Raw genomic sequence first — 57,671 nt, 5'->3', positions numbered from 1 at the left:
ATGCTCGTCCAACATCACACTGATTTCTTTGATCATATGTTGTACTTGAGCATCTCGTTCGGATTCTCTTTTTTCAACTAATTTCGCTATTTCAAAATATTTTTCACGATTTAAATATTTGAAACAAAGATCTTCCAGCTCATTTTTGATCTCGCTGATACCTAAACGATGCGCAATCGGCGCATATACTTCCAAAGTCTCGCTTGCGATTTTTTTCTGTTTTGCTTCGCTCATGTATTGCAATGTGCGCATATTATGCAAACGGTCAGCAAGCTTGATCAGTATGACACGTACATCTTTTGCCATGGCAATAAAGATCTTGCGATGATTGCTGGCAAGGTATTCTTTCTCATCCTTAAATTTCAAGGCTCCGATCTTGGTCACAGACTCTACCAAAGAAGCTACTTCATCGCCAAAAAGCCGGGCAATGTCTTCTCTTTCAACATCACAGTCTTCCACTGTGTCATGCAAGAAACCGGCCGCAATTGTTTTCGGACCAGTTCGAAGCAATGCTAAAGTGTAACCAACTTGCACTGCATGGATGATATAGGGTTCTCCGCTCTTGCGAAATTGTCCTTCATGATGTTCTTTCGCAAAAAGATATGCTCTAGTGATCAAATCAATATTTTCTGGTTTGTGAATATATTTTTTTGCCTCTTCTAAGACTTCTTCAAAGACAACTGATTTTTTATTTACCATCCTTTACCACCTCCTGCATATTAGAAGAAGGTGAGCTCTACTCACCTTCATATGTCAATAACGAAAGTATTTCCATGTCCTTCAATAAATCACGGCCATGCAAATCCTCTAGCTCAATGATAAATGCACATCCTACCGGAATGCCTCCTAGTTCTTTGATCATTTTTACCGTTGCTTCTACAGTACCGCCCGTTGCTAACAAATCGTCTACGATCACGACACGTTGTCCCGGTTGAATACTATCGACATGCATCTCCAGCGTGTTCGAACCATACTCTAAATCATAAGAACATGCTATTGTTTTACGCGGCAGCTTTCCTGGTTTACGGACAGGAACAAAACGAATACCTAAAGCATATGCAATAGGCGCACCGAACATAAAACCTCTGGATTCCGGACCTACGATCACATCTGCCTGCAAGCTCTTTGCAAAAGCTGCTAACTGATCACAAGCATAGTGAAAAGCATCTGCATCTGCCAACAGAGGAGTCACATCACGAAATATTATTCCCTCTTTTGGAAAGTTTTCAATGGAAGCAATATAATTTTTTAGATTCATACAGGATTCCCCCTTGGTTTTACGAAACGTATTATAGCAGATTCATCCATTTTTTTCATTAAGAAGTGACGATTTATGTAATAATTTCCACAGTTTTTATATTTTTATCGTTCAATTGTTTCTAATATCATATTCACTTTTTCCTGATGATGAAAATGATTAACGCTTAATTTACCGGCAAATTTTTTAAATCCGCCTTCTTTTAGGTCATACATACGATCTTTTACATTAAAATACAGCAATTCCATGCCGCTTTCTTCCACCCATTTCATATGCTGCTGATTACCCAAAATGCGCGCGGATCGAATAGATAGATCCTTTACACAAAATCGCGGTTCTTCAAAGCCGTTGCCAAAAGGACGCAACATTGATAAGGACTTGACCTCTTTTGCTGTTAATAGATCTTTTTCAATAGGAATATAGATGGGTTCATCTGCAGCTAAAGGAAGCAAAGATTGAATATGCTGTTGGGCATATAATTCAACTTTTCCTAAATCATGACGATCAAATGCAATGCCCGCTGCCATTGCATGCCCTCCAAATTCTTTCAGGCATGACAGATCATTAAAAAAGCTGCTTAAATCTACCCCTGGTACAGAACGAATAGATCCGCGAAGAAGGTCTCCTTTTGGAGCCAAGACCATACACGGACGCTGAAACTGTTCACATAATTTGCCGGCTACCAGACCCACGATACCTTCATGGAAGCTTGCATCACTTACAATGATAAACGCTGAATCGGCTGTGATTTTTTTTAAAGCGACTTCCATCATCTGGGTGCTCATCGACTTACGCATATCATTCAAAGAATGTATTTGCTTGCTGACATTGATCAAAACATTGCCGTCTTCACTTAACAGATAACGCACCGTATTATTGGCATTGCAGCGATCAGCGAGACGACCCGTCACATTGATTTTTGGAACGATCTGAAATGCAATTTTTGTTTCATCCCATGCTGAAGAATCATTTGCCAACAACTGGATGCTGCGTACCCGATTTTGATTAAGGATCTTTATGCATTGCTTTACGATCATGCGGGTCTCTCCGCGCATCTCCATGACATCGCCGATTGCTGCAATGCCTGCATATACCACATACTTATCCTTTTGGATCTGCAAAGCTCGCGTTATTTCAAAAGCAATACCAGCACCGCTAAGCATTCTAAAATCTTCTCCCATCCGCTGCGGATGAAGAAGAAGGTCGCAAAGCAATGGTTGTGTTTCATCAAGAACATGATGGTCTGTTACGATGACATCCATTCCTGCATTTTTCGCATGTCTGACGGCTTCAAAAGCACGCACTCCATTATCAACAGTGATCAATAAAGAATACCCTTTTGCCTTAGCCATATCGATCGTTTCACTATGCAGGCCGTATCCTTCTGTCAAACGATTTGGAATATAGAATCCGGTTTGAATGCCGAAACTGCGCAAAGCATCCACCAAAATGGCGGTACCACAAATCCCGTCAGCATCATAGTCACCGCACACCAACACTTGTTCTTTCTGCTCTCTTGCCAGACAGATACGGTCAATGACCTCCCGCATACCAACTGCCCTCATGGGATCGCACCATTGCGGCGCAGATAAGAGCATCGTAATTTCTTCATCATTCATTTCTTTGCATGTCAATACCCTTGCACAAAGACGAGAAAGATCGAATGTATTCATCAATTCATTTTCCCGCAGTATATCTATTGAACGTTCTTTCATATTCATCCCTTTCTTTTTGAAAAACCGCACAATCCAATCGTGCGGTTTATTTCTTAATCATTGATTCCCGGAATGACAACTTCGTCTAATTCTTTTTTCTTATTTGTATGTTTTACTTTCTTTGCTTTTTTCGGTTTTTTATGCAAACGCAGCTGATACCACAGCTGTGCCGCGATAAACAGAGAAGAACCCGCACCAGCCAATAATCCGATCAACAATGTCAGATTAAATATAGAGATTGCATCACTACCAATCAACAATAATGCAATAACAGGCAACATGGTCGTAATCGTTGAAAATACAGAACGTGTACATGTTGCAGCCAATGCTTCATTTACCAAATTACGATAATCTTCTTTCGTCAAGTGCTGATGCGTCTTTTGCACATGTTCACGGATACGGTCAAATACGACGATCGAGTTGTTGATGGAATAACCGATGATCGTTAAAAGCACAGCAACGATCTCAGTATTGATCTCTAAACGGAAAATTGCACAGAATGCCAAGATGATCAATACATCATGCACCAAGGCCACGATTCCGGAAAAAGCATAGTCCCACTTGAATCGAATAGAAATATAGATCATGATCCCAATCCAAGCAATCAACGAAATCAGGACAGCACTGCGAACCAATTCATTACCGATGACCGGTGTAACGACATTATCATTGACATCATGTCCATACGTTTCTTTTAATGCTGATTTGATCGTACTCAGTTTGTCACTGTCGATTGCCTCTTTGATATATACATTGGCATTTGTATTATCGCTGCCGCCTAAACGAATACTGTCTACGCTTACTCCTAAATCCTTTAGCTGAGCCGTTAAAGCATCCGAATCAATCGTTTCATCGCTTTGTACGACCAAGCTTGTTCCACTGGAGAAGTCAATGCCAAAATTCATGACACCGTCACCGTTTGCTCCATGGTACACCATGCAGCCTGCTGCAATGACCATGATCGTAAGTGATGTGAAAATAAAATATTTTGCTTTCCCTACAAAGTCAAATTTCTTAAATACAGAGAATTTGCGTCGTTCTTCTCCTTTTGCTACATCTGGCACATCCGTTTTCCGTACAGCAAACCATGTATAACGATTTTCCAAAGCACTGCTGTTGACCAATAATCCTAATAAGAAACGCGTCACGAACACGATTAACAATAATGTTGTCAAAGTGGACACGATCAACATGGTTGCAAATCCTTTGATACTTCCTGTTCCCAACAGATATAAGATCAGTGCAGAAATCAATGTTGTTAACTGCGCATCTAAAATCGTACGGAAAGATTCTTTTGAACCTTCATAAAATGCTGTTTTTACGCTACGTCCATTGTACATGGCATCTTTGATTCGTTCAAATGTCAAGATATTGGAATCAACCGCCATACCGACACCCAGTACTAATGCAGCGATTCCAGAAAGGGTGAAAACAGCTCCCATCGCATTATACAGCAAGAATACGACGAAGATATAAACGGCTAGTGTAATTGCAGAAATCACACCTGGCAAACGATAAACCAAGATCATGAACAACATGACAGCCGCAACACCTATTGCTCCAGCCATCATGGTCGTAGAAAACGCATCCAATCCATAATCAGCAGAAACGACATCGGAATACTGCTCAGTCAATTTTACTGGTAAAGAGCCGGAATTGATCAAGTCTTTTAGCTCTGTAGCACTTTCCTTTGTAAAATTGCCAGAAATTTGTGCGGTATTGCCACTGATTCCTTCTGAAACAGTAGCTGCTGAAATATAGGCAGGTTTTTCTTTTCGTGATTCTGCTGCATAAGAATCACCTTCCTGATAATCCAACCACGCTACGATCAAGTTTTGACCGCTTGCTTTCTTTGCAATCTCGCTGGTCACAGAATAAAAGGTGTCTGAATCTTTCAATCGTAAGTTTACCACATAGTTGCCATATTGATCCTGAGAGACACTAGCGCCTCCCTCTTCCAATACAGTCGCATCCATCAACAGATTGTCGTTGACATCGCGAAAGGTTAGATTGGCAGTTGATGAAATGACCCTGCGTGCCTGATCCGGGCTATCCACACCCGCCAAAGAAACACGGATACGGTCATTTCCTTCCACAGTGATTTCAGGTTCACTGACACCCAAAACATCCACACGTTTACGAACAGAAGAGACAACAGCCTCCATATCCGGCATCTCTTGTCCATCAAGCGGAGTCACTTGATATAGGATCTCAAAACCGCCCTGTAAGTCCAATCCTAGCGTCAAGTTATTACGAATATCGGAAGCAAACGAAATGATAATTGCAAAAATTGTAATAACAACAATTCCAAATGCTCCCAGTCTTGATTTTTTCATTTACTCATTCCTCCAATTTTCCGATATACTTCGTCCAAGTCTGCTGATTTACCCATGATGATCACTTGCTTTGTTAGGAAAGCGACGATTTCTCCTACTTTTAATTGCAGGATATCGTTGACCGCCTCTTGGAGGTCTTGTGGTTGTTTTCGCTTCCAAACATACCCACGAAGTGTATCTTCGATATGTTGATAAGTTAGAGAAGGCAGCTGTTCGCGCTGCAATTTGCATAATTGCAGATGAATTGCAAGTTGAATATATGGATTTTGCAATATACGCTCCATTCACTTGCCCCCTTCCCTAAATACAGCTTATACATTATATCATTATTTCTATGAGTTTTGTATGAATTTTTTTATCCTTTCCTTTTCCTTTCTTTCTTTGCTGTCTGCTATTCGCAGATGAAATAGCTGCATCCTGTATTATGCACAGGACAATAGCCCGTTTCTGTCACAATTATTTGATATATCCGCACGCAAAATTTTCTATCATTTGCTTTTTATAATCAAAACCGTTTCACTCTGCAAAAAAAAGCCTGCTCCTGATCAGACATATTTTGTATATCAAATACATATAGTGATTTATGAGCGTGGTCAAATGAAAAAGAAAATATTTATTTCAGCATTTCATCTTATTTATCTTTCTATTTTAGCAAAATTATTATCTTTTTTTGTACGCATCTTATTAGCAAGGAAACTGGGAAGTGAGGCAATGACATATTATTCGATGACCGTTCCTACCATGGTCTTTTTGATCAGTGTCGTCCAGCAGGGCATTCCCGGCGCCCTTAGCAAGCTCACTGCGCAAAGCAAATATCCTAAGATGCCATTGATAGCCTCTATCTCTATAACGGCGATTACCACTTTTTTTACAATTCTGCTGTATATTCTATTATTACCTTATTTAGCTAAAGATCTATTGCATGATGTTCAGCTGATTCCAGTGCTGAAAGCAATTCTTCCCTTGCTTCCGACAGTTGCCTGCAGCGGATTGTTAAAAGGATATCTGCAAGGCATACAACACCATTATCAAGCCAATATTACACAGTTTTACGAAGAGGCGGCACGTATCTTCTTCTTGGTCGTCTGCTTTCAATTCATTCCTATGCACGATCCGATAACATTAGCAGCGCTGGCGATGTTCAGCGTAACTGTTGGAGAACTAGCCAGTTGTCTGTATATGCTGATTCATCTTCGTTTTCGATTACAGCATATCTGTATCCTGCCAAAGACATTTCGTTCCTTTCCCCATACGCAAATCAAAGAAATTCTCTGTATATCTATGCCAATGATGGGAAGCAGGATCACCGGATCATTGACCTATTTTTTAGAACCTATCTTCATGCTCTTGCTGCTCGATCCCGCTTCAAGTCAAAAAGTCATAGCCGGTTATGGCTTGTTAAATGGATATACACTGCCTTTGTTGACAATGCCCAGTTTTCTGAGCATTACATTAAGCAATTATCTATTGCCGTCTTTCTCTTATGCAATCGCACACCGTCAGATGAAACAAGCTAAAAAAAGCGGCTGCTCTATCTTGATTTGCTGCCTTCTGTTCGGCATCGCCTATAGCTTTTTTTGTTTCTTTTTTCACACACAAATATTTCAGCTTTTCTATCATACGAGCAACGGTTCCTATCAATTGCATTTATTATCGATCCCCTTCTTGCTTTACAGCCTGCAGCCGCCTTTAAGCGCCCTTTTGCATGCCTGTTCTTATAGTGCACAAGCATTTTGTGATACATTGCTCGGCTCTCTCTTTCGTCTTCTCTGTGTTCTTTTGCTTACGCCTCTCTTGCAAGAGTATGCCTTATTGATTGCATTGACCGGCGGCATGCTCATAACGACCCTGCTTCATGCTGTTCGCTTATTGCTTATCTATCATCGCCATACCTTTGCTTCAATTCCCTCTTGATGATGAAAAGTCCATCTTTTTGATACAAACATAAAAAAACATCTTTGATGATCGTTCCTTGGCGTTTTACCTGCTGTTGCAGCCATTCTTCGTTTTTTCCAATATGCTGCAATGCCATTTTGTTGATCTTGCCGTCACTGATCAATGGCTGCGGATAGCGGACACGGCAGCTATTTTTCGGCAAGATCGACAATGTTCCATTATTTTCCAATATCGCAAAAGCTACTTCTGCCGGTGAGGACAGATCTTTACTGTGGATTTGCGACATCAGATCATCAATGCTGTAGCGCTCTCTGCGCATTACACTTTGATCAATATGTCCATTTTCTATTAGGATCACAGCTTTGCCATCGAAAAGATCGCGAATGTATTTGTTCTTCAACAAGATCCAGGAAATGCCGATTTGCATCAAAGCCAAAATTGTAATGGGAATCAAAGAACGGAAAATGCTGGCTTTGGTATCCGTTATCGAGATTGCCAATAGTTCTGACATGACTAGATAGATGACGACATCAATGACACTCAGTTCGCCTACTTCTCTTTTTCCCATTAACCGAAGTGCCAGGATGATCACAAAATAAACGATGATGCATTTGACCATCAATTCAAAATAAGAAGCAATCTCATCTATCATAATTTCATCCTTTCTATCATATTCTGCAATGAGGTGAATTGAATGAAAACGTGGGCAAAACCTTATTTGTTTGCATGGATCAGCTTATTCGTCCTGATGTTCTTATTCTCTGTTATTTCTTCATCGCTATACACTTTTGATTGGATTTCAACAGATCTGTATCATTTATTCAACAGAATATTGCCTTATGTTTCCTTTTTGATCAGCGGTCTCTGTTTTGGCTTTTTCATTGAAAAAAAAGTGCTTATCCAAGCACTTCTCATGACATTCTTTTTAATACTGCTATCTTTTCTGATACAAGAAAATACCAATGGAATACATTTTTTTCTTCATCATCTGCTTTGGCTATGCTCCGCTTTGTTCTTTCCTTGCATTCTTCGTCATTGATCATCTTCTTGTGAAAGAGAGAATAAATCGTCATGGTGTGTATAACCAAAATGTGCATAGGCTTTTTCAGTTACGACCCTGCCGCGGGGCGTGCGGTTGATAAAACCAATCTGTAATAAATATGGTTCATACACATCTTCCAGCGTCATGCTTTCTTCCCCGATCGAAGAGGCGATGGCCTCCAATCCTACCGGTCCGCCTTTAAATCGCTCAATGATTCCTTTGATATATTTATGATCGACACTATCCAATCCTAAATGATCGACTTTCAAACGATCAAGCGCATCTTTCGCGATTTCTTTCGATACGACACCGTCATTCAATACCTGTGCAAAGTCGCGCACCCTTCGAAATAGACGATTTGCAATTCGCGGAGTTCCGCGTGAGCGCAAAGCTATCTCATGCACTGCTTCTTCATCGATCGCAGTATCCAATACTTTTGCACTGCGGCGGATGATTTTTTCCAGATCCTCCAGTTCATAAAATTCTAATTGCGCACTGATGCCGAAACGATCACGAAGCGGGGCAGTCAGATCGCCGGCACGTGTCGTGGCTCCAACCAAAGTAAATGGCGGAAGATCGAGACGAATGCTTCGTACAGTAGAACTGTCTTTTCCCACCACGATATCGATACAGTAATCTTCCATAGCCGGATACAAAATTTCCTCTACCTGTTTTGGCAGACGATGGATCTCATCGATAAACAAGACATCTCCTGCTTCCAATGTCGATAATATGGCTGCCAGATCACCGCTTTTTTCAATAGAAGGACCGCTGGTCGTCTTTAAATGACCCCCCATTTCATTTGCCAAAATATACGAAAGCGTCGTTTTTCCTAAACCCGGAGGTCCATACAACAATACATGATCTAATGCTTCATTACGCTGTTTTGCCGCATCAATGAAGACACGCAGATTTTCTTTTAATTGACGTTGACCGATATATTCATCCAGCGTTTGCGGACGAAGGGTGATCTCCCCTTCATCCATACGCTCTTTTTCATTTGAAACCATTCGTTCCATTCTCATACCCCGCTTTTCTTAGCCATGATGCTCAAAGCTTTGCGAACATAGGCATCGCAAGTCATTTCTTCCATTGCTGCTAATTCTTTGTGCAATGCATTCAATTCTCCGCTTCGATAACCCAAAGCACGCAATGCCTCCATCGCATCCTTGAGTTCTTGATTTTCCTGTGCACTCACTTCAATGCTTTCTTCCACTAATTTTCCTTTTAGATCCAATACGATCTGCGAAGCCGTTTTTGCACCGATTCCCGGCAAGCTTTTCAATGCCTTTACATCATTATTTTCAATATGTGCTATTAATGTTTTTACGTTGCAAACACCCAGCATAGCAAGTGCGGTCCGAGCCCCTACTCCTTTTACTGAAATCAGCCGAACAAATAATTCATATTCTTCCATTGTCAGGAAACCAAATAAAGAGATATCGTCTTCCCGTACCTGTTGATACGTATAAAGAATGACATCGCTATTTAAACGTAAATTTTGCGGATTTGCTACATATACCCGATAGCCGATTCCATGATTCTCAATGATCACCGAATCTGCTGTCGTACTGTAAATCATTCCTTTAATAAAAGCTATCATCTTATCACCTGCTTTATTATATCATGCTTCTTAAGAAAACAGCAGTTTAGTTCAAACTGCTGTTTTTAAATTTCAATGTCCAGCTCAACCGGACAATGATCGCTTCCATAGATTTCCGTATGAATTTTCGAGTCTGCGATCTGTTCTTTTATGCGGTCAGATACGATAAAATAATCAATACGCCATCCTGCATTATTTTTACGAGCATTGAATCGATAACTCCACCATGAGTAGATACCTTCTTTATCCGGATATAGATAGCGAAAACTATCTGTAAAACCATTTGCGAGCAGTCTACGCATTTTATCACGTTCCTCATCGCTGAAACCAGCATTGCGGCGGTTGGTCTTTGGATTTTTTAGATCGATCTCTTCTTTAGCAACATTCAGATCACCGCACAGGATCACCGGCTTCTTTTCATCTAATTTTTTTAGATAGGCCAAGAAATCATCTTCCCATTTCATTCGGTAATCCAGTCGCGCCAATCCTTCTTTTGCATTGGGCGTATAACAAGTTACAAGATAAAACGCATCATACTCGCAAGTGATCACACGTCCTTCCTGATCATGTTCTTCTATTCCCAGACCATACGTTACCTGCAAAGGTTCTTTCTTGGTAAAGACCATGACTCCGCTGTATCCTTTTCGCTGAGCGGAATTCATATATTGATGATAGCCTTCCGACAAGATTTCTGCTTGCCCCGGCTGCATTTTTGTCTCTTGCAAACAGAAGATGTCCGCATCTATTTCTTTAAAGAAATCATAAAAGCCTTTATTGATACAAGCGCGAAGCCCGTTTACATTCCATGATATCAAACGCATTCTTTTTCCTCCTCATGCTTTTTATTGCACTCATTGTAACATACATTCTCTATATTTTTGATTGAAATGCTCCCATGCTTGAACATCTGCATCATCTCTCCAGTCAAAGAAATCTGTTCTTCGTCTTCCATGATATCTTCTCGTCGTACAAAACGTGCGGATGACAGCTCATTTTCATCTAAAACGATCTTATCATCTCCATCTACTTCACAAAAGAATCCCATCAGCAACGTATCGGTAAAAGACCATGGCTGACTTTTATAATATTGTATATTTTTTACTTTTAAGCCAACTTCTTCCATTACTTCTCTGCGTACGGTCTGTTCCAATGTTTCACCAATCTCGCAAAAACCGGCAATCAATGCGTCCTTTGTATAGCTTCTTCCTGCATATCTTGTTAAGATGATCGAATCTCCCTTGATCACGCCAACGATCACGGCTGGACAGATCTTCGGATATTCCACGTTCCCGCAATGCGTACAGCGCATCATTCTTTCTTTTTCATCATGTTGCATGCTTCTTCCACAACTGCCGCAAAACATCCTGCTTTGATACCAGCTCCACAACTGATAACCACTGATTCCTGCGAATGCAATATGGTTGTTGTGCAGACCGCGTAAATGTCTGGTAACTAAAAATGCATAACCTGCCGGCAGATAGCGTGGTTCTTTCAATAATGTAAAATAAGCAACGTGATCCATTTGAAACAGATATTGCAATTGCATTCGGTCTTCTTCGGCTAATTCTTTGACCGTTGGATATTTCCCGTCTTCTTGCATATAAATACGATTTTTTCGATATAGCAAAACCATATCATCTAACCGCGGCATCCGTGGATGATATTGATTATCGAAACGATGTGGTGCAATGTCTTGTATCATTATGATTCCCTCTTTTCGTTCCCTATTATAACAACAAACGACATTTAATACAAAAGTATTACAAAACGCAATAAATCAAAGCAAACGCCTATTCTTAAAAACAAAAAATAGATATAATACATTTATAAAGAAGGTGAACAGCATGAATAGAAAAAAGTTTATTCTCATTATTATCATTTGTATCTTTGTTGCGTCAAGCATCATCGGTATCATTTTCTGGCAATTGAAAGAACAGCATCGCAAGCAGCTGTATAATGCAATGCATATTCAATTTAAAGAAAGCACGACATTGGAATATGGGGAGAATATAGATCCTTCTTCGTTGATCATTTCTGTTGACGGCGGTGAACTCACATCTTTGCCCAATATCGACAGCAGACAGATCGGAGAACAAAGTTTGTCTTATACCCTAAAAAAAGAAGATGTGACACGGTCCTTTGTTCATACGGTCACGATCAAAGACACGCAGGCGCCCCAAATCAAATTTGTCTCACCTTCTATATCTGTCCAAGAAGGAACAGCATTTGATGCAAAGGAGAATATCCAATCCGTAAAAGATCCTGTTGACGGAGAATTGCCATTCCTCAATCAGAAACAAGAAAAAGAAGGCTATTGGATCGAAGAAGATGTGCAAGCACAACAAGCAGGTCATTATTCTGTAACGGTTTTTGCCCGCGATAAAAATGGAAATACGAAAGAAGCGTCATATACGGTAACAGTAACATCCTCTTCATCATCTCCAACAACATCAAACAAGAACGATTCTGCAAATGGAAATACACCAACCTACATCAATGGCATATTGCTCGTCAACAAGCAATATGCATTGCCGAGCAGTTATGGAAATGGTTTGGACGCTGCTGCATACAATGCTTTTATGCAACTGCAAGCAGGGGCTGCGAATGCCGGCTATTCCATGCCGCTCATCTCCGGCTATCGTTCTTACAATTACCAGGCAGATCTCTACAACAGCTATGTTGCCCGTGATGGACAAGCTGCCGCAGATCGTTACTCTGCACGTCCCGGTCATTCAGAACATCAAAGCGGTTTAGCGATGGATGTAGGAGCAATCGATAATAACTATGGCAATACCCCGGCAGGTAAATGGCTTGCTGAACACTGTGCAGATTATGGATTCATCTTACGTTATCCGCAAGGCAAAGAAAACATCACCGGATATATGTACGAGCCTTGGCATATCCGCTATGTGGGCGTACAATATGCCCAGGAAATCATGAATTCCGATTTGACTTTAGAAGAATACTTAGGTGTCGCATAAAAAAAAGTAGTTTTCTACTTTGATCTGGTCCCTGTCAAGTGGACATGTTTAATAAGTAAAAAGTCTTGCCCAATTAGTATCATGCTGATTGGGCTTTGTTTTTTAGGGTCTCTTTATATTTTGCTATTTTTGGATTATATGCAATTGGATATTTTTTAGGTGCCTTATTATTGAACGCCTCCTCTCTTACTTCCATAGGAGCTTTGGAATCGAATCTAGCTTGATAACGTCGATTGTTATAAAAATCAATGTATTTGCTAATTGCTTGAATTAAATCTTCCTTTGTATGGATCTCATACATTCGGTACATCTCTGTTTTAATGATACCCCATAATCCTTCTGTTGGACCATTGTCTAAACAACAGGCTACCCTGGACATCGATTGTACCATTCCATAATTTTTCAATTTGTTCTGGAATAATGGACTGGTATATTGATATCCCCGGTCCGAATGAAATAGAGGATGTGTGTCAGGATATTTCTCAATTGCCTTATTAAGCGTATCGAATACAAGCGCATTATCATTTCGGTTACTGATTGACCAAGCTATGATCGAACGGTCATACAGATCTAAAAATGCACTAAGATATATTTTCTCTGTTGAATGCGGGACCTTGAATTCCGTTACATCCGTTGTCCATTTTTCATTCGGCTTTGACGCTTCAAATTCGCGGTGAAGTACATTCTCTACTGTTTGGTTTGCTTTGTTTGCCACTGTGCAGCACGTTCTTGTTCTCCTGATGGATGAATGTACATCCATGATTTTCATGATTCGATGGATCCGTTTTGTATTGTAGTGCCTGTCATAATCGCGATTGATGTATAGGCGCATTCTGCGATATCCTAAGATACCACCGTATCTTTTATGGTAGCCTATGATGATTTCTGCCAATTCCATATCTTCCTGTTCATTGCTGGGTATGGAACGTTTCAGCCACTTATAGTATGCGGAACGCCTCGTATTCAAACGTTTGCACATCCATTGAATACTGTAATCCTTCTTCTTGTGAAGTTCCTTGACTGCTAGGTATTTTGCTTCGTTTTTCGTCTTAGAGAAGATCGCCTCCTTTCGATTTCTTGTACTTTTTTTAATAGATCGATCTCCATCTCCTTTTCTCTAAGCAGACGTTCAAGTATCCTGACCTTACGCTTTAATATTTCGTTATCGCTGAGCTCCTCATTCCTCTTGTGCTGTCCACGACGATCGACAAGTCCGTCTTCTCCATATGACTGATATTTCTTGACCCACTGATAGACCTGCGTATAAGAGACATCGAATACCTCGGCTGTTTGTTTATAGTTGTTCCCGTGTTCCAGACAATGATTTACGATTTCCATGCGTTCTGCCAGCGTTGTCTTTCTAGTGCGATCTTTCATATATACCTCCGGCTGAGGATCATAATCCTTAAGCTCTTCGAGGTCATTATACTTCTTGATCCATTTTCTTAGGGTAGTAGATGAAGGAATTTTATATTTAATTATCAGATCATTAATGGTACCTTCTTTGTTGAAATAAGCTTCCACCACTTGTTGCTTAAACTCTTTCGTATAGGTTGCATTATGTAAACTTGTCTGTAAACCACTTACACCATTTGCCTGATACATCTTTGACCATAGTCGTATAACGGTTACACCAACATCAAATTCTTGAGACAGTTCTCTTACACTTTTCTTTCCACCTAAATACTGTTCACAAATATTCGCTTTTTGTTCAACTGATAATTTTGGTTTTCTCCCCATAGAAAAATCCCACCTCCATAGAACCACGTTTATTTATTTCGTGTGTCCACTTTAGTGGGATCATATCACTTATCTAGAAAACTGCTTTTTTATTCCATAAATTCAAATTCATAACCGCAGATGAGCACAGTATCGCCGTCTTGACAACCTGCATTGCGTAAAGCTTCATCAATGCCCAGTGTACGCATCTTTCGAGCAAAGCGCATAAAATCTTCCTCATTATTTAACTTGCTCATTTCAAACACACGCTGTAAACGTTCTCCGGTAAGCTCCCATAAGCCGTTTCCACGATCATGGATTTCATAAAGAGGTTGCTCTGGTTCAAATTTATAAACCACGCCTTCGTTTTGTTCTTCTTCACTGTCATCAAATAATGGAAATTGCGGTGTTGTCTCTAATAAATCAGCTGCACGGTATAAAACCGGATCTAGCCCTTCTGCAATGATCGTTGTCGTCTCAAAGACTTCTACATCTGGATAAGCTTCTTTAAAACGTTTCAGGTTCTCCTGTGCAGGTTCAAGATCCATCTTATTTGCTAATACGATCTGCGGACGTTCCATTAATCGATATGCATAACTAGCCAATTCATCATTGATGATCCGGTAATCCTCTAGCGGATCTCGTCCATCATTTGCCCCCATATCGATTACATGGATGATCACCCGGCAGCGTTCGATATGACGTAAGAATTGATGTCCCAGTCCTTTCCCCTGGCTGGCCCCTTTGATCAGGCCCGGAAGATCCGCCATGATAAAGCTCCTTCCATCCGGTACTTGCACCATCCCCAGATTAGGGGCAATCGTTGTAAAATGATAGTCTGCAATCTCTGGTTTTGCCTTAGAAACAACAGATAATAAAGTCGATTTGCCAACCGATGGGAATCCAACTAATCCGACATCCGCTAAAACTTTTAATTCGACCTCTACATCAAATTCTTCACCGGGCTCTCCCAGTTCACTGTATTGAGGAGCGGTATTGCGGCTTGATTTAAAATGATAATTTCCGCGTCCTCCTTTTCCGCCTTTGGCAATGATCGCCTCTTGCTCGGGATGAGTCAGATCCGCAATGATACGGCCTGTCTTTAAATTTTTTACCACGGTTCCCAGCGGAACCTTGATCACATAATCTTCTCCATTCGCTCCATGCATCTTCTTTGTTTTGCCATTTCCACCAGGTTTTGCTTCCATACGGCGGTTATAACGTAAATCTAACAAAGTTGTGCGGCCAGTATCTACACGAAAGATAACATTTCCACCATTACCGCCGTCTCCGCCATACGGGCCACCATAAGCCACATATTTCTCGCGGCGAAAAGCAACAATGCCGTCTCCGCCTTTTCCGGCCTTTACATGGACTTTCACTCGGTCTACAAACATATGCTCACCTCCATTTACAAAAGAAAATCCCCGTCAAGGGGATTTTTTCATTATGCCTGTGGATAAACAGAAACTTTCTTTCTGTCTTTTCCTAAACGCTCGTATTTAACAATACCGTTTACCATAGCAAATAAAGTGTCATCTCCACCCTTGCCTACGTTTGTACCTGGATGGATCTTCGTTCCACGCTGACGGTAAATGATAGAACCGGCATGAGCAAACTGGCCATCGGCTAATTTAGCACCTAAACGTTTTGAATGTGAATCACGGCCGTTCTTTGTAGAACCAACTCCCTTTTTGGAAGCGAATAGCTGGATATCTAAAACGAATTTCATATCTACACCTCCTGTACTTTGATATGGATATAACTGGAATAACTCTCTTCCATTGTCTGCAGCGCGATCAACGTGGCCTTCATCAATAGCTGACCTCGTTCATCCGCTTTTTTCTGTCTGATTTTTACATAGCCTTCCTGCATGGAAAGCTCACAAGCTGCATTCGCAAGCTGATCGATGGCATTCAAAGCACCAACTAAGATGCTGCTGACTCCTGCACATACCAGATCTTCTCCTTTAGGAGCTTGACCTGCATGTCCCGTTACGACCAATTCCAGAATTTCTTCTTTATCTTTGCGAACGTTCACCAAGACCATATTAAGCCTCGATTGATTCGATTACGACCTTTGTATATGGCTGACGATGACCCTGTTTACGACGGGTACTTCCCTTCTTTGCCTTGTATTTCACGATCGTGATCTTTTTGCCTTTTCCTTGTTTTTCAACTTTAGCGTTTACTTTAGCGCCTTCTACATAAGGTGCACCTACCTTTGCAGCATCACCGCCAACGAATAATACTTTGTCGAATACAACAGTATCGCCTTCAGCAGCAGCTAGTTTTTCTACAAAGATAACAGCTCCTTCTTCTACACGGATTTGTTTTCCACCAGTTTCGATAATTGCGTACATACTCGCACCTCCTTTAATTTCATTCATCTCAAGACTCGCCATCCAAGGTGATGTTATCATGCTTAATGACCTTTTCTGTGCGGTTGTAAGCCATTAAAGGACATACAACATGTGTATATTACCAAAAGAACGACTTTCTGTCAATGTTCTTTTTTAAAATTGCTCATTGCGGCATTTCTACTGGCTGGATTGATTTTGCTAAACAGCTTTCTTCTCGATCGATCTTTCCTTCTACTAAAATAACAGCCCCTTTTTTCAATATATCTTTGGTGCGCTCATATAAGTTTGGCATGACCACGACATCAAAGCGCGCACTGTCATCCGCCACTTCAACAAACATCATCAGATCTCCGCGTTTCGTACGATGTTGACGTGTAAATACGATCATGCAAACAAATCGTGCGGGACCGCGATAATTTTGCAGTTTTAATAAATATGGCATATTGGGATCGATTGCCTGTCGAATTTCCGCAATAGGATGTGTACTGAGATAAAATCCAAATGCCTCTTTCTCTTTCTCGGCACGTACGCTTTTCCTTTCATGGATCTTGATGATGGGAATCTTGGAAGCTAAAGAAAAATCTAGATGTGCTCCATCTTCTTTCTCTACTTTGATGATATTTGCATAACGAATCAAATTATCCAGTGCGCCCAATAAAGTGGTCCGATTATAGCCAAACACATCCAAAGCCCCTGCATTGATCAAAGCTTCCAAAGCTTTTCGATTGATCTTTCGGATGCTCATCCGGGCGATGAAATCATAAGGATCTTTATATTCTCCATGTTGTTTGCGTTCCTCAATAATAAGCGGATATACAGCGGGCCCTACCCCTTTGATAGCAGAAAGAGGAAAACGCAAAGCTTTCTGTTCAATTTGATACTGTGCCGTAGAATGATTGACGCATGGCGGCAAGATAGCAATGTGTCTTCTTTTTAATTCAAAGATATATTCACTTGTCTTCTTTTCTGCACCGATGACACTATTCAATAATGCCGTATAAAAGTATAAAGGAGCATTTGCTTTCAAATAAGCCATCTGATAAGCAATCATGCCATAAGCAATTGAATGGGAACGATTGAAACCATAACGGGCAAACTTCATGATCAGACCGTAAACTTCCTGTGCCAGCTCTTTGGTATAGCCCTTTTTGACAGCACCGTCAATAAACATCTTTTCATATCGGGCAAGCGCATCCCCTTTTTTCTTAGAAATGGCTTTGCGCATGCTGTCTGCTTCAGCTAATGAAAATCCTCCCATGACAACACAGACCTGCATGACCTGTTCCTGATAGATCATGATACCATACGTATTTTTTAGGATCGGTTCTAAGCTGGGGTGTGGATAATGCACCAGTGCCGGATTTTCTCTGCAGCGCAGATACTCGGGTATATTTTCCATCGGTCCTGGTCGGAAGAGGGCAATGGTTGCGGCGATATCTTCAAAAGTTTTCGGCTGAATGCGGCGAATCAAGCTTTTCATTCCTTCCGATTCCAATTGGAAGACGCCCATTGTATCCACCCTTTGAATCAATTGAAAAGTTCGTGCATCATTTAATGGGATTTTCATCATATCGATCTGTTTCCCGCTGATTTGTTGAATATGGGCAACGATCTCGTTGATGATGGTCAAATTCCGCAAGCCTAAGAAATCCATCTTGATCAAACCAAGTTCTTCCAAATATTCCATCGTATATTGTGTAGCAAACATCTCTTCATCCAATTGAATCAAAGGACAAACACTTTCGATATCCTCCCTGCTTAAAATGATACCCGCTGCATGCAGCGAAGCATGGCGCGGCAATCCTTCTAATTGCAATGCAAGCTGATATAAATGTGTCAATTCTTTCGACAAATGAATGGTCTGTTTAAAACGAGGCACATTGTCCATGGTCTGAGAAAGCGTGATTTTTGGTGTATTGGGTACCATCTTGCACAAACTATCGATCTTTCTTGCTGCAATCCCCAATGCTTTGCCTACATCGCGCAATACTTGTTTTGCTCCCAATGTATTAAAAGTAATGATATGAGCGACATGATGAGCACCATAACGATGATAGACATAATCGATCACTTCCTGCCGGCGATCATCAGGAAAATCTGTATCGATATCCGGCATGGATACACGTTCCGGATTTAAAAAACGTTCAAACAACAAATCATATTTCAATGGATCGATATGCGTGATGCCTAAACAATAAGATACTAAAGACCCTGCCGCGCTTCCTCTGCCTGGGCCGATATAGATTTTTTGTGTTCTCGCGTAGCGAATAAAATCCCAAACGATCAAAAAATAATCCGTAAATCCCATCGAATTGATCACTTCAAGTTCATGCTGCAAGCGTTCTACATACGCTTTCGGCACCCTGGTCGATCCCATTCGTTTCGATAATCCTTTTTTGCATAAGGCATTTAAATATTGCACGGAGGATGCGCCCTCTTTATTTTCAAAAACAGGCAGATGGGCTTTCGGAAAAGCCATCGTCACATTGCAATCCGCTGCAATTTGATCACTCATCTGTCGGTCCTGCTCTTCGTATAAATGCTGCATTTCCTCTTTTGTTCGAAACCAGCGGCCGCTGCCGCTCTGTAACGTCTTATCATCCACCGTTACGCCCTGATCGACAGCACACAAGACACGATAAGCTTCTTCCTCTTGTTCGCTGGCATAACATACGCTGCTCAGCGCAACACAAGGGATTCCCATTTCCAACGCTATTTTTCTTAACAGCTGATTTCGTTGACACAAGAAACGGGAATCATTATTTACGATTCCGCAAACAAACTGCACGAAGCTTCGCTGCATCATTTGTAAAAAGCGATAAATGCCAGTTTCATCTTCATGAACCAGCAAACCATAAAGATAATCATTCTGGGTATCGCTGATGACATAACAATCTTTTGTATAAGAAGACAACAAATCAATCGTAAGCGTTTGATCTTCCGTATTGAGCCAAGTGCTTAAACGAAGCAGTTGTTGAAATCCTGCATCATTTTTTGCCAGCAATATAAAACCAACCTGTTCTTTTTCAGGTTCCAGTGTGCAGAAGATCTCCATTCCATAAATTGGTTTGATTCCTTGTTTCTCACAAGCATGACGAAACTCCATTGCCCCATGCAGCACATTGATATCACAAAGAGCCACGCTGGAATAGCCATACGCTTTTGCCAAAGATGCCACGCGTTCTATACGCATGCTCGATTTTAATAAGGTATAGGCACTACGCACCATTAATTGTGTTGTCATCTCATCACTCCTGCTTTTCTTTATTATACTACAAAATGCTCTGACAAAAAAAGAAAGGGAAATTGAATGGATTTCCCCTCCTCTATTTACTTATTTCTCGTACACGAACTTGCAGATCACGCAACAAGTCTTTCATATTGTCCGCTGTTAGATTTTTTATGCCGCAAGCACATTGATGTCCGCCGCCGCCATAGTTGTTTGCGATATCATTTAACGCAATATTACGTGACCGCAAAGAACAAGTGTAGATTTCCTCATGATCGACGCTTTCCATTTGGGTAAATAATGCCCAAACTTTGATTTCGAATACGCCGCTGAATACAAATACCTTTTCTTTTGCCTGCTGAAAAGTCAGCCCGAATCGTTCAAAATCACTTTTCTTGGCCAACGCATAGCCAACGCCGTCTTGAAATTTCATTTGCGAACGCAGCCAGTTCTCATAATAGAAATCTTTTAATGAAGTGCCAAAATGCTGCATCTGCAATTGCACGACATCCACGCCAAATGAAATCAGATAAGCAGCTGCCTGCAATGTATTTGTGCTGGTTGAAGAAATCGTAAAATTGATCGTATCTGCTATCAGGCCGCTGTACAGATATTGTGCAGAGCTCTTGCTGAGGATTTCCCCGTGTTCTTTCAATAAAAGAGCCAAGATCTCACAAGTTGCTGCAGCCTCTGGTTGTACGAGTTCTTCATCACAGTACTTTTCAACGAAAATATGATGATCGATCCGTATCTTTTTTACGGCCGTTTGCCAGCGAGCATCATCGATCCTTGCCGCATTGGATGTATCTAAGATAATGGCCAGAGAACGGGCAATGATTGCATCGTCAACTTGATCGATACAAGGAAAATATCTGCTGCTTGCACCGACACTGTTGCCAATCGCAAACACCTGTTTTTCTGGATAACGCTCCTGGATCCATGTTTTCAATCCAAACTGTGAACCTAATGCATCGGCATCCGCTAATACATGGCGAAAGATGACGATGGAGTCAAATGACTCGATCGCATCGATCAACCATTTTGCTTTTTCTTTCATCATTCTTTTACAAATCGATAAGCATCGCGAGCGATCATCAATTCTTCATTTGTTGGAATGAGCCAGATAGCAACTTTGCTATCATCAGTAGAAAGACACTTTTCAACACCACGTACACCATCATTTTTTGCATCATCCAACTGTGCACCGATCACTTTTACACGATCAATGATCCGTTTGCGCATATTGCCATCATTTTCACCAATACCACCGGTAAACACAATAGCATCCAACCCGCCTAATTGTACATAGTATGAACCGATAAAGCTGGCTACACGGTTAGCAAAAATGCTCTCTGTCAGGATGGCACGTTCGTTTCCTTCTTTGGCAGCATCTTCTACATCGCGTCCATCACTGGAAATTCCGCTAACACCAAGCATACCGGAATGTTTGTTCATGATATCTTCTACTTCAGCTGCACTGAGTCCTTCTTTCTTTTGCAAATATGTAACGATTGCCGGATCGATATCGCCGCAACGAGTTCCCATCATAACTCCAGCCAAAGGTGTAAATCCCATAGAAGTATTGATTGATTTACCGCCATCAACTGCCGTAATGCTTGCACCGTTGCCTAAATGGCATGTAATGATCTTTAAGTCTTCAACATTCTTATTCATCAATTCTGCACAGCGCTGTGATACATATTTATGGCTGGTACCATGGAATCCATAACGACGGATCTGATACTTTTCATAGTATTCGTATGGAATTGGATATAAGAATGTATCTGGCTTCATCGTTGAATGAAAGGCAGTATCGAAAACAAATGTATGGATGCAGTTAGGCAATGCTTCTTTGAAAGCATGATAACCAACTAATCCGGCAGGATTGTGCAGAGGAGCCAAATCACTTAACGACTCAAATTTCTTAGCAACTTCATCATCTACTTTTACTGATTCAGTAAATAACTCTCCACCATGCACTGCACGATGTCCTGCCCCTTTGATCTCATCTAAATGATCCACGATCTTATATTCAACCAACGCATTCAACAACATCTCTACGGCTTTCGTATGGTCTGGGATCGGTTCTTTTACTACCTTCTTTTCCCCATTTACTTTGATCGTGAAGATTCCTTCATCTAAACCGATTCTTTCAAACACACCGCTTGTCAGAACTTTTTCTTCTGGCATCTCAAACAGCTGAAATTTCAAAGATGAACTTCCGGCATTTACAGAAATAATTTTTGTCACTTTCTTTTTCCTCCTAAGATAATAACTCTTCTAATTTATTGAGATATGTGAATCCTTCTTCATCTACATGTGCTCGTAAAAGAGATACTAATTCTTTTATCTGTTCGCTTTGCCGCAATAGATGCAGACGATCCTCATATTCAGACAAGATTTTTGTTGAACGTTGGATATGATCCAACACTGCTGAACGGGAAATGGCCAATTCTTCACTGATTTCGGCAAGAGAAAGGTCTTCTCGATAATGCAATTGCATGATCATCTTTTGTTTTTCTGTCAAAAGATTTTCATACATATCCAGCAATAAGTTAATAACGAATGGATCCTTACTCATGCTCTCCCATACCTTCACAAATTCCATATAGATAACTTTCAATATCAAACGGACGTAAATCTTCCGGATGCTCGCCTAATCCGATATAACGGACCGGCAAACCCAGCTGATCACGTATAGCTAATACGATACCGCCTTTTGCAGTACCATCCATCTTTGTCAAGATGATGCCGCTTACCTTGGTAGCTTCCAAGAATACTTTTGCTTGTTGGATACCATTTTGTCCGGTCGTAGCATCCAATACTAACCATACTTCGTGAGGAGCACCGTCGATCTCTCTTTCGATCACGCGGCGCATCTTGCTAAGCTCATTCATTAAATTTACTTTATTCTGCAAGCGACCCGCAGTATCTCCTATCAGGTAATCACAATGATGTTCGCTTGCATAACGGCAGGCATCTACTAAAACAGCACTAGGATCTCCATTCTCTCTTCCCTTGATGCAAGGTACATGTAAACGTTCTCCCCAACGTGCCAGCTGATCCACAGCCCCTGCACGGAAAGTATCCGCTGCAGCCAAAACCACGCTATGTCCCAAATCAGTAAACGATTTTGTCAGTTTGGCAGCTGTCGTCGTCTTGCCGCTGCCATTTACCCCAACCAATAAGATGACCGTTGTTCCATCTTCATTTACCTGAATGGAAGTATCTTCATGTTCATTATACATTTCCAGCATCACGCTGATTAAGCATTCACTGATTTCTTCAAATGTTTTAAGATGCTGTTTTCTTGTTTCGCTTTCCAATCGAGAAGTAATTTTCTCTGCTGTATGAATACCTACATCTGCTTCTAGTAAAATGATCATTACTTGTTCTAAAAAATCTTCATCGACACCGCGAAATCCGTTTGCTAAATGACGTAAACGGTCGCCAAATGATTTTTTTGATTTATCCAACCCTTTTAAATAACGATCCGCATCTTCTTTCCCTTGTATAGAAGCCTTTAATTTTGCAAAGATTCCCATTACGCTTTCACCTCATCTTTTTCGACGATTTCCATTGCATCTGCTAATTTTACTTTTAATAAAGTAGAAACACCGTCTTGCTGCATCGTCACTCCATATAATTCATCACACTGTTCCATTGTGCCCGGACGATGCGTCACAACGATAAATTGACTTTCACCTCTGAACTGACTCAAGTATTTGGCAAATCGCTCCACATTTGCCTGATCCAGCGCTGCTTCAACTTCATCAAAGATACACAGCGGCATGGTTCTAGCCTTTAAGATGGCAAATAGCACGCTGATTGCGATCAATGCTTTTTCTCCGCCAGAAAACGTTCGAATGTTTTTTACCAATTTGCCCGGCGGCTGTACATCGATATCAATACCGGTATTCAGTACATCCTGTGGATCGACCATGACCAAAGAAGCGCGTCCGCCACCAAATAAGGATTTGAAGACCCCGTCTAATTCACTGTTGATCTTATAGAACATTTCACTAAATTGTTTGATCATCGTTTCATCCATTTCGTCAATGGCCTTCATGATCTTGTTGCTTGCTTCTTGTAATTCCTTACGCTGTCCATTTAAAAATTCATAGCGCGTATTGATTTCTTCAAATTCTGCCGGTGCATCTAAATTTACATTTCCCAGAGCAGAGATCAAAGAACGTAGTTCGCGTACACGTTCCCTTGCTCCTTCCATCGGTATATCTGTTTTCTGAGTCATTGCAAACTCTACCGTCATTTCATAGTCTGTATTCAAACGCTCAATTGCATTTTCTAAACGCGTCTGTGCTTTTGCCTTGGAAATTTCTATGTTTTGCATTTCTTGTTGCAATGCAGAGAGTTCACGTCTTGTCAAACGAATCGTCTGTTCTCTTCTTTCTACTTCATTTCCTGCAGCAGCTCTGCGTTCTCGCTTCATGCGGATCTTTGTATTCATATCATCGATTCGAGAATGAATCTCACTGATGGAAACGATTAGTTCGTCAGCCAGCTGTACCTGCATCTCATCATCTTTATCCTCAGGCGCCAGCTGTTCATAATCCGCCAGCAAACTTTCATATTTACTGCGTTTCACCTGCAGCACGGAATCAAGCTGCGCAAGAGCAATACGCAATTGCACCATTTGTGAGCTTTGATTCTCTTTTCGATTATTCAGCGATTGAAACTGTACACGCAGTTCTTTTGCTTTTTGATATTGTCCCTCCAGGCTTGCACTCACTTGTCGTAATTCTCTTTGCACATTCATTGGGGTCGTAGCATTTTTGATGGTACCGCCCGTCATGCTTCCGCCGCGATGGACGATATCTCCATCTAATGTTACGATTTTATAGCCATATTGCAATCGTTTTGCGATTTCATTTGCATGTTCTAATCGATCAGCGACCAATACATTGCCTAACAGTGCCCTTGCTACGATCCGATAACGATCATCGCATTCTATAAATTGATCACAACAGCCTAAAAATCCTTCACAATGCTGCGCGATGAACAAATGTTCTTTATTTACATTCCGCGGTTTTAAAACAGTCATCGGCAAAAAAGTCGCACGTCCGCCACGATTTTTTTTCAAAAAAGAAATTGCATTTCTTGCTGCATGCTCATCGCTTGCTACGATATGATACATAGCACCGCCTAATGCGTTAGAAATTGCATTTTCATAGTTCTCAGCCGGCAACAGCAACTCGCTGATAACACCTTCAATTCCCGGAAGACTTGCTTTTGCTGCAACGATGGAACGAACACCCTGCTGATGGTTAAACGGCTCTTTGATCAAGTTGTTCAATACATCCCGGCGATTTAATAATCGTTGATACATTTCCTGTGCCTGTTCCAGTTCCAGACGCGCACGGGTGATCTCTCCATCCAGCTGTGTGACCTGCTGCTTTGCTAATGCAAGATCATTGTCCATTTCTTCTTTGCGCCGTTTACGATCCTCATATTCAAATTTTGCTTCTTCCAGCATTGTTTTTAATTCTTTTGCACGTTCCTTGCTATTTGCATGTTCCAAAGCATACTTTCGTTTTTCGTTCAGCTCTACCTTGCGCCGCTCTAACCGGTTGCTTTCTTCCATTGCTGCCGAATAGTCTCCCTGCAGCTGATTAATTTCACGATCCAGTGCGTACATTTCTTTTCTTAATTCTTCATTTTCTACATCCTGTACCTGTATGGTCGTTTCATGCATTGCACATTGGGTATCTAAATCAAAACGGCGTTTTTCCAATGTTTCCATTTCTTTTTGCAAATGTTCGATTTCATCAACGAGTACATTGATCTCGATCTTAGAGAGCTCTTCTTTATATGAAATGTACTGCTGTGCTTTTTTTGCTTGCCGTTTTAAAGGATTGACCTGACGCTCAAGCTCTATGATGATATCTTCTAAGCGAGCCAGATTATCCTGGGTATTTTTTAATTTATGTAAAGAAACATTCTTTCTTTTCTTATATTTGGCTACCCCGGCTGCTTCTTCAAATAATGCTCTTCTTTCCTCTGGCTTTGCTTCCGCAAATGAAGAGATATTGCCCTGCGTGATGATGGAAAGCGAATCTCTTCCTAATCCTGTATCCATCACTAAATCCGTGATATCCTTTAATCGACATGGTGTCTTGTTGATCAGATACTCTGCTTCATTGTTTGCCCGGCGAAGACGGCGGGTAATTTCTACTTCATCATATGCGATATCAAAAAAACGCTTCGTATTATCAAAAACCAAAGTAACTTCTGCCAAATTGACAGCTTTTCTTTGAGCACTGCCGCTAAAGATGATATCGCTCATGTTATTGCCGCCACGCAGTGATTTTACGCTCTGTTCTCCTAATACCCATCGGATCGCGTCGTTGATATTACTCTTTCCGCATCCGTTTGGACCTACGATTCCGGTCACATCAGATTCGAATGTAATAATCGACTTGTCCGCAAAAGATTTGAATCCCTGCAGCTCTATTCGTTTTAAAAACATCCGCTGCCCTCCAATCACAATTCAATCAGTTTAGATTATATCATAGATTTTGCGTTTTAAAAAGAACTGGCGTATAATGTTCAAAAAGGTCTGGTGAAAAATCATGACAGAAAAATTGATGCGTGAAACATTTCGGCTTTCTTTTGGTGAAGAAGTAGGCAATGCCATCTCTCATGGTGTCATGGCCATCTGCTGTTTATTTGCTCTTCCTGTTTTTGCTGTTTACTCATTTGCTGTTGACGGACTTGCCCGTGCCATCGGAACTTCTATTTATCTGATCAGCATGTTCTTTATGTTTTTGATATCAACTATCTACCACAGCATGCCTTATCGTTCACAGCAAAAGTATGTATTCCGCAAACTGGATCATATTGCTATTTTGTTTGCCATCGCCGGCAGCTATACGCCTGTTTGCATTTCTATCATTCGCGGTCCGATCGGAATCCTGATCTTGGTGATCGAATGGACGATGGTATTTGCCGGCATCTTGTTAAAAGCCATTGCTAAAAAGAGTTACCCGATCCTCAGTGTGACCATTTACATGATCATGGGGTGGTGTGCCATCCTATTTCTTCCTACACTGCTATCGAAAGCAAGTCCACTGTTCCTATTTTTTATCATACTGGGCGGTTTGATGTATACGATCGGTGTCATATTTTACGCTCAGCCTAAACATCGCTATTTTCACTTCGTATGGCATCTATTTATCAATCTGGCCAGTATCTTTCACTTTATCGCACTCATGTTCTGTATATGAAAAAGCAGTAATAGGACCAAAGACAGTTCCTATCACTGCTTTTTTTTAAAATAAACGCGTAACATCATTGAATGTAGCAAACAACATCAAGCCGATCACCAAAGCAAAACTGCCCAGCATCACTGCATTCAATACCCGTTCACTTAATTTTCTACGGAAGATCTTTTCTAATATGACAATTACGATACGGCCACCATCCAGTACCGGAATCGGCAAAAGGTTAAAGATGCCGATATTTAATGAAAAAATAGCTAATAAAGACAAGAATGGCAACAAGCCAAGAGAAGCTGTCTGCGCAGTCACTTGATAGATGCCCACTGGTCCGCTTACGCTATTTAAGCCAATCCCTTGTACAAGTTTCGATACACTGCGGATGATCATCGTTGAATACTCGCCTAATTGCTGTGTACCAACTTGTATCGATTGCAGCGGAGTGATCTTTTCTATTTTTGATGTCAGATCAAAACCGAATAACCACATATTAGAATCTGCATCATAGGATGGCGTCAACTCTACACGCAGCTCTTTTCCATCTCGCAAAACAGTCAAGAAGGATGGTTCATCATGATAATACTGCACTTGCTCGCTCAAGCGTGTCACACTTACATTTTCTAATGTTTCTCCACCGCATTCCAGCGTCAAGATCTCGTCTCCAGCTTGTAAACCCGCTTCTTGTGCCGGAGAACCTTCTTGTACAGAATAAATGATGGGATCATTGTCGTTTACAGCTGTTCCCTGTACCATGCTGATTCCGATAAACAAGATCCATGCCAGCAAGATATTCATCGCAGCTCCCGCTGCCATGATGATGACTTGTTTCCAAGCACGAATGCCATTTAATCGGCGGTTCGCCGGTACGTTTCTCATCTCTTCAATTTCTTCGCTTCCATCATCCTCTCCGGCCATCATCACATAGCCGCCAAAAGGAATCGCACGAATGGAAAGGGTCGTTTCAGTAAACTTATGTGACCACAAACAAGGTCCCATCCCAATTGAAAATTCATGACAATATACGCCAAATGTTTTTGCCGTCATCAGATGTCCTAATTCATGAATAATGATGATAATACTTAATAATACAATAAATGCAATGATTCCTATCGTTATTGACCCGATGTTCATCCATGTACTCCTTCCTGTTTTTCCATGACAAAATCACGCGCCCATTGATCGCTTTTCTTTAAATCTTCTAGAGTAGGATGTTCGATAAACGGTGCACTTCTTACTGCATCGATCACAAGCTGTTCAATGTCAAGAAAGCGGATCTTGTTATGTAAGAATAATTCTACTGCACACTCATCTGCCCCATTCAGTATCGCACCCAGATTGCCTTTCTTTCTTCCTACATTATACGCAACTTCTAACAGTGGATAACGTACAAAGCTCAGCTCTTCAAAATGCAAGGCCGGATATTTGAAAAAATGAAATGGCTCCGCATTATGCATTACGAGCCGTCGCGGATAAGAAAGAGCATATTGAATCGGTAAACGCATATCAGCACTGCCCAGCTGTGCAAGGATCGCATGATCTTGATACTCTACCATCGAATGGATGACACTTTCACGATGCAAGATCACATCGATCTGATCAAATGGAAGATCAAATAAATAGTGTGCTTCGATGACCTCAAATCCTTTGTTCATCATTGTTGCACTATCGATCGTAATACGTCCTCCCATCTTCCAATTAGGATGTGCCAATGCTTCCTCTACTGTTACATCAACTAATTCCTCTCTGCTTTTATCTCGAAAACTGCCGCCGCTTGCTGTTATGATCAAACGACGTACTTCTTTGGGATCATTCCCCTGCAGACATTGAAAGATCGCGCTGTGCTCGGAATCAATCGGATAAAGATGACGATGGTTTGCTTTCAAGGCTTCTTTCACTAATTCGCCACCAGTGACCAAACTTTCTTTATTGGCTAATGCAACATCTTTTCCGTGTTCGATTGCATATAGAGTAGGATGCAGACCGCGAAAGCCAACCAATGCATTGACAAACAGCTCCGCCTTTGGCCATGCAGCCAATGCGAGCAAGCCTTGATCGCCCCATTCTACATGGAGATGCGGATAATCCTTTGATAAAAGCAACGCATCTTTTTCCTCCGCCACACAGATCATTTGTAACGAAGGCAGCATATCTATTTGCTGGCGCAGTTTGGATAAGTTATGTCCTGCTCCAATAGCAATAATTTCAAAATCTTCACTGTGATGCAAAATCACATCGATGCATTGCGTGCCGATCGACCCCGTCGAACCGGCTAAAGCAATTCGTTTCATAAAGCCATCACCACCATTGCTAATATACCAAACATCATAAAGTTAAATAACAAAGAATCTAATCGATCTAATATGCCGCCATGTCCGGGCAAGAGATTTCCAAAATCTTTGATCTGATAACAGCGTTTCATGGAACTAAAAGCAAGGTCTCCATACTGACCGCTAAAAGGCATGAACAGACATGTCAGCCAAAAAATCCGCTCATCTACACCAGGCAGCACAAACAACAATAATTTACCGATTACTACCGATAAGACAAAACCAGTGATCCATCCGGCAATGGCGCCTTCCCACGTTTTTTTAGGAGAAACCCGCTCATTCATCTTGTGTTTGCCAAAAAAACGCCCTCCAAAGTACGCCCCGCTGTCGCAGCCATAAGTTGCGATCAAGATCAACCAGATGTAAAGCGCATGCGATAAAACTTGTTCCAATGCATGCAATGTAAAGAAAAAGATCATAACATAGGATAAACAAAGGAAGCTGTCATTGGAAGTAAAATGCTCAGAAAATACAGGCAATGACAGGTAAAACAAGATGACCGCAGTAAAAAAAGCAAATAATAAATTCATCTGATAAACGGAAAGCAGATAAGAAATGACAACTGCCAAGATACTGAGTGGCATGATCATCTTTGGCCAGTGTACATGATCCTTTGAAAGGCTCATCATTTCAATACCGCCAACGATAACGACAAAAAGTTCCAATAAGCGAAAAGGCCATCCTCCATAAGCGATGATCGGAAACAAGACCAAAATCAAGATCAACGCAGTAATGATACGTGTTTTCATTTGCTGAGCCCCCCAAACCGCCGATCTCGATGATTATATTCATCAATGCATTCCTGCAACGCTTTTTCATCAAAAGCAGGCCATGCAACTGGCGTAAAGATCAACTCTGCATACGCAATCTGCCATAATAAGAAATTGGAAATCCGCAATTCACCACTTGTCCGGATCATCAGATCTACTGGGGGATATGCACTTGTCATCAAATAAGATGCAAAGATCTCTTCATTTAACGGAAGCAATGCACCTTCTTTTAATACATCCGCTGCATACGCTTGTGCCGCTAAGATGATTTCTCGCTGGGAACCATAATTAATAGCAATATTCAAGATCAGTCCCGTATTTTTTGAAGTGATCGCAACAGCATCTTCAATTACTTTTTGCGTTTCCAAAGGAAACCGCTGCAGTTCTCCAATGAAACACACACGAATGTTCTTTTCATTCAGTTCTCGAATATAACGCTGGAAAAACAATTTGGGAAGTTTGCATAAATAATCTACTTCATCCTGCGGACGTTTCCAATTCTCCGTAGAAAAAGCATACAATGTCAACACTTCCACACCGATGCGATTACATTCAATTGCAATGGTACGGATCGTATCTGCTCCTCTTTTGTGTCCAGCCGTACGTGGTAATCCTTGCGCCTTTGCCCAGCGTCCATTTCCATCCATGATGATAGCGATATGCTTTGGTATCTTACGTTCCATATGGTCCTCCGATCTAACGCATGAAAAATGCGCATAAAGCAAAACCCACAATACTGTGGGTATTCACTTTAAACTATACAGACATGATCTCTGTTGATTTTTCCTTCACAGCTGCATCGATCTTTTTCACAAATGTATCTGTCATTTTTTGAATCTTATCTTGAGCATCTTTTTTCATATCCTCGCTCATCTCTTTGTCTTTTTTCACTAGATCATTGCCGTCACGGCGGATATTTCGAATCACTACTTTACATTCTTCACCATATTTATGAGCTTCTTTGGCTAATTCTTTTCGGCGATCTTCTGTCAAAGCAGGTACGTTGATTCGAATTACATCACCGTCATTTTGAGGTACAAGACCAAGATTTGCCGCGGAAATAGCATGATCAACATCCTTTAAAATGGATCGATCATATGGTTTTACCACCAGTTGACGTCCTTCTACAACCTGGATAGAAGATATCTGGTTGATTGGAGTTGGACTTCCATAATACTCTACGCTGACTCTTTCCAACATATTCGCATTGGCACGTCCTGTACGGATCGTACGCAAATTGGCATCCAAATTTTCTAAAGCCTTGTCCATCTTGTTTTGTACACTATCTAAAATTTGTTTCATGCTTATTTATCCTCCATTGTTTTTCTGGAAATGACAGTACCGTTCACTTCACCTTTCACTGCTTTTACAATATTGCCACGTTCATTCATATTAAACACAACAAGATCGATATTATTATCCATACACATACTGGTAGCAGTAGAATCCATGACCTGCAATTCCCTCTGTAATAATTCCATATATGATAATTTATCAAACTTCTTTGCATCCGGGTTCTTCTTTGGATCACTGTCATAAACACCATCTACGCCATTTTTGGCCATCAAGATAACATCGGCATCAATTTCGCTGGCGCGAAGAGCCGCCGTCGTATCAGTTGAAAAATAAGGACTGCCTGTACCAGCTCCAAAAATGACAACTCTTCCCTTTTCCAAATGACGAATCGCACGGCGTTGAATAAATGGTTCAGCTATTTTCTGCATTTCTATCGCTGTCTGTACTCTGGTAGGCACATTTTTTTGTTCCAATGCATTTTGAACAGCCAATGCGTTAATTACAGTGCCCAGCATTCCCATATAATCTGCCTGTACACGGTCAACACCCATTTGTTCGATCAGTTTGCCGCGAACAAAATTTCCGCCGCCTACTACGATTGCCAAATCAACGCCAAGTGCATGTACTTCTTTTAATTCATCTGCCAATTTTGATAGCACCGTAGGATCAAAAGCGTACTCAGGTGAAGATAGAGCCTCACCGCTCAGTTTTAAAAGAACTCGTTTATACATCTTTCCATTATCCTTTCTGTTAAAAAACATACATAATATACCAATGAGATTATACAATAAATCCATCTGGATTTCTACCTTTTATAGCGGGTGCTTATATAAAAATAAACATGTTCCATAAAAAAAGCGGCAAATGCTTACCGCCTTTTCAATTCATTAACCTTTGATCTGATTCATTACTTCTTCAGCAAAGTTTTCTTCACGCTTTTCAATACCTTCACCAACAGCATAACGGATGAAGCTCTTCACAGTTGCGCTGCTTTCTTTCAAGAACTGAGATACTTTTTGATCTGGATTCAAGAAGAATTCCTGATCCATCAAGCACTGATCCTTGAAATGTTTAGAAAGCTTACCTTCGATGATCTTTTGTAACATTTGTTCTGGTTTACCAGCCATCTTAGGATCTTCTTTCATGATGTTTAACTGTACACCACGTTCATGTTCAACAACATCTGCTGGAATTTCATCACGAGTGATGTATGTTGGAGACATACTGGCAATTTGCATTGCCATGTTTTTGGCAACAGCAGCATCTTCTTTACCGCTTAATACAGACAATACAGAAATCTTTCCGCCCATATGCATATAAGCGCCGAAGAATTCATCATCTGCTTTTTCTACAACCGCAAAACGACGCAATGTGATTTTCTCACCGATCGTTGCAGTTGCTGTTGTGATCATATCAGCCAAAGTACCTTCTGCAGTCTTGCAAGCTAATGCAGCATCCATATCAGCCGGTTTGTTTGCAAGCAGTGCACCTTGGATCGTATCTAACAATGCTAGGAACTGATCATTTTTAGCAACGAAGTCTGTCTCTGAATTCACTTCAAAGATGACACCAGTATTTCCTTCTACTGCTACACGGCTCAAACCTTCTGCAGCAATACGGCCAGATTTCTTTGCAGCTTTTGCAATTCCTTTTTCACGTAACCAATCAATGGCTTTTTCGATATTTCCGTCACATTCAGTCAGGGCTTTTTTGCAGTCCATCATACCTGCGCCGGTTTTCTCACGTAATTCTTTTACTAAACTAGCAGTGATCATCCCTGTATCCTCCTTAATTATTCAGCTGTTGTTTCAGCAGCTTTTGGTGCTTCTTCGTTTTTTCCTTCTGCATCCGCAGGTTTAGCGCCTTCGCGTTTTTGGAAAGGTGCTCTTCCATCACGACGTTTGTTGCGGTCATAAGGACGACGGTTACGACGTTCTTCGTTACGTTGACGACGACGACGTTCGTTTTCTGCGATTTGTTCTTCTACATTGATGATAACATCTTTCATCGTTACATCTGTTTCATTCTCATCCTGACTATGAGCTACTGTCAATAAACCACCTTTAGCTTCAACGATTGCATCTGCCATCAAAGTAGTGATCAGTTTTACAGAACGTACAGCATCATCATTAGAAGCAATTAGATAATCTACCATTTCTGGATCGCAGTTTGTATCTACCATTGCAAATACAGGAATACCCAGTTTCTTAGCTTCTGCTACTGCATTGTGTTCTTCTTTTGGATCGATGACGAACAATGCATTTGGCAGTTTTTTCATTTCTTTGATACCGCCTAAGAAGTTTTCCAAACGTGCTTTTTCTTTTTTGATCTGTGCAACTTCTTTCTTAGGATATAAGTCAAGCTTTCCACTTGCTTCCATTTCTTCGATTTCAACTAAACGTTTAACACGTTTTTGGATCGTACGGAAATTTGTTAGCAAACCTCCTAACCATCTTTGGTTAACGAAGAAAGAACCACTACGCAAAGCTTCCTCTACAACGATTGTCTGTGCTTGTTTCTTTGTACCAACAAACAAGACCTTACCGCCTTTTTCAGCAATATCTTTCATAGCGGCATAAGCAACATCTAACTGTTCCAATGTCTTCTCCAAGTTGATGATATAGACATTGTTGCGGCTAGCATAGATGTTTGGTTTCATTTTTGGATTCCAACGACGTGTCTGATGACCGAAGTGAACTCCAGCTTCCAATAATTTTCTCATTGAAACAACTGACATTTTAAAATTCCTCTCTTTCCGTTATTCCTCCATCATTTCTAACATTCGCAACTTTTTACGCCTGTTTCGGCAAAGCACGGGCGAATGAATTCATGATGTGTGTCATTTCACGTGCCACTGCACGCTTTTATAATTATAGCACAGCATAATGCAATTGCAAGTATGCTTTTTATTTTTTATGACCTTTGGCCATTGGATGGGCTTGTTCATATGCCTGCCGCAAACGATCTCCCGTTACATGCACATAGATTTGGGTAGTGGATAGTGAAGCATGCCCTAACAGCTCCTGTACGACACGGATATCTGCTCCATTATCCAACAAATGCGTTGCAAAGCTGTGACGAAAAATATGGGGGTGCATGCGAATATGCATGCCGCATGCATCACATTGTTTGCTCATGATATATTGTACGCCTCTAGTCGTTAACGGCCTGCCTCTTTGATTCACAAACAAAATGTCATGTGTTTCCTTTCCCATCCACTTCGATCGAACTTTTAAAATATAATTTTTCACTCGCTCTCCGATAGATGCATAAAACGGTACGATGCGTTCTTTATCGCCTTTTCCGATTACACGCAGGATATTTTCATCAAAATCCAGACTGTTCAAATGCAAAGATACCACTTCGCTCACACGCAGCCCGCAGGCATACATCAATTCAAACATAGCGCGGTCACGGATCCCTGCATCCGTGTTTTCATCAAATGAAGATAAAAAAGCAGCTACTTCCTCAACAAATAAAAATTCAGGTATTCTTTTTGGCAGTTTGGGTCCTTTGAAATTTTGCAGAGGATGATTGAGCACTCCTACATATTCATTTAGATAATGATAATAGCTGCGAAGCGAACTGATCTTTCGGGCAATTGTCGTTGAACTTCTTTCATGCCCTTTTTCATCTACGCTGATCTTCGCAATATAATTCATCAATACGATACGGTCCACATCTTCAAGCGAATCGATTCCTTCTTCTTTCAAAAAGGAGATGAACTGTTCGATATCTCGCCGATAGGCATCTGTCGTATGTTTGGAACCTGTATTGCGCTGATCGATATAACGTAAGAATCGCTCTAAATAATCTTCCATCACAGTTCTGCCTTTATCCGTTCGATTTCTTCCAAGGCCTGTTTACAGATTGCATCTTTTCTTTCGTGTTTCTTCACTTTATTTTTCAATGTGACGATCCCGAAATTCGCATTCATCGGTTGGAAATAGTTTGCATCGGCATGTGTAATATAATACGCCATAGAACCCATGATACAAGTGTTCGGGAAAATATAGGATTCTTTCCCTTGTACATATCTAGCCATATTGATTCCAGCAATCAAACCGCTTGCTGCACTCTCTACATAGCCTTCGACCCCACACATCTGACCTGCAAAAAACAGATTCTCACGTTTGCTGCATTGATAGGTTTCTTTCAACACCTTTGGCGCACAAAGATAAGAATTGCGATGCATGACGCCATATCGAACGATCTGACAGTTTTCCAGTCCCGGGATCATCGAGAATACGCGTTTCTGTTCTCCCCATTTCAAATGTGTCTGAAATCCGACGATATTATACAGCGTATCAATTGCATTATCCTGACGCAACTGTACGACTGCATACGGTCTGGATCCGTCCGGACGCTGTAAACCAACCGGTTTCATAGGGCCAAACAACAGCGTCTTTCTACCTCTTTTAGCTATTTCTTCCACCGGCATGCATCCTTCAAAATAGATTTCTTTATCAATGTCATGTAATGGAGCCGTTTCCGCATGAATCAGTGCATCATAAAATTGATTGAACTCTTCCTCATTCATTGCACAGTTGATATAATCCGCATCTCCTTTATCGTATCTGGATTTGCGATATGCTTTTGTAAAGTCAATAGAATCCTTTTCAATGATCGGCGCAGCAGCATCATAAAAATGAAAATAATCTGCTTGCAGATACGTGCGAATAGCATTTGACAAAGCATCGCTAGTTAACGGACCGCTTGCAATGATCACATTTCCTTCGGGAATCTCCGTTACTTCTTCACATACAAATTCAACCAGCGGATGCTGTTTCAATGTATCTGTGATCCATTGGGAGAATCCATCGCGGTCGACAGCCAATGCACTCCCCGCAGGGATACGGTGAAGATCGGCGCTTTTCATGATCAGCGAATCCAGTCTGCGCATTTCCTCTTTTAAGATACCGACTGCATTATGAAGGGAATCACTGCGTAATGAATTGGAACATACCAGTTCGCTAAAGCGATCGCTGTGATGTGCCGGCGATGAATGCTTGGGGCGCATTTCTACCAAACGTACAGGAATACCTCTGGAAACAAGCTGCCAGCAGGCCTCGCAGCCGGCTAATCCAGCACCTACGATCGTTACCTTCTCCATCAAGCATTGTCCTCCTTTGTCGTCTCTTTTTTTGTCTTTTTCTCTACCTTGGGTTCTTTTTTGATATATCGGCATTTCGGATAATTGCTGCATCCGATGAATGTCGTTCCATAACGCGACTTGCGTCGAACCAGTTCATGGCCGCATTGCGGACATTTTTCTCCAATCGGTTCCGGTTTTGCTTTTTCTTTCAAACTTTTGATCGTTTTGCACTGCGGATAATTGCTGCATGCGAGGAAACTGCCGTAACGTCCCTTTTTCATGACCATTTTTGCCCCGCAGTTAGGACAGATCTCATCGCTTTCCTGTGGTTCCTCTTCGCTCTTTGTATAGCGGCATTTAGGAAAATTGATACAAGAAATAAACTTTCCATAGCGGCCATTTCGATAAACAAGCTCACTGCCGCACTCCGGACAAAGTTCTCCTGTACGTTCTAATTCTTTCTTTTCCATATGTTCATACGCATTTTCTACCAATGGATCGAAAGTATCCCAAAACTTCTTCAATTCCTCTACATTATTACGTTCTCCGCTGGCAATCTCATCTAAATGGGACTCCATATCGGCTGTATACATGACATTGATGATCGTGCTGAAAAACTCTTGTAATTTTTGATCGGTCAGCTCTCCCTGTTCGCTTGGTACAAAGACTTTCGTACGGCTGCCTTCGCTTGATTTTTCCAAAGTGGCATATCCGCGTGCCTGCAGCGTATCAATGATCATCGCATAAGTACTCGGGCGGCCAATGCCTTTTTCTTCTAATTCCTTGATCAGACGCGCTTCGCTGTAACGCAGCGGCGGTTCTGTAAAATGCTGTTTCCCATCTAACTGCACGTCTTTTAATTCCTCATTCTGCTCTAACAAAGGCAAGATATCATCTTTTACTTGTTCATACTTTCCATAGACTTTCAAATAACCGTCAAAAGTCATCGTAGAGCCGTTCGCTGAGAACTGGCATCCATTATTTTCAATCTTGACTGCTACTGCATCGCTCTTGCTTGGAGCCATCAGAGAAGCCAATGTACGGCTATAGATCAAATGATACAGCTTATATTGATCATTTGTTAGATATTGTTTTACATTTTCCGGTGTATTCATGATATTGGTCGGGCGGATCGCCTCATGCGCATCCTGTGCATTTTCATCATTTTTCTGACGTACTTTTCCTTTATATTCTTTTCCATATATGGTTTCAATGTATTGAAAAGCGTCATTTAAAAATACAGGAGATAATCGCGTAGAATCGCTACGCATATAACTGATCAAACCTTCGCTTCTTCCTCCCAGATCAATACCTTCATACAGTTTCTGTGCGATCTGCATCGTCTTTTTTGCACCAAAGCCTAACTTTGTGCTTGCTTCCTGCTGCAGTGTAGATGTGATGAACGGCATCTTCGGTTCACGTTTTTTTACCTTTTTGTCAATGCCGGCAACCAGAAAAGCATGGTCTTTGCATCGATCGATGATCGCATCGCAATCTTCTTTGCTTTTTAACTTTGCTTTCTTTCCGTCTACTTTTAATAAAGTTGCTGTAAAATTCTGCTTTTCTTTTTTGCATAATGCATCTAATGTCCAATATTCTTCTTTTTTAAAATTGCGGATCTCATTTTCCCGCTCGACGATCAAACGCAAAGCAACCGATTGTACACGTCCGGCTGATTTTGATTGAATCTTATTTTGTAATAGTTTTGACAGCCGAAAGCCGATGATTCGATCCAGCATACGTCTTGTTTCTTGTGATTTCACAAGATTCTGATCGATCTTTTGCGGATGTTTCATCGCCTCCAGTATCGCTTGTTTTGTTATTTCATGAAAAACGATTCGATTTTCATCATTCATATCTAACCCGAGCACACTTGCCAAATGCCAGGCAATTGCTTCCCCCTCACGGTCCGGGTCACTTGCCAGATACACATGATCACTGTCTTTTGCCAGCTTTTGCAATTCCTTGACTACTTCTTTTTTATCTGTGCTGATTTTGTAATTCGGTTGAAAATCGTGTTCGACGTCGATTCCCAATCCGCCTTTCCCACTGGTCGCTAAATCACGTATATGTCCTTTGCTGGATACAACATGATACTCATTTCCTAAATACTTTTCTATTGTCTTAGATTTTGAAGGTGATTCCACAATCACTAAATTTTTCATGGTGAGTGCCTCCATTCCAAAATATTCGATATATATTATTCGAGCAAAATCTGCTTTTGTCAATTGTTTTTATAGTTCTTGCACATCTTCTGCATGAAATAACGGCTCTGCCCCCTGCTGCAAAAGCAATGCATTTCCTAAATATTCCCTTTCCAAATAAGATCGCACGACCACATATACCGGCCTTGAAAGTTCGATTGCTTCATTCACGGTATGCATGGTACCGCTGCGCACTTTGGCTTCGATCACGATAATACTGTCTGCCAATGCTGCAATCAAACGGTTGCGCCAAGGAAAATGGGCAGCATATGGTTTGGTTTTGCCAGGATATTCACTTATGATCAGATGCTGTGCTGCTAGTCGTGCATATAGATCTGCATTTTCTTTCGGATATACGCACTCTATGCCGCAGCCAATCACTCCAATGGTCTTTTGATCTAATGCCTCTCGATGTGCCAAAGCATCAATTCCCTTTGCCAGCCCTGAAATGATCACATATTTTTCTTTTAGTATTCCTACGATCTGCTGACAGCTGGTCCTGCCTTCTTCACTAGAAACACGCGAACCGATGACTGCTACCCCCTTTGCTTCCAATAAAGACAAATCACCGTGATAAAACAAGATCCAGGGCGGATATCGCAAGTGTCGAAACTGTTTTGGATATTCTGCATCGAAAACAGTGATATATTTTTGGGCCGATCGGAAAGGATACCAAGGTTCTTGGCGTTGGATTGCCATAGCTATTCGCTGCCAATTCCCCTCATATCGTATTGCATAAGATAAGATTTGTTCTCGCATCAGATCACCTCTTATCTTCTATACGTCCAAACTTTTTTATGGACTAAAGAAAAGAAGGGATCATCCCTTCTTCACTATCGTTTTGATTATTTTGTTTCCTTTTCCTCGCTCAAGAATTCTTTTGCACTGGTCAATAAAGATGCCAGATCCTGAAGTTGTGCCGGTACAACGATCTTCGTTGCTTTTCCATCTGCTATCTTGCCATACGTTTCCAAGCTCTTTAATGTCAAGAATGATTTATTTGGATCCGCTTCTTTGATCATTTGGATACCTCTTGCTTGTGCTTCATACAAACGTTCGGTTGCCTGCGCTTTACCTTCTGCTTCCGCAATCATTGCTTCTTTTTTTGCATTTGCGCGAAGAACCATTGCCTCTTTATCTCCCTCTGCTGTTAAGATGGCGCTTCTCTTTTCGCCTTCTGCACGGAGAATGGACTCACGTCGTTCACGTTCTGCACGCATCTGCTTTTCCATGGCATCCTGAATGTCACGTGGAGGCAAGATATTTTTTACTTCCACACGATTCACTTTGATGCCCCAAGGATCTGTCGCTTCATCTAAAATTGCACGCATTTTCGAATTGATGATGTCACGGCTTGTTAATGTTTGATCCAGTTCTAATTCACCAATGATGTTACGCAGTGTCGTAGCTGTCAAGTTTTCGATAGCCGTCACCGGTCCGACCACGCCATACGTATACAGCTTTGGATCTGTGATCTGAAAATAGACAACCGTATCGATCTGCATCGTTACATTATCTTTTGTAATCACTGGCTGTGGAGCAAAATCTTTGACTACTTCTTTTAAAGTAACACGATTCGCCACACGGTCAACAAATGGTATCAAAATATGGATACCTGTTCCCCAAGTGGAGTGATAAGCACCCAAACGTTCGATTACATAAGCATTTGCCTGTGGAACGATGCGCACCAGATACGCGATGAACAAAATAACGATCACCAGCAAAACAATAGCAATTAAAACCGGAAAAATTGTGTCAAAAAACATGATCTAACCCACCTTTCTACTCCTGGAGCGCGCTGACAAGCAGTTTGGCTCCTTCAATAGCCACTACTTTTACGCGTTCTCCCTTTTCGATCATTTCACAATTATATGGTATAGCGCTCCAAGAAGCACCTTCCACCTTGACGATGCCCCACTCTTGCGCTGTAATCGTTTTCTCAACGATACCGACAGCACCAATATAACGATCTGCATTGGTGGCGACGATATTCCCGCGCAAATAATATGCAGATAACGGCCGTACGATCAACAATAATAAGATAGATACAATGAAGAAAATGATGATTTGCAGCCATAATGGTGCAGCCGCCACTTCTAATACCATGGCAACCAGAGCACCGGCCGCAAACCAAATGCTGACCAAGGCAGTCGGTGTAATAAACTCAATGATGATTGCCGCGACAAGGATCGTAAGCCAAATACCAATCATATGTCACCCTCTCCCTCCATAAAATTTATAATCAACAAATGATTTTTCTCATCAAAATGTGCAGGTAATTTTCTTCCATCCAGATCATCATGAAAGACTGTTTGAATTTGTTTTACAACTGCCTTATTAGTCACACGTGCATATCCTTTACCTACCGTGATTTTATAAAGGACATCCTGTGGATGCAGATGCAAATCCAATTCCCTTCGTTGAATGGGACGGATAGCCAACTGGTGATTTTCTTCATCGATTCCGACCATTACATAGCGAATATCATTAAAATAAGAAGCAGCCGCTGCATTCAGCGTGATCGCATTTTCGCTGATCGTTACCACTGGCGCTGCAGTAGAAGAAGTTACCCAAGTAAACATATCCCTCACTCCTTTCACTTTCAATATACACGTTTCATATTGCTTTTGCAACAATTTTCTCTTATTTCTTATTATTTCTTATTTTTTCATATTTGCATAAAGAAAGAGGGATCTCTCCCTCATATTTCTGTATCATCAAATCGCAGATCCAAATGCGGTTCCAGCATCTCTTTCACTGGTCCATAGCTCTTTCGATAAATGTCTAAAACACCATAGCGGTGCAAGGCTGCAATATGCGCTTTTGTCGGATATCCTTTATGCTTGGCAAAGCCGTATTGCGGATATAGTTCATCATATTTTCGCATGATCCGATCACGCGTTACTTTTGCTAAAATGCTCGCTGCAGCTATGCTGACGCTTTTTTGATCGCCTTTCACTATCGCTTCCATCGGCAATTGACAATGCGGCAAAGGCATTGCATCTGTCAAGACAGCATCTTTCTGCAAAAATTGATCAACGATTTCCTGCATGGCATCTTGGGTCGCTGCATAAATATTTTTTTGATCAATAATGGCTGGTTCAACGACTAAGATATGATATTCACCCGCCAATTGTACGATTTCATCAAAAAGCAGTTCTCTTTTCTTTTCGCTTACTTTTTTTGAATCATAGATTCCATCATGCTGAAAACCCGGCGCAAAGCGGACACCGGCAACCACTAAAGGACCTGCAATAGGGCCTCTGCCTGCTTCATCTAAACCGATGATATGCTGATATCCTTGCTGCCAATAAGAAATTTCATATGTATGTTCAATCTTCATTTGGCATCTCCCATGTGATAGCCCCCAGCTTGCAGTCACGTATTTCTCTTAAAAAAGCGATGATCAATCGTTTTTCATCAATATTTGCTCCGTTTTTATACCCGCGCTTTTGGGCAATAGATAACAGCGTATCATATGGATTTTCGCATAATGCAACATCATAGCGCTGTGAAACGAGCGCCGGATAATGCTTCTGCAGCCATCCCATTGCCCAGTAGGCAATTTCCTCTAGCGGCAGGATATCATCACGAATAGCCCCGGTCACTGCTAAAAGCATACCTACTTTCTGATCTTCAAATTTTGGCCATAACACACCGGGAGTATCCAGCAATTCCAGCTCTTTGCCAATTTTTACCCACTGCAATGCTTTGGTGACACCAGGCCGGTCGCCTGTCGTAGCTGCTTTTTTCTTTGCTAATGAATTGATCAAAGTAGATTTTCCCACATTCGGGATTCCGACCACCATTGCTCGTATTGCACGCGGACGGATCCCTCTTCTTTTCATCCGCTCGATCTTATCTTTCATCAGCTCCTGTGATGCTGCTACGATTTTCTTAGCCAAAGAATCATGCAGCAGATCCAATGACATGACCTTCACATTTTCCTGTTGCAAGTATTGGATCCACATATTGGTGGCTTCCGGCTGTGCTTTATCGCGTTTGGTCAATAAGATCAGCCGAGGTTTTTGTTTTGTCAATTCCTCGATCAATGGATTTTTACTGGCATTCGGAATCCGAGCATCCCGTAATTCAATGACCATATCCACCATTTTTAACTGTTCCTGCATCTGCCGTTTGGCTTTCGTCATATGTCCCGGAAACCATTGTATGTTCACTGTATTTTTCTTTTCTTCCATCATCCTACATACCCCACTTTATCAAACGGCCAAAAAACAACGACGCCAATGGCAATGATATCCTGCCGGTGAAATGCACCCACTTGTACATTTCGGCTATCCAATGACTCTGGACGGTTATCGCCGACCAAGAAATATTCATCCTCACCCAGCGTCAGCTCTTTCATATCACTGTTAAACTGTTGAATGGACAAACGTTCCAATGTCTCTTTCATATAGGTTTCCTGCAAAAAAGATTCTTCTACTTTTTTTCCATTGATCAAAAGCTGCCCATCTTCATAAGAGAGTGTCTCATTAGGGAGTCCGATGACACGTTTGACCCACATTTCATCTCCGTGTTTGACCACAACAACATCGAAACGATCCGGATCGCTGATCAAATTATTGACCACATTGATCATCACTTTTTCCCCATCCAGCAAAGTGGGAGTCATGGATGTTCCGGAAATCTGCATCGGGCGCAGAAAAAACGCTACAAAAAGAAAGGCTGCCAACACATAGATAATGATACTGCGGATAAACTCTAAAAAATGAATCAGCTGCATTCCTCTCTTCATGAAACCTCTCCTTTCATTGATTGTGGTAACCGATTTGATCAAATGGAAGCAGAACAAATACGCCTTTTCCGACGATTTGATCACGCTTGAATGGACCGACGATACGTGAATCTGCAGAAACGACACGGTTGTCGCCCATCACAAAATATTCATCATCGCCTAACGTGACAGGTCCAAAATCACTCGTAAATACACCTTGGCTTTTCTCGATATCTTTTACGTAATCCGTATTCAAATACGTTTCTTTTAACACTTTGCCATCAATATAAACAACACCGTCTTTGCATTCGATCGTTTCATTTGGCAATCCGATCACGCGTTTGACCCAATATTCATTTTCATGGGAAACAATGACGATATCTCCGCGCTGAATGCCATCCAATCGTAGGCCCAGCAGGTTTGTAAAACCAAACTCCCCGTCTTCCAGCGTAGGATACATACTGCTGCCATCCACATAAACTGGCTGTGCAATAAATGTCTTGATGCCCAGTGCAACGATAAAACATATAAGCAATATCTTAACAAAATCAAAGACTTCCCATTGCAGTCCCCGTATTTTCTTTTCGTTTTCTTCCATTTTATCACTCTCATTCTAAAAAAGTTGCTCTTATTATAACGCAATTTTTTATACTTGAACACAAAAAAAAGAAAAACCGGAATATCCGGCTTTCTTAGCGAATCTCTTTGATACGTGCAGCTTTGCCTGAACGTCCGCGCAGATAAGTCAATTTGTTTCTTCTTACCTTACCTTTACGTACTACTTCAATCTTATCGATGATAGGTGAATGCAAAGGGAATGTTCTTTCTACACCGATCTGGTTAGAAATTTTACGAACTGTGAAAGTCTCAGCGATCCCTCCGCCTTTTTTGGCAACGACAACACCTTCAAAAACCTGTACACGGGACTTATCTCCCTCTTTGATCTTTACGTGTACACGCACTGTACTACCTGACTTGAAGAAAGGTACATTTGGATTCAACTGTGATTTTGTTACTTCATTTACTAAATTCAAATTCATCTTATGGCGCTCCTTTTCTACTTGTTATTGCGTTGGGTTCATTCATCATTTTGATCAGCGGAACCACGGTCCACAAGGACTTAAATATATTATCACATTTTTTTTGCTGATGCAATTCTTTTTATTGATCTTTTACATCTGTTTTATTGATCTTTTACATCTGTTTCCTCTTTGATCTCTGTTAAAAGTTTCTCTTCTTCTTTTGTAAAAGTACGATTCTCTAAAAGATCTGGTCGTTTTTGCATTGTTTTTCGCAAAGATTCTTTTAGACGCCACCTGCGAATATTGGCATGATGCCCGCTTAACAATACTTCCGGCACTTTTTTACCTTCAAAAACTGCAGGTTTGGTATACTGGGGATATTCTAATAAACCATCTGAAAAAGAATCATCCTCATGCGAATCTTCCAGAATGACTCCGTCTAATAGACGGATCACTGCATCACTCACTACCAAAGCTGCCGGTTCTCCACCAGTCAAGACGTAGTCTCCAATGCTGATTTCTTCATCTACATAAGAACGAATACGTTCATCGAAGCCTTCATAGTGTCCGCATAAGAAAATCAAATGGTCGTAACGAGACAGAGAAACAGCCTTTTTCTGTGAAAATGTATTTCCCTGCGGCGTTAACATGACTACATGTGATCTTTCGCTTTGAATGGAGCGAAGGGCATCAATAATCGGCTGACAAGCAAGGACCATTCCCTGGCCTCCGCCATAAGGGGTATCATCCACATGCCGGTGTTTATCCAATGTAAAATCACGAAAATCTATCGTTTCAAATTCTACTTTTTTATTTTCAATTGCACGTTTGATGATGCTTGTGGTCTGAAAAGAATCAAAAAACTCTGGAAATATCGTAATAACGCTGATTTTCATAATAAGCCTTCCATTTCTTCGATCACGATTTTTTTATCATCGATATCGATGGAGGCAACAATTGCCCGTACAAAAGGAATCAGCACTGTGTCCTCTGTCCGTTTGACACGCAATACTGCATTTGCGCCAGTTTCAAGCACATCGATGACGCGGCCAACATAGACCTGTTCGCTGGTATATACATCACAATCCATCAGATCGCTGTACAAGACCTCGTCTTCTTCCAATGCCTGTGAATCCATCTTATCCGCAAAAAGGTCCATTCCTTTGAAACATTCTACCAGATTGATATTTTCGAATCCTTCAAAAACACAATATACCATTCCTTTATCAAAATGAGACCGCAATACGATCACTTTTTGACGCTGCTCCCCAATATATAAAACAGCACCTTTAGCGAAACGTTCCTGTATAAAATGTGTATTGGGGATGATCTTTACTTCCCCATTCAAACCGCGTGTATTTACGATCTTACCAATTCGAATAGTTTCCATAGATATCCTTCTCCTTTTAAAAAAGGGATGTTCTACATCCCTTACTTAATACGCTTCGAACTTAATCGTCACATGTGCATGCTCATTGCGAGCAGCCACAGACATCATCTGTCGGATAGAAGAAGCCATGATGCCTTTGCGTCCAATCAAACGGGCAACATCATCATCGTTGGCATATACATACAACAATATCTCGTTTTCATCCAAACTTTCCATTTGTTTCACAGATACTGTTTCTTTGTCATCCACGATCGGCTTGATCAAATCAAGCAATACCTTCTCGTAATCCATAAGCTATTTAGCGTTCTTTTCTTCGTGCAAACGAGTCATGATTCCTTCTTTAGAAAGAATGCTGCGTACTGTATCAGAAGGCTGTGCACCATTCTTCAACCATTTCATTGCTAAATCAGCATCTACTTTGATCTGTGCCGGCTTTGTCATTGGATCATATGTACCAATTGTTTCGATAAAACGGCCATCACGAGGTGAACGGCTGTCAGCGGCTACGATACGATAAAAAGGAGCTCCTTTTTTACCCATTCTCTTTAATCTTAATTTTACTGCCATATCTATTTCCTCCTAGTTGTTCATTTTTCACACTTTGATAGTATAGCACAGAAAAACAAGGTGTCAAGTACTTTTACTTAACACCTGTTATTTTATTTTCTTTTCTTCTTTTTCTTTGGCTTTTTGCTGCCGGCATGCTTTCCGGCTCCAGGCACGCCGCCCATACCGTTCATGGCTTTCAATGCGCCCATATTCGGCATGCGGCCGCCCATACTGCCCATCATCTTCATCATTTGCTGCATCTTCTCGTACTGTGACAACAAACGGTTGACATCAGCCACACTGGTCCCGCTGCCTTTCGCAATACGATTTTTCCTGGAAGCTTTTAAACAGCTTGGATTTTCCCGTTCATATTCAGTCATGCTTTGGATGATGGCTTCACTTTTCTTCATGGTTCCTTCTGCACGGGCATCGTCAATTTGTCCTGCCATCTTATTAAGACCAGGAATCAATTTCATCATGCCGCCCAATGACCCCATCTTTTTGATCTGCTGAAACTGTACGAGCATATCTGTCAAAGTAAAGTTGCCTTTCATCAAACGCTGGGCACTTTTCTGGGAAGCTTCCATATCCATCTTTTCTTGCGCTTTTTCGATCAATGTCAGCATATCGCCCATGCCCAGGATGCGATCTGCCATTCGGCTTGGATGGAATACATCTAGATCATCGATCTTTTCTCCAAGGCCAACAAACATCACCGGTACATGTGTGATCGAGCGTACAGATAAGATTCCTCCGCCGCGGGAATCGCCATCTAATTTTGTCAAAACCAACCCGGTAACAGATAACTGTTCATGAAAGCTTTGAGCGACATTGACAATGTCCTGTCCAGTCATGGCATCTACCGTCAACAAGATTTCATCCGGCTGTATCAACGCTTTGATATCACTCAATTCTTGCATCAGTTCTTCATCGATATGCAAACGTCCGGCTGTATCAAAAAGCACCGTATCATAACCATGTTCCTTGGCATAGTCCATTGCTTGTCTAGCAGTTTCTAACGCTTTGGTCTCTACTCCCAAAGTAAATACTTCCACACCGATGTTTGCTCCCAGTGTCTGCAGCTGTTCTATAGCAGCAGGACGAATCACATCACAAGCAACCAGCAACGGTTTTCTTGCCTGTTTCTTCTTCATCAAGTTTGCAATTTTGGCACTTGCCGTTGTTTTACCAGTACCTTGCAGACCCACCATCATCAAAGTTGTGATGCCGTCTTTTTTATAATGTACCGTTACTTCTTCATTTCCTAATAAATTTGTGATTTCCTCGTGAACGATCTTTACGACCATCTGTCCCGGATTCAAAGCACTCAGCACTTCTTCACCAAGCGCTTTTTCTTTGACGCGGGCAATAAAATCTTTTACTACCGTATAATTTACATCTGCTTCCAAAAGCGACATGCGCACTTCTTTCAGCATGTCATTCATATTTTTTTCTGTAAGTTTTCCTTGACCTGTTATATTTTTGAACGCTTTGCTCATACGTTCGGTTAAGGATTCAAATGCCATAGCAAAAACACCTCATTTCATGCTTGTTTATTATATCATTAAGTTTTTCTTTTTCCAAACGGTTTTTATCATTGCGGCAACGATCGTTTCTGATATAGTTCGATGTGAAACTGTGCTGTTGTCGTCAATTCATCATTGCATAACAAACGTTGTACTCCCTCTTTCGGAGAGCGATAATAATACGGCGTCATCTGAAAAAGCGCCTTGATTTCTTCTTTCCCGTGCAATGTGATTTGATTTTCGATCAGCCATTCTTTCTTTAATTCAAACTGTGTATAGTTCACCGCATTTTCTTCATTTTCGATCACATGCTCATATATCATTTGTTTCATTTCATATAGATGACGTTTGCCGGGCTCTACTTTGATCACATACCCATGATCATGTAAGATACGTGCAAATTCATTCTCTGCAAATGGAGCAAAAATGCTCATCACGACATCACAGCAAGCATCTTCCAAAGGAAGATCGAATATGCTGGCGACAAAGCAATGAATCTTCGAACTTCTTTTTGCACATTTCATCAATGCGTATTTGCTCATATCAAAAGCATAAACTTCCTGGCATTTAGCAGGAAATTCCTGTGTATAATAACCTTCTCCGCAACCTGCATCGACAATGACGGACGCTGAGAGATCATTTAGTATCGCCAACAGCTGCTGTATGAGAAAATGATAATGCCCTGCCTCTAAAAACAGGCTGCGTGCCTGCACCATCTCTTTATTATCACCTGTTGCCTTTTGCTTATGAATTAACAAATGCGTATATCCTTGTTTGGCAATATCAAAACAATGTCCATTTTTGCATAGATAGCTTTTTTCTTTTTTTAACAATTTTGCTTTGTATTTCGGACATATCAACATAAGATCACCTCTTTCTCTTACCTAAAAAAAACATAGGGAAATCCCTATGTTTTTATCGATGATGTTCCTTTTGATGATCTGGTGTCATGGGTGTGTGATTTTTTTCACCCTTTTGATCCAGCACCGTATGTTCCCGCTGATATTCGGATAAATGACGGCGTTTCTCCATCTCGATCTCTGCACCTAAATCGATGCCCATTTCATACTGATACAGATCTTCCTGTATCTTAGGATTTCGGTAATGTTTTTTTCGCTCCACAATTTCACCTCATCCATAGTATGTGAACAAAATGAAATTCTATGCGCTCAAAACCAAAGATCAAAACAGATCTTCTGTTGCCTCGTCTTCTTTTTTTACTGGATAGACATGAACGATCTTTGTCTGTGCAACGCATTCTTCTACCATTTTTTCAAAATCAAACCGGCTTTCCAGATATTCCGCTTTTTTTATCGTTGGTTTTGTCACTGGGTTTTTCGGAGTAAAAATCGTGCAGCAATCTTCCCATGGAAGAATGCTTGTTTCATATGTACCGATCTTGCGAGCAAGATCGATGATCTCTACTTTATCCATCGTTGCGACTGGACGTATCACTGGCAAAGCAATCACATCATTGATCGTACGCATGCTTTCCAAAGTCTGGCTGGCCACCTGTCCTATGCTTTCACCGTTTACGATCGCCAAACAGTTTTGTTTTTCCGCTAATCTTTCCGCAATGCGATACATCATCCTGCGCATAATGGTAATTGCATAGCTTTCATCACAATGCTCATAAATGGCCAACTGCAAATCGGTAAACGGTACGATATGCACTACGATATGTCCTTGATAAGGTGCCAGCAAACGAGCTAATTCTAATACTTTTTCCTGTGCTTGAGAAGATGTATAGGGAGGAGATGCATAATGAACGCATTCAATAGCTACGCCTCTTTTCATCGTTAAATAAGAAGCAATCGGAGAGTCGATTCCGCCTGAAAGCATGACCATCGCCTTTCCTCCGACACCTACTGGATAACCCCCGGCACCAGGATATTTATCCATCATGATATAAGTATCCTGTTCATGTACCTCAATTTGTATTTTTACTTGCGGTTCCCGCACATTGACTTTCCATTCTGTATTTTTCAATATGATAGATGCTACTGCCCGGTTGATCTCATCAGAGATCATTGAAAATTTTTTATCACTTCGCCGGGCTGCGATCTTGAATGTTTTAGGTTCCTGTGTTTTTACATAGGATAGAACAGCATCTTTTATTGCTTCAATCTCACTGTTTACTCGCAATGCAAAAGAAAAGGAACTGATTCCAAAAACTTTCTCTAAATATGGCTTGATTGCGAATGGATCATTCTGATTCAGATGAATATACATCCGATCATGTGTTTTCTCAATTTCAATCCCGTCAAACATCATCAATGCATGTTTGACATTCGTATATAAACGTTTGATAAAATCTTTTCGATTTTTTCCCTTGGTGGACAATTCACCATATCGTATCAGGATATGGTCATATGTAAATTTATCTTGTGGCATATTCTTCTATGATCTCCTTCAATGATTTTATAAAATAATCGATTTCTTCTATGCTCGTTAGATGAGAAAACGATAAACGAACGGCATGTGTCGCATGCAATTCATCTTTTCCCATCGCTAACAAGACATGTGATATCGCTTTGCCTTTTGAGTTGCATGTACTTTGCGCACTAACACAAATGCCTTTTGCGTCCAATGCATTTAGCATGATCTCGCTTCCAATGCATAAACAAGAAAAGTTCAAAATAAAAGGGTATGCATCTTCAGGAGAATTGACAGCAATATCAGGAATTGCGGATAACTTTTCGCGCGTATATGCATTGATCTTTTGTACATGTGCAATATGCTGCGCTTGTTCTTCCAGCGCCAAACGTATCGTCTTTGCCAACACGATCTCAGTTGGTGCATTGCTCGTACCACCGCGTAAGCCCCACTCCTGCTGTCCAGCACTGATCAGCGGCAATAAGCGAAGATTCTTACGATGATATAATAACGCACTTCCTTTTAGCCCATAGATCTTATGAGCAGAAAAAGTTGCCATATCCACGCTTGAAACCGGCAGTTCCATCTTTCCAAGCGCCTGCACCATATCACTGTGCACCACCGCTCTGGAATGGGCATGAACGGCCTCTGCAATTTCTTTTATAGGATTGATACAACCCGTTTCATTGTTCACCAACATAACAGAAACAAGGATGGTATCTTTCCGCAGCGCACAGAGAACATCTTCCACATGTACGCGGCCGTCTTCATGCAACGGCAGATATGTAATATCAAAGCCGAACACTTCTTTTAACTGCTCAACACTGCTTCGAATGCTGGAATGTTCCTCACTGCTTACGATGATATGCCGTCCTCTGTTTTGATTTGCCAAAGCAAAACCTTTTAATGCATAATTGTTCGATTCACTTGCGCATGAAGTATATAAAATTTCTTCCGGCTGTACATGGAAAAGCTGTGCGATATTCGCACGGCTTTGTTCTAACAGCATATTTACTTTTCTTCCTGCCTGGTGTAAAGAATCCGCGTTTGCATAATAAGTATGCAAAACTTTTTCATAAGCTTCTAATACTTCTTTTCGTATCGGAGTGGTTGATGCATAATCCAAATATACCATAACTATCCCACCTGATTCATGATGCTTGGATCATTTGTCTTAATTAATTTTTCATAAATGCCCGGATGCATTTTTTCAATACATTGAATCGCAATCTTCAAGGCTTTCGTATACTCTCCATTCTGGAAGGAAAGTTCTGCTCTTGTCAATTCAGAATCGATTTCAGAATAACTGGAACGATAACGATTGCCAAATACGATCGCATTTTCGACCATGATCGCTATGCCGACCAAATTATTGGCATTATTATACAATTTATATACAAAATCAATTGCTTCCTGCAAATCCGCATTCAGCTCCTGCACATCCAAAGGAGAATGTTCCAAGACCAGTTTAACACGATTGATCAATTTTTCCCCTTCAGCCAGATCAGACTGGTACTGTGATGAAATACTTGGCAAACGATGACAGGCTGTTTTCAAGCGAACTTCGTTCAAGATCAGCTGCAGTTTGACAAGCTGTTTCTTTGCTCTTTCTTCATCGCTGCAAGCACTGGCCAGCTGTGCCTTCATCTTTTCGACATCTTTGCCAAAAAGTTCGACCGCTTTGGCTAACTCGCGATAATCCATCAACTGGGCAGATGCTGCAAGCACATTTTCAATCGCTGCTTTCTCCACTTTTCTTCTTAAGACATTCATCTGTTCCAGCTGTTTCTCTTCTTCTTTTAAGCGAGCGCTCCAGTCTTCAAAACCAAAACGTTCGTTTACGCGCTGATACAATTGAACGATGCTTTCAAACTCTTCATTGACATGCCGTACCTTTTGAAACAGTTCATCTATTCCACCATGGATCTCTGCATACGCATCATCTTCACGAGCGATCAGATCCTGCAGATTTAACAACCGCTCGCCTAGGGCATTCAGATTTTCTTTTACATCGACAACGATGCCGCCACGCAATTTGGCGATATTTTCTTTTAATTGATCAGAAATGATATCCAAATTTTTCTGCACATCCAAATGTTCCAGATAAACACCTTTATTTCTAGTCTGTGCATAACGCAATCCGATTTCATCAATTGCTTTTGGCAATACACCTCTAGCCTGTTCGTATAAATTAGGAAGGGCATGCAATTGATTGCCTAATTCCTGGATATCCTTGGCAATTTCCTCTTGCTGTTCATGTGCCTTATCGAATTCGGAAGCAAACATCCATTCTTCAAACAGCGAAAATTTCTTTTCAATCGCATCGATACGTTTTTCAATGTATTCTACGCTCTGGTGATAGGCATTTCTATTATCGCCAAACATTTTTTTGATCGAACGAAAACGTTCTTTCAAGATATTGATCTGCGAACGCTGTTCGCTTTCTTGTTCTAGAATTTCATCTAATACTTGATTGACTTCTTCTGCTTTTTTTCTGCTTTCTTCCAAATTCTTTTGTAATTGTTCCATCTTTTTATATGCTGCCTTATTTTTATGCACATATAAAAGATCATCGGCTTCAGCTAACAAAACGCCGCATTCTTTCAAAGCTTCCTGTACAGAATCAAAATTAGGCTGGCATTCATTCACCCTTGCAAGCATCGCCTCATTTACACGCGAAAGGGCTACTGCTTTGTTAAATTTAAAAGCAAGAGGAATACCTTTTACCTCATTGTATTTTGTTTCCAGTTCTACTAATCCGCCTTTTAAGCTTCGCTTTCGCATTCCTCTTAAAACAATGGTCAATACGATAATAACAACTAAAGCAATTACGATATATAACACCAACTGTGGTGTCAAAACATTGATAAGCTTATTGATCAAAGTGTCCATGCCACTCCTCCTGACTGAATATAACTATCTATATTCTATCACACTTCTTATCAATTAAAAACTTTATTCGAAAGTTTGATAAATTTTTTCACCTGTTTTTCTTCCGTATTCTTCGTAACAAAAAAAGTCCGAAAAAGAATAAATGATTTGACAATAAATCATAGTTTCTGCTATTATTATTAGGCGTAAAATAGATAGCAGCATACAAAGTCATGCAGATCGCGTTGATGACATGTCCTCATGGAGTACTGTGTAACCCAGCTGTTAGTGGTGAAGGTATTGTAAGCATCAACACCCTGATTGATGATTTGTACTGTTATTGTTTTATGGCCAATAAAACAATAAGGAGGAAATTATGGCAAGAATCAAAGGACCAGTTTGGAAGAAATCCCGCCGTTTAGGTTTCTCAGTTTTGGAAACAGGCGAAGAGCTCCAAAAACGTCAGTACGCACCAGGCCAGCACGGACCAACAAAACGAATCAAATTAACAAACTACGGACTTCAGTTGCGTGAAAAGCAAAGAATCCGTTACATGTATGGAGTAAATGAGCGTCAGTTCGTTAACTTGTACAAAAAAGCAGCTAACTCTAAAGGAGTTACTGGTGAGACTTTCTTATTCTTATTAGAATCTCGCTTGGACAACTTAGTATACCGTATGGGCTTTGCACGTACACGCCGCGCTGCTCGTCAGTTGGTAAACCACGGACACATTTTGGTAAATGGTAAAAAAGTAGATATTCCTAGCTACAGCGTAAAACCAGGATCCGTGATCGAAGTAAAAGAAAAATCAAAAAATATGACAGCTATCAATGAAGCATTAGAAGCAAGCTTGAATACAGTTGCTTTCGTAGATGTTGATAAAGATGCTAAAAAAGGTACTTACTTACGTTTACCTGAACGCAGCGAGCTGAACAGTGAAATCAATGAATTGCTCGTTGTCGAATTCTACAACAGATAAGACAGTTAAAAAGATATGCGATCTACACGATCTGCATATCTTTTTTTTATTTGTTATTTGATTAAAATATCAGCTTATTTACAAGTATATCCTTGTTTTTCCAAGGCTTCGATCGATCCATCCAAACGTATATTCGAAGTATCCGCATCAATGATCCCCATATCCGACAAGGTTTTGGTATCTGCTTTATCAAAATCAATGCGCATGTTAAAAATTGCTTTTTCATCTTCCAGCTGATAATCCACTTGCACCCCTTCGATCGTATCCGCCAATTGCGGTATTTGCGATTCAAACAGTGCCCGCAGATCTTCTTCATCAATTGTCTCGATATTCTCTTTGCTCGCTCCAAGATCCAATAAATCAATTTCTAACCGCTCTTCCAGCACGGTCACATTTCCATCTACAGAAGTAATGATCTGCTCATCCTGTAATCCTTGGCCATTAATGCTGCATGTCGTTGTATCTGATTTTGATGATGTACACCCACATAACAAAAAACATGAAATCAAGATCGAACCCCAGCATATACTACTATTTTTCATTTTCCCCTCCCATATATCAATTAAATTTATTGTACTATAAAACAGTCACCCATATAAAAAAATAGATACACTGCCGGTATCTATTTTTTTAATACAAATATTTCTTCGCCCTGCGGCCGAATTTGAATGCGTTCAATATGTGTTGCCCGCCGGCTTTCTTCATCAATCTCAACGAGTGCACCGCAAAAGATACCAGGCCCCTCGGCAATCGTATACCGTGTTTTTTGATCCGTTGTGAAACGAGTTACGATTTCATTCACATCTCTTCCCAATACGCTTGTATAAGCACCGCACATGCCTAGATCGGTAATGGCCGCCGTGTGATTCACGATGCGTTCATCTGCCGTTTGTACATGCGTATGCGTGCCTACAACAACTTGCACCCGATTGCTGAACGCATATGCAAAAGCAATTTTTTCACTAGTTGCTTCTCCATGAAGATCTACGAAAAATAAATCTGCCTGAGTCGTCCGCAAAATGCGTTCCATGCATTGGAAAGGAGATTCCGCGATATCGTGCATAAACACTTCTCCGCAGAGATTAACAATTGCCGCACGCAAACCTTTGATTTGAAAGATCCGCACACCTGTACCTGCATCGACAGGTTCTAGATTCATCGGCCGGATCAAGCGGTCAGCCTCGTCAATAAAATTAAACAGATCACTTTTAGCAAACGTATGATTTCCCATCGTCATCGCATCTATGCCAAAGCTCAATAATTGATGATAGATCCTTCGTGTGATTCCTTTGCCATGTGCTGCATTTTCTGCATTTGCAATCACGAAATCAATATCATATTGCGATTTTAAAAGAGGGAGATGGCTCTGCACCATTTCCCTGCCGACACTGCCAACAATATCGCCAATAAAAAGTATCTTCATGTTATTTTGCCACTTCGCTGGCTCTGACTTCGCGAATCACCGTTACTTTGATTTGTCCCGGATAAGTCAGCTCTGCCTCGATCTTATCTTTGATATCACGTGCTAATCGATGGCATGCCAGATCATCTAATTTATCTGGTACGACCATGACGCGAACCTCACGGCCAGCCTGGATAGCATAAGAGGAATCAACACCATCAAAGCTCTTTGATATTTTTTCCAACTCTTCCAAACGGTTGATATAATTTTGCAATGCTTCATATCGTGCTCCCGGACGAGCGGCGCTGATCGTATCGGCAGCAATCACCAGATTGCTGATCAGATATTTCGGCTCCACTTCCCCATGATGCGACTGGATGGCATTGAGAACAACTTCACGCTCGCCATGTTTTTTACAGAACTTATAGCCAAGCTCGATATGACTTCCTTCCACTTCATAATCCAGAGCTTTTCCAATATCATGCAATAAACCGGCACGCTTTGCCAGCTGTTGATTCAATCCCAGTTCTGCAGCCATCATACCTGCCAAGTTTGCCACTTCAATACTATGCTGCAATGCATTCTGACCATAAGAATAACGATATTTCATCCGGCCGATCAATTTGATGATCTCACGATCGATCTTGCCGATTCCCAGTTTAAATACCGTTTCTTCTCCGACCTTCATGATATTGTTATCAATCTCACGGCGTACTTTGTTCACTACTTCTTCAATACGACCCGGCTGAATACGTCCGTCTTTGATCAAATACTCTAATGAAAGACGGGCAATTTCGCGGCGAATCGGGTTAAAGCAAGAAACAGTGATCGTTTCTGGTGTATCATCAATGATCAGATCGACCCCCGTAGCCTGTTCGATCGCTTTGATATTACGACCTTCTCGTCCAATGATACGTCCTTTCATTTCTTCACTCGGCAATGAAACAACAGAAACGGTGCGTTCTGCCGATTCATCCTGTGATAAACGCTGAACAGCTAAGGCGATGATATTACGTGCAATATCATCTGCTTTTGCTTTTGCGTCTTCTTCTTTGTCTTTAATGTAGGCGATGGTCTCCTGTTCCATTCTCTTTTCAACAACAGAAAACAGTTCTTCCTTCGCCTCTGTCGAACTCATTGCAGCCACTCTTTCCAGTTCAGCAATCTGAACATCGATTTTTTCCTGCAATTCTTTCTCTTTTTCATCTAGAGAAGCTAATTTCTCAGACAGCTGTGTACTTTTTTGATCTAGTTGTTTTTCTTTAGCAGTTAAAGCCTCATCGCGGAAATTCAGATTATCTTCTCTGCGCAACAGCTTATTCTCCATTTTTGTAACTTCTTGTTTGCGTTCCTTGATTTCTTTTTCTGCTTCAATCTTAAGTTCATGTACCTGTGTACGGCCATCCAATATCGCTTGTTTGATCGTTGCATCAGCTTTGATCGATGCTTGATCCAACAATTGGGCAGCCTTCTGCTGATCCTTATTTAATCCCACTTTGGAAACAAAAATCATCACGATGATTCCCAAAGCAAGACCTACCAACCCTCCAGACAAAATTGAAACTACATCCATTTCAGTTCCTCCTTCGTCTATGATTTATGGTTGTAAGCGCAATGCTTAACCTATATTATAATAGCATATTGTTCATTTAATTAACAAGTATCATTCCCCTTTTTATCCCATAATGTATTATTTTTGTAAAAAATGTAAACGTTTATTCATTATTTCATTTTTTAAATCTTTTGCTTTCAT

At 41.0% G+C, this 57,671-nt stretch carries 59 protein-coding genes and 1 other annotated feature (1 of these 60 running past the window's edge); of the genes, 4 read left to right on the top strand and 55 right to left on the bottom strand.

Annotated elements, in window-relative coordinates; genetic code table 11:
- The 5 genes from BQ9859_RS00300 to BQ9859_RS00280 all read right to left on the bottom strand — a co-directional run.
- On the bottom strand, nucleotides 1-699 hold the start of the coding sequence (locus BQ9859_RS00300) for a RelA/SpoT family protein (protein ID WP_075876214.1). The gene continues 1,506 nt to the left of window position 1, outside the view; only the first 699 of its 2,205 coding nucleotides appear in the window; its start codon is at nucleotides 697-699; the stop codon falls past the left edge of the window.
- Between the two features lie 37 nt (nucleotides 700-736).
- Nucleotides 737-1,258: an adenine phosphoribosyltransferase gene (locus tag BQ9859_RS00295; RefSeq protein ID WP_075876213.1), complete on the bottom strand. Its 522-nt coding sequence runs from the start codon at nucleotides 1,256-1,258 to the stop codon at nucleotides 737-739.
- Between the two features lie 104 nt (nucleotides 1,259-1,362).
- Entirely contained in the window at nucleotides 1,363-2,973 is a 1,611-nt protein-coding gene (locus BQ9859_RS00290) for a single-stranded-DNA-specific exonuclease RecJ (RefSeq protein WP_075876212.1), read from the bottom strand.
- A 53-nt stretch (nucleotides 2,974-3,026) separates the two neighbouring features.
- Nucleotides 3,027-5,309 (bottom strand): protein translocase subunit SecDF, encoded by a 2,283-nt coding sequence (locus tag BQ9859_RS00285; protein ID WP_075876211.1) that lies wholly within the window; start codon nucleotides 5,307-5,309, stop codon nucleotides 3,027-3,029.
- Nucleotides 5,306-5,593 carry a post-transcriptional regulator gene (locus tag BQ9859_RS00280; RefSeq protein ID WP_075876210.1) on the bottom strand — a complete coding sequence of 96 codons (288 nt, stop codon included), beginning with the start codon at nucleotides 5,591-5,593 and terminating at the stop codon, nucleotides 5,306-5,308. The genes BQ9859_RS00285 and BQ9859_RS00280 overlap by 4 nt, the downstream gene beginning before the upstream one ends.
- 313 nt (nucleotides 5,594-5,906) lie before the next feature.
- Between BQ9859_RS00280 and BQ9859_RS00275 the strand changes: the two genes are divergently transcribed.
- Entirely contained in the window at nucleotides 5,907-7,223 is a 1,317-nt protein-coding gene (locus BQ9859_RS00275; protein ID WP_075876209.1) for an oligosaccharide flippase family protein, read from the top strand.
- Here the strand turns inward: BQ9859_RS00275 and BQ9859_RS00270 are convergent.
- The 5 genes from BQ9859_RS00270 to nudC form a co-directional block, all read right to left on the bottom strand.
- The gene (locus BQ9859_RS00270) at nucleotides 7,183-7,857 is read right to left on the bottom strand and encodes a DUF421 domain-containing protein (protein WP_075876208.1); all 675 of its coding nucleotides are present in this window, start codon (nucleotides 7,855-7,857) and stop codon (nucleotides 7,183-7,185) included. The two genes, BQ9859_RS00275 and BQ9859_RS00270, sit on opposite strands and share 41 nt — an antisense overlap.
- Nucleotides 7,858-8,237: 380 nt before the next feature.
- Nucleotides 8,238-9,266: a Holliday junction branch migration DNA helicase RuvB gene (gene ruvB, locus BQ9859_RS00260; RefSeq protein ID WP_075876206.1), complete on the bottom strand. Its 1,029-nt coding sequence runs from the start codon at nucleotides 9,264-9,266 to the stop codon at nucleotides 8,238-8,240.
- A 2-nt stretch (nucleotides 9,267-9,268) separates the two neighbouring features.
- On the bottom strand, nucleotides 9,269-9,850 hold the full coding sequence (gene ruvA / locus BQ9859_RS00255; protein WP_075876205.1) for a Holliday junction branch migration protein RuvA: 582 nt from the start codon (nucleotides 9,848-9,850) through the stop codon (nucleotides 9,269-9,271).
- A 65-nt stretch (nucleotides 9,851-9,915) separates the two neighbouring features.
- Complete coding sequence (locus tag BQ9859_RS00250) at nucleotides 9,916-10,671, bottom strand: exodeoxyribonuclease III (RefSeq protein WP_075876204.1); 756 nt, start codon at nucleotides 10,669-10,671, stop codon at nucleotides 9,916-9,918.
- Nucleotides 10,662-11,552: an NAD(+) diphosphatase gene (gene nudC / locus BQ9859_RS00245; RefSeq protein WP_075876203.1), complete on the bottom strand. Its 891-nt coding sequence runs from the start codon at nucleotides 11,550-11,552 to the stop codon at nucleotides 10,662-10,664. Before nudC ends, BQ9859_RS00250 begins: the two co-directional genes overlap by 10 nt.
- Before the next feature lie 142 nt (nucleotides 11,553-11,694).
- Here nudC and BQ9859_RS00240 point away from each other — a divergent pair, with 142 nt between their 5' ends.
- Nucleotides 11,695-12,831, top strand: coding sequence for a M15 family metallopeptidase (locus BQ9859_RS00240; protein ID WP_075876202.1), 1,137 nt, complete (start codon nucleotides 11,695-11,697; stop codon nucleotides 12,829-12,831).
- 79 nt (nucleotides 12,832-12,910) lie between these two features.
- Here BQ9859_RS00240 and BQ9859_RS00235 read toward each other — a convergent pair whose 3' ends face one another.
- The 12 genes from BQ9859_RS00235 to BQ9859_RS00180 all read right to left on the bottom strand — a co-directional run bounded on the left by BQ9859_RS00235 (nucleotide 12,911) and on the right by BQ9859_RS00180 (nucleotide 26,628).
- Complete coding sequence (locus tag BQ9859_RS00235) at nucleotides 12,911-13,891, bottom strand: IS3 family transposase (protein ID WP_075876201.1); 981 nt, start codon at nucleotides 13,889-13,891, stop codon at nucleotides 12,911-12,913.
- Complete coding sequence (locus BQ9859_RS00230) at nucleotides 13,855-14,571, bottom strand: helix-turn-helix domain-containing protein (protein WP_075876200.1); 717 nt, start codon at nucleotides 14,569-14,571, stop codon at nucleotides 13,855-13,857. Before BQ9859_RS00230 ends, BQ9859_RS00235 begins: the two co-directional genes overlap by 37 nt.
- 89 nt (nucleotides 14,572-14,660) lie before the next feature.
- Complete coding sequence (gene obgE / locus BQ9859_RS00225; protein ID WP_075876199.1) at nucleotides 14,661-15,947, bottom strand: GTPase ObgE; 1,287 nt, start codon at nucleotides 15,945-15,947, stop codon at nucleotides 14,661-14,663.
- Nucleotides 15,948-15,997: 50 nt separating this feature from the next.
- Nucleotides 15,998-16,282, bottom strand: coding sequence for a 50S ribosomal protein L27 (gene rpmA / locus BQ9859_RS00220; protein ID WP_075876198.1), 285 nt, complete (start codon nucleotides 16,280-16,282; stop codon nucleotides 15,998-16,000).
- 2 nt (nucleotides 16,283-16,284) lie between these two features.
- A complete protein-coding gene (locus BQ9859_RS00215) occupies nucleotides 16,285-16,599 on the bottom strand; it encodes a ribosomal-processing cysteine protease Prp (protein ID WP_075876197.1) in 315 nt (104 codons plus the stop codon).
- 1 nt (nucleotide 16,600) lies between these two features.
- The gene (gene rplU, locus BQ9859_RS00210; RefSeq protein ID WP_075876196.1) at nucleotides 16,601-16,912 is read right to left on the bottom strand and encodes a 50S ribosomal protein L21; all 312 of its coding nucleotides are present in this window, start codon (nucleotides 16,910-16,912) and stop codon (nucleotides 16,601-16,603) included.
- A gap of 21 nt (nucleotides 16,913-16,933) precedes the next feature.
- Nucleotides 16,934-17,007, bottom strand: a sequence feature (ribosomal protein L21 leader region).
- 68 nt (nucleotides 17,008-17,075) lie between these two features.
- Nucleotides 17,076-20,156, bottom strand: a complete 3,081-nt coding sequence (dnaE, locus tag BQ9859_RS00205) for a DNA polymerase III subunit alpha (RefSeq protein ID WP_075876195.1) — start codon at nucleotides 20,154-20,156, stop codon at nucleotides 17,076-17,078.
- Between the two features lie 82 nt (nucleotides 20,157-20,238).
- Nucleotides 20,239-21,201: a DHH family phosphoesterase gene (locus BQ9859_RS00200; protein ID WP_235846356.1), complete on the bottom strand. Its 963-nt coding sequence runs from the start codon at nucleotides 21,199-21,201 to the stop codon at nucleotides 20,239-20,241.
- The gene (locus BQ9859_RS00195) at nucleotides 21,198-22,391 is read right to left on the bottom strand and encodes an acetate/propionate family kinase (protein ID WP_075876193.1); all 1,194 of its coding nucleotides are present in this window, start codon (nucleotides 22,389-22,391) and stop codon (nucleotides 21,198-21,200) included. Before BQ9859_RS00195 ends, BQ9859_RS00200 begins: the two co-directional genes overlap by 4 nt.
- A 13-nt stretch (nucleotides 22,392-22,404) precedes the next feature.
- Nucleotides 22,405-22,722 carry a YlxM family DNA-binding protein gene (ylxM, locus tag BQ9859_RS00190; RefSeq protein WP_075876192.1) on the bottom strand — a complete coding sequence of 106 codons (318 nt, stop codon included), beginning with the start codon at nucleotides 22,720-22,722 and terminating at the stop codon, nucleotides 22,405-22,407.
- The gene (gene ftsY, locus BQ9859_RS00185) at nucleotides 22,715-23,686 is read right to left on the bottom strand and encodes a signal recognition particle-docking protein FtsY (protein WP_075876191.1); all 972 of its coding nucleotides are present in this window, start codon (nucleotides 23,684-23,686) and stop codon (nucleotides 22,715-22,717) included. Before ftsY ends, ylxM begins: the two co-directional genes overlap by 8 nt.
- On the bottom strand, nucleotides 23,686-26,628 hold the full coding sequence (locus BQ9859_RS00180) for a chromosome segregation protein SMC (RefSeq protein ID WP_075876190.1): 2,943 nt from the start codon (nucleotides 26,626-26,628) through the stop codon (nucleotides 23,686-23,688). Before BQ9859_RS00180 ends, ftsY begins: the two co-directional genes overlap by 1 nt.
- Before the next feature lie 103 nt (nucleotides 26,629-26,731).
- Between BQ9859_RS00180 and trhA the strand changes: the two genes are divergently transcribed.
- Nucleotides 26,732-27,385, top strand: a complete 654-nt coding sequence (gene trhA, locus BQ9859_RS00175) for a PAQR family membrane homeostasis protein TrhA (protein WP_075876189.1) — start codon at nucleotides 26,732-26,734, stop codon at nucleotides 27,383-27,385.
- A 45-nt stretch (nucleotides 27,386-27,430) separates the two neighbouring features.
- On the opposite strand, the gene rseP is transcribed toward trhA, so the two are convergent.
- The 30 genes from rseP to BQ9859_RS00025 all read right to left on the bottom strand — a co-directional run bounded on the left by rseP (nucleotide 27,431) and on the right by BQ9859_RS00025 (nucleotide 53,558).
- Nucleotides 27,431-28,507, bottom strand: coding sequence for an RIP metalloprotease RseP (gene rseP / locus BQ9859_RS00170; protein ID WP_075876188.1), 1,077 nt, complete (start codon nucleotides 28,505-28,507; stop codon nucleotides 27,431-27,433).
- A complete protein-coding gene (gene dxr, locus BQ9859_RS00165) occupies nucleotides 28,504-29,664 on the bottom strand; it encodes a 1-deoxy-D-xylulose-5-phosphate reductoisomerase (protein ID WP_075876187.1) in 1,161 nt (386 codons plus the stop codon). Before dxr ends, rseP begins: the two co-directional genes overlap by 4 nt.
- Nucleotides 29,661-30,452, bottom strand: coding sequence for a phosphatidate cytidylyltransferase (locus tag BQ9859_RS00160; protein ID WP_075876186.1), 792 nt, complete (start codon nucleotides 30,450-30,452; stop codon nucleotides 29,661-29,663). The genes dxr and BQ9859_RS00160 overlap by 4 nt, the downstream gene beginning before the upstream one ends.
- Nucleotides 30,449-31,156, bottom strand: coding sequence for an isoprenyl transferase (locus tag BQ9859_RS00155; RefSeq protein ID WP_075876185.1), 708 nt, complete (start codon nucleotides 31,154-31,156; stop codon nucleotides 30,449-30,451). The genes BQ9859_RS00160 and BQ9859_RS00155 overlap by 4 nt, the downstream gene beginning before the upstream one ends.
- A 73-nt stretch (nucleotides 31,157-31,229) precedes the next feature.
- Nucleotides 31,230-31,775 carry a ribosome recycling factor gene (frr, locus tag BQ9859_RS00150; protein WP_075876184.1) on the bottom strand — a complete coding sequence of 182 codons (546 nt, stop codon included), beginning with the start codon at nucleotides 31,773-31,775 and terminating at the stop codon, nucleotides 31,230-31,232.
- Nucleotides 31,776-31,777: 2 nt separating this feature from the next.
- A complete protein-coding gene (pyrH, locus tag BQ9859_RS00145; protein WP_075876235.1) occupies nucleotides 31,778-32,500 on the bottom strand; it encodes a UMP kinase in 723 nt (240 codons plus the stop codon).
- Nucleotides 32,501-32,656: 156 nt separating this feature from the next.
- On the bottom strand, nucleotides 32,657-33,544 hold the full coding sequence (tsf, locus tag BQ9859_RS00140) for a translation elongation factor Ts (protein WP_075876183.1): 888 nt from the start codon (nucleotides 33,542-33,544) through the stop codon (nucleotides 32,657-32,659).
- A 17-nt stretch (nucleotides 33,545-33,561) separates the two neighbouring features.
- Entirely contained in the window at nucleotides 33,562-34,506 is a 945-nt protein-coding gene (rpsB, locus tag BQ9859_RS00135) for a 30S ribosomal protein S2 (protein ID WP_075876182.1), read from the bottom strand.
- Nucleotides 34,507-34,675: 169 nt separating this feature from the next.
- On the bottom strand, nucleotides 34,676-35,590 hold the full coding sequence (gene xerA / locus BQ9859_RS00130; protein WP_075876181.1) for a site-specific tyrosine recombinase/integron integrase: 915 nt from the start codon (nucleotides 35,588-35,590) through the stop codon (nucleotides 34,676-34,678).
- Complete coding sequence (gene trmFO, locus BQ9859_RS00125) at nucleotides 35,590-36,882, bottom strand: methylenetetrahydrofolate--tRNA-(uracil(54)-C(5))-methyltransferase (FADH(2)-oxidizing) TrmFO (protein ID WP_075876180.1); 1,293 nt, start codon at nucleotides 36,880-36,882, stop codon at nucleotides 35,590-35,592. Before trmFO ends, xerA begins: the two co-directional genes overlap by 1 nt.
- Complete coding sequence (gene topA, locus BQ9859_RS00120; RefSeq protein WP_075876179.1) at nucleotides 36,882-39,029, bottom strand: type I DNA topoisomerase; 2,148 nt, start codon at nucleotides 39,027-39,029, stop codon at nucleotides 36,882-36,884. Before topA ends, trmFO begins: the two co-directional genes overlap by 1 nt.
- A gap of 69 nt (nucleotides 39,030-39,098) precedes the next feature.
- Nucleotides 39,099-39,827 carry a DNA-processing protein DprA gene (gene dprA / locus BQ9859_RS00115; protein WP_075876178.1) on the bottom strand — a complete coding sequence of 243 codons (729 nt, stop codon included), beginning with the start codon at nucleotides 39,825-39,827 and terminating at the stop codon, nucleotides 39,099-39,101.
- Nucleotides 39,828-39,913: 86 nt separating this feature from the next.
- A complete protein-coding gene (locus BQ9859_RS00110; protein ID WP_075876177.1) occupies nucleotides 39,914-40,834 on the bottom strand; it encodes an SPFH domain-containing protein in 921 nt (306 codons plus the stop codon).
- A 16-nt stretch (nucleotides 40,835-40,850) separates the two neighbouring features.
- Nucleotides 40,851-41,279, bottom strand: coding sequence for an NfeD family protein (locus tag BQ9859_RS00105; protein ID WP_075876176.1), 429 nt, complete (start codon nucleotides 41,277-41,279; stop codon nucleotides 40,851-40,853).
- Nucleotides 41,276-41,650 (bottom strand): hypothetical protein, encoded by a 375-nt coding sequence (locus tag BQ9859_RS00100; RefSeq protein WP_075876175.1) that lies wholly within the window; start codon nucleotides 41,648-41,650, stop codon nucleotides 41,276-41,278. Before BQ9859_RS00100 ends, BQ9859_RS00105 begins: the two co-directional genes overlap by 4 nt.
- Before the next feature lie 119 nt (nucleotides 41,651-41,769).
- The gene (locus tag BQ9859_RS00095; protein WP_075876174.1) at nucleotides 41,770-42,411 is read right to left on the bottom strand and encodes a ribonuclease HII; all 642 of its coding nucleotides are present in this window, start codon (nucleotides 42,409-42,411) and stop codon (nucleotides 41,770-41,772) included.
- Nucleotides 42,401-43,270, bottom strand: coding sequence for a ribosome biogenesis GTPase YlqF (gene ylqF, locus BQ9859_RS00090; RefSeq protein ID WP_075876173.1), 870 nt, complete (start codon nucleotides 43,268-43,270; stop codon nucleotides 42,401-42,403). Before ylqF ends, BQ9859_RS00095 begins: the two co-directional genes overlap by 11 nt.
- Nucleotides 43,267-43,824 (bottom strand): signal peptidase I, encoded by a 558-nt coding sequence (gene lepB / locus BQ9859_RS00085; RefSeq protein ID WP_083662569.1) that lies wholly within the window; start codon nucleotides 43,822-43,824, stop codon nucleotides 43,267-43,269. The genes ylqF and lepB (BQ9859_RS00085) overlap by 4 nt, the downstream gene beginning before the upstream one ends.
- A gap of 13 nt (nucleotides 43,825-43,837) precedes the next feature.
- Nucleotides 43,838-44,401 carry a signal peptidase I gene (gene lepB / locus BQ9859_RS00080; RefSeq protein WP_075876172.1) on the bottom strand — a complete coding sequence of 188 codons (564 nt, stop codon included), beginning with the start codon at nucleotides 44,399-44,401 and terminating at the stop codon, nucleotides 43,838-43,840.
- A 94-nt stretch (nucleotides 44,402-44,495) separates the two neighbouring features.
- Complete coding sequence (gene rplS, locus BQ9859_RS00075; RefSeq protein ID WP_075876171.1) at nucleotides 44,496-44,843, bottom strand: 50S ribosomal protein L19; 348 nt, start codon at nucleotides 44,841-44,843, stop codon at nucleotides 44,496-44,498.
- 143 nt (nucleotides 44,844-44,986) lie between these two features.
- Nucleotides 44,987-45,721 (bottom strand): tRNA (guanosine(37)-N1)-methyltransferase TrmD, encoded by a 735-nt coding sequence (trmD, locus tag BQ9859_RS00070; RefSeq protein WP_075876170.1) that lies wholly within the window; start codon nucleotides 45,719-45,721, stop codon nucleotides 44,987-44,989.
- Nucleotides 45,718-46,215, bottom strand: coding sequence for a ribosome maturation factor RimM (gene rimM, locus BQ9859_RS00065; RefSeq protein ID WP_075876169.1), 498 nt, complete (start codon nucleotides 46,213-46,215; stop codon nucleotides 45,718-45,720). The genes trmD and rimM overlap by 4 nt, the downstream gene beginning before the upstream one ends.
- Nucleotides 46,216-46,260: 45 nt before the next feature.
- Entirely contained in the window at nucleotides 46,261-46,506 is a 246-nt protein-coding gene (locus BQ9859_RS00060; RefSeq protein WP_075876168.1) for a KH domain-containing protein, read from the bottom strand.
- Nucleotides 46,507-46,509: 3 nt separating this feature from the next.
- Nucleotides 46,510-46,782: a 30S ribosomal protein S16 gene (gene rpsP, locus BQ9859_RS00055; protein WP_075876167.1), complete on the bottom strand. Its 273-nt coding sequence runs from the start codon at nucleotides 46,780-46,782 to the stop codon at nucleotides 46,510-46,512.
- Between the two features lie 92 nt (nucleotides 46,783-46,874).
- Complete coding sequence (gene ffh, locus BQ9859_RS00050) at nucleotides 46,875-48,290, bottom strand: signal recognition particle protein (RefSeq protein WP_075876166.1); 1,416 nt, start codon at nucleotides 48,288-48,290, stop codon at nucleotides 46,875-46,877.
- 68 nt (nucleotides 48,291-48,358) lie between these two features.
- Nucleotides 48,359-49,153 (bottom strand): methyltransferase domain-containing protein, encoded by a 795-nt coding sequence (locus tag BQ9859_RS00045; RefSeq protein WP_075876165.1) that lies wholly within the window; start codon nucleotides 49,151-49,153, stop codon nucleotides 48,359-48,361.
- A 52-nt stretch (nucleotides 49,154-49,205) separates the two neighbouring features.
- Nucleotides 49,206-49,412: a hypothetical protein gene (locus BQ9859_RS00040; RefSeq protein ID WP_075876164.1), complete on the bottom strand. Its 207-nt coding sequence runs from the start codon at nucleotides 49,410-49,412 to the stop codon at nucleotides 49,206-49,208.
- Nucleotides 49,413-49,472: 60 nt separating this feature from the next.
- Entirely contained in the window at nucleotides 49,473-50,684 is a 1,212-nt protein-coding gene (thiI, locus tag BQ9859_RS00035) for a tRNA uracil 4-sulfurtransferase ThiI (protein ID WP_075876163.1), read from the bottom strand.
- The gene (locus tag BQ9859_RS00030) at nucleotides 50,671-51,801 is read right to left on the bottom strand and encodes a cysteine desulfurase family protein (RefSeq protein WP_075876162.1); all 1,131 of its coding nucleotides are present in this window, start codon (nucleotides 51,799-51,801) and stop codon (nucleotides 50,671-50,673) included. The genes thiI and BQ9859_RS00030 overlap by 14 nt, the downstream gene beginning before the upstream one ends.
- Nucleotides 51,802-51,803: 2 nt before the next feature.
- Nucleotides 51,804-53,558, bottom strand: coding sequence for a septation ring formation regulator EzrA (locus tag BQ9859_RS00025; protein ID WP_075876161.1), 1,755 nt, complete (start codon nucleotides 53,556-53,558; stop codon nucleotides 51,804-51,806).
- A 355-nt stretch (nucleotides 53,559-53,913) separates the two neighbouring features.
- Here BQ9859_RS00025 and rpsD point away from each other — a divergent pair, with 355 nt between their 5' ends.
- Nucleotides 53,914-54,516 carry a 30S ribosomal protein S4 gene (gene rpsD, locus BQ9859_RS00020; protein ID WP_075876160.1) on the top strand — a complete coding sequence of 201 codons (603 nt, stop codon included), beginning with the start codon at nucleotides 53,914-53,916 and terminating at the stop codon, nucleotides 54,514-54,516.
- A gap of 74 nt (nucleotides 54,517-54,590) precedes the next feature.
- Here the strand turns inward: rpsD and BQ9859_RS00015 are convergent, their stop codons facing one another.
- The 3 genes from BQ9859_RS00015 to rny form a co-directional block, all read right to left on the bottom strand.
- Nucleotides 54,591-55,058 carry a DUF1307 domain-containing protein gene (locus BQ9859_RS00015; RefSeq protein WP_075876159.1) on the bottom strand — a complete coding sequence of 156 codons (468 nt, stop codon included), beginning with the start codon at nucleotides 55,056-55,058 and terminating at the stop codon, nucleotides 54,591-54,593.
- Nucleotides 55,059-55,138: 80 nt separating this feature from the next.
- Complete coding sequence (locus tag BQ9859_RS00010) at nucleotides 55,139-55,939, bottom strand: TIGR00282 family metallophosphoesterase (protein WP_075876158.1); 801 nt, start codon at nucleotides 55,937-55,939, stop codon at nucleotides 55,139-55,141.
- A 1-nt stretch (nucleotide 55,940) separates the two neighbouring features.
- Complete coding sequence (gene rny / locus BQ9859_RS00005) at nucleotides 55,941-57,491, bottom strand: ribonuclease Y (RefSeq protein WP_075876157.1); 1,551 nt, start codon at nucleotides 57,489-57,491, stop codon at nucleotides 55,941-55,943.
- Nucleotides 57,492-57,671: the final 180 nt, after the last annotated feature.

This window comes from Merdibacter massiliensis (genome assembly GCF_900155395.1).
GTDB classification, from domain to species: Bacteria; Bacillota_I; Bacilli_A; order Erysipelotrichales; family Erysipelotrichaceae; genus Merdibacter; species Merdibacter massiliensis.
The sequence above is the reverse complement of the archived record's forward strand: the minus strand, read 5'-3'. Positions and strand labels throughout refer to the sequence as shown.

Bases quoted from the DNA above. Each gene is read 5' to 3' on its own strand.
- trmFO (WP_075876180.1), bottom strand. From the start codon at position 36,882: ATGGAGAAGGTAACGATCGTAGGTGCTGGATTAGCCGGCTGCGAGGCC.
- frr (WP_075876184.1), bottom strand. From the start codon at position 31,775: ATGAAACAAATTTTAGATAGTGTACAAAACAAGATGGACAAGGCTTTA.
- BQ9859_RS00155 (WP_075876185.1), bottom strand. From the start codon at position 31,156: ATGGAACGTAAGATACCAAAGCATATCGCTATCATCATGGATGGAAAT.
- ylqF (WP_075876173.1), bottom strand. From the start codon at position 43,270: ATGATGGAAGAAAAGAAAAATACAGTGAACATACAATGGTTTCCGGGA.
- ruvB (WP_075876206.1), bottom strand. From the start codon at position 9,266: ATGGAACGAATGGTTTCAAATGAAAAAGAGCGTATGGATGAAGGGGAG.
- BQ9859_RS00045 (WP_075876165.1), bottom strand. From the start codon at position 49,153: ATGTTGATATGTCCGAAATACAAAGCAAAATTGTTAAAAAAAGAAAAA.
- BQ9859_RS00230 (WP_075876200.1), bottom strand. From the start codon at position 14,571: ATGGGGAGAAAACCAAAATTATCAGTTGAACAAAAAGCGAATATTTGT.
- dprA (WP_075876178.1), bottom strand. From the start codon at position 39,827: ATGCGAGAACAAATCTTATCTTATGCAATACGATATGAGGGGAATTGG.
- BQ9859_RS00280 (WP_075876210.1), bottom strand. From the start codon at position 5,593: ATGGAGCGTATATTGCAAAATCCATATATTCAACTTGCAATTCATCTG.
- rseP (WP_075876188.1), bottom strand. From the start codon at position 28,507: ATGAACATCGGGTCAATAACGATAGGAATCATTGCATTTATTGTATTA.
- BQ9859_RS00015 (WP_075876159.1), bottom strand. From the start codon at position 55,058: ATGAAAAATAGTAGTATATGCTGGGGTTCGATCTTGATTTCATGTTTT.
- trhA (WP_075876189.1), top strand. From the start codon at position 26,732: ATGACAGAAAAATTGATGCGTGAAACATTTCGGCTTTCTTTTGGTGAA.
- BQ9859_RS00180 (WP_075876190.1), bottom strand. From the start codon at position 26,628: ATGTTTTTAAAACGAATAGAGCTGCAGGGATTCAAATCTTTTGCGGAC.
- lepB (WP_083662569.1), bottom strand. From the start codon at position 43,824: ATGAAGAGAGGAATGCAGCTGATTCATTTTTTAGAGTTTATCCGCAGT.
- rpsP (WP_075876167.1), bottom strand. From the start codon at position 46,782: ATGGCAGTAAAATTAAGATTAAAGAGAATGGGTAAAAAAGGAGCTCCT.
- BQ9859_RS00030 (WP_075876162.1), bottom strand. From the start codon at position 51,801: ATGGTATATTTGGATTATGCATCAACCACTCCGATACGAAAAGAAGTA.
- BQ9859_RS00160 (WP_075876186.1), bottom strand. From the start codon at position 30,452: ATGAAAACACGTATCATTACTGCGTTGATCTTGATTTTGGTCTTGTTT.
- BQ9859_RS00285 (WP_075876211.1), bottom strand. From the start codon at position 5,309: ATGAAAAAATCAAGACTGGGAGCATTTGGAATTGTTGTTATTACAATT.
- BQ9859_RS00290 (WP_075876212.1), bottom strand. From the start codon at position 2,973: ATGAAAGAACGTTCAATAGATATACTGCGGGAAAATGAATTGATGAAT.
- lepB (WP_075876172.1), bottom strand. From the start codon at position 44,401: ATGGAAGAAAACGAAAAGAAAATACGGGGACTGCAATGGGAAGTCTTT.
- BQ9859_RS00295 (WP_075876213.1), bottom strand. From the start codon at position 1,258: ATGAATCTAAAAAATTATATTGCTTCCATTGAAAACTTTCCAAAAGAG.
- ruvA (WP_075876205.1), bottom strand. From the start codon at position 9,850: ATGATAGCTTTTATTAAAGGAATGATTTACAGTACGACAGCAGATTCG.
- rimM (WP_075876169.1), bottom strand. From the start codon at position 46,215: ATGGAAACTATTCGAATTGGTAAGATCGTAAATACACGCGGTTTGAAT.
- rny (WP_075876157.1), bottom strand. From the start codon at position 57,491: ATGGATGTAGTTTCAATTTTGTCTGGAGGGTTGGTAGGTCTTGCTTTG.
- BQ9859_RS00105 (WP_075876176.1), bottom strand. From the start codon at position 41,279: ATGATTGGTATTTGGCTTACGATCCTTGTCGCGGCAATCATCATTGAG.
- rpsD (WP_075876160.1), top strand. From the start codon at position 53,914: ATGGCAAGAATCAAAGGACCAGTTTGGAAGAAATCCCGCCGTTTAGGT.
- rpmA (WP_075876198.1), bottom strand. From the start codon at position 16,282: ATGAAATTCGTTTTAGATATCCAGCTATTCGCTTCCAAAAAGGGAGTT.
- dnaE (WP_075876195.1), bottom strand. From the start codon at position 20,156: ATGACAACACAATTAATGGTGCGTAGTGCCTATACCTTATTAAAATCG.
- ylxM (WP_075876192.1), bottom strand. From the start codon at position 22,722: ATGAGTAAGGATCCATTCGTTATTAACTTATTGCTGGATATGTATGAA.
- topA (WP_075876179.1), bottom strand. From the start codon at position 39,029: ATGAAAAATTTAGTGATTGTGGAATCACCTTCAAAATCTAAGACAATA.
- dxr (WP_075876187.1), bottom strand. From the start codon at position 29,664: ATGAAACGAATTGCTTTAGCCGGTTCGACGGGGTCGATCGGCACGCAA.
- xerA (WP_075876181.1), bottom strand. From the start codon at position 35,590: ATGGAAGATTATTTAGAGCGATTCTTACGTTATATCGATCAGCGCAAT.
- rplU (WP_075876196.1), bottom strand. From the start codon at position 16,912: ATGTACGCAATTATCGAAACTGGTGGAAAACAAATCCGTGTAGAAGAA.
- BQ9859_RS00010 (WP_075876158.1), bottom strand. From the start codon at position 55,939: ATGAAGATACTTTTTATTGGCGATATTGTTGGCAGTGTCGGCAGGGAA.
- BQ9859_RS00095 (WP_075876174.1), bottom strand. From the start codon at position 42,411: ATGAAGATTGAACATACATATGAAATTTCTTATTGGCAGCAAGGATAT.
- pyrH (WP_075876235.1), bottom strand. From the start codon at position 32,500: ATGTATAAACGAGTTCTTTTAAAACTGAGCGGTGAGGCTCTATCTTCA.
- trmD (WP_075876170.1), bottom strand. From the start codon at position 45,721: ATGAAAATCAGCGTTATTACGATATTTCCAGAGTTTTTTGATTCTTTT.
- BQ9859_RS00110 (WP_075876177.1), bottom strand. From the start codon at position 40,834: ATGTTTTTTGACACAATTTTTCCGGTTTTAATTGCTATTGTTTTGCTG.
- BQ9859_RS00270 (WP_075876208.1), bottom strand. From the start codon at position 7,857: ATGATAGATGAGATTGCTTCTTATTTTGAATTGATGGTCAAATGCATC.
- BQ9859_RS00275 (WP_075876209.1), top strand. From the start codon at position 5,907: ATGAAAAAGAAAATATTTATTTCAGCATTTCATCTTATTTATCTTTCT.
- obgE (WP_075876199.1), bottom strand. From the start codon at position 15,947: ATGTTTGTAGACCGAGTGAAAGTCCATGTAAAGGCCGGAAAAGGCGGA.
- ffh (WP_075876166.1), bottom strand. From the start codon at position 48,290: ATGGCATTTGAATCCTTAACCGAACGTATGAGCAAAGCGTTCAAAAAT.
- rplS (WP_075876171.1), bottom strand. From the start codon at position 44,843: ATGAATTTGAATTTAGTAAATGAAGTAACAAAATCACAGTTGAATCCA.
- BQ9859_RS00100 (WP_075876175.1), bottom strand. From the start codon at position 41,650: ATGTTTACTTGGGTAACTTCTTCTACTGCAGCGCCAGTGGTAACGATC.
- BQ9859_RS00215 (WP_075876197.1), bottom strand. From the start codon at position 16,599: ATGGTCTTGGTGAACGTTCGCAAAGATAAAGAAGAAATTCTGGAATTG.
- BQ9859_RS00060 (WP_075876168.1), bottom strand. From the start codon at position 46,506: ATGGATTACGAGAAGGTATTGCTTGATTTGATCAAGCCGATCGTGGAT.
- thiI (WP_075876163.1), bottom strand. From the start codon at position 50,684: ATGCCACAAGATAAATTTACATATGACCATATCCTGATACGATATGGT.
- BQ9859_RS00250 (WP_075876204.1), bottom strand. From the start codon at position 10,671: ATGCGTTTGATATCATGGAATGTAAACGGGCTTCGCGCTTGTATCAAT.
- BQ9859_RS00200 (WP_235846356.1), bottom strand. From the start codon at position 21,201: ATGATGAAAGAAAAAGCAAAATGGTTGATCGATGCGATCGAGTCATTT.
- ftsY (WP_075876191.1), bottom strand. From the start codon at position 23,686: ATGGGAATCTTTGCAAAATTAAAGGCTTCTATACAAGGGAAAGAAGAT.
- BQ9859_RS00240 (WP_075876202.1), top strand. From the start codon at position 11,695: ATGAATAGAAAAAAGTTTATTCTCATTATTATCATTTGTATCTTTGTT.
- nudC (WP_075876203.1), bottom strand. From the start codon at position 11,552: ATGATACAAGACATTGCACCACATCGTTTCGATAATCAATATCATCCA.
- BQ9859_RS00025 (WP_075876161.1), bottom strand. From the start codon at position 53,558: ATGGACACTTTGATCAATAAGCTTATCAATGTTTTGACACCACAGTTG.
- rpsB (WP_075876182.1), bottom strand. From the start codon at position 34,506: ATGTCAGTTGTTTCAATGAGAAAATTATTGGAAGCTGGAGTTCACTTC.
- tsf (WP_075876183.1), bottom strand. From the start codon at position 33,544: ATGATCACTGCTAGTTTAGTAAAAGAATTACGTGAGAAAACCGGCGCA.